Annotated in this window: 52 protein-coding genes (1 of these 52 cut by a window edge); 33 read left to right on the forward strand and 19 right to left on the reverse strand. The window is 72.7% G+C overall.

Features of this window, described 5'->3' with window-relative positions; translation table 11 throughout:
- Window positions 1-142: 142 nt before the first annotated feature.
- The 3 genes from ACGFZA_RS33560 to ACGFZA_RS33570 all read right to left on the reverse strand — a co-directional run bounded on the left by ACGFZA_RS33560 (window position 143) and on the right by ACGFZA_RS33570 (window position 3151).
- Window positions 143-955, reverse strand: a complete 813-nt coding sequence (locus tag ACGFZA_RS33560; RefSeq protein WP_385279497.1) for a DsbA family protein — start codon at window positions 953-955, stop codon at window positions 143-145.
- 52 nt (window positions 956-1007) lie between these two features.
- A complete protein-coding gene (locus ACGFZA_RS33565; protein ID WP_393684401.1) occupies window positions 1008-1739 on the reverse strand; it encodes a hypothetical protein in 732 nt (243 codons plus the stop codon).
- 86 nt (window positions 1740-1825) lie between these two features.
- Complete coding sequence (locus ACGFZA_RS33570) at window positions 1826-3151, reverse strand: DUF2252 domain-containing protein (RefSeq protein WP_385279500.1); 1326 nt, start codon at window positions 3149-3151, stop codon at window positions 1826-1828.
- Window positions 3152-3333: 182 nt separating this feature from the next.
- Between ACGFZA_RS33570 and dnaE the strand changes: the two genes are divergently transcribed.
- Window positions 3334-6870, forward strand: coding sequence for a DNA polymerase III subunit alpha (gene dnaE, locus ACGFZA_RS33575; RefSeq protein WP_385279503.1), 3537 nt, complete (start codon window positions 3334-3336; stop codon window positions 6868-6870).
- Window positions 6871-6967: 97 nt separating this feature from the next.
- Here dnaE and ACGFZA_RS33580 read toward each other — a convergent pair whose 3' ends face one another.
- Window positions 6968-7147, reverse strand: a complete 180-nt coding sequence (locus ACGFZA_RS33580) for a hypothetical protein (protein ID WP_148017758.1) — start codon at window positions 7145-7147, stop codon at window positions 6968-6970.
- Window positions 7148-7408: 261 nt separating this feature from the next.
- Between ACGFZA_RS33580 and ACGFZA_RS33585 the strand changes: the two genes are divergently transcribed.
- The 4 genes from ACGFZA_RS33585 to ACGFZA_RS33600 all read left to right on the forward strand — a co-directional run bounded on the left by ACGFZA_RS33585 (window position 7409) and on the right by ACGFZA_RS33600 (window position 11783).
- Window positions 7409-8746 carry an NYN domain-containing protein gene (locus ACGFZA_RS33585; RefSeq protein WP_393684162.1) on the forward strand — a complete coding sequence of 446 codons (1338 nt, stop codon included), beginning with the start codon at window positions 7409-7411 and terminating at the stop codon, window positions 8744-8746.
- A gap of 263 nt (window positions 8747-9009) precedes the next feature.
- Window positions 9010-9984: an ABC transporter ATP-binding protein gene (locus ACGFZA_RS33590; protein ID WP_385279691.1), complete on the forward strand. Its 975-nt coding sequence runs from the start codon at window positions 9010-9012 to the stop codon at window positions 9982-9984.
- 91 nt (window positions 9985-10075) lie between these two features.
- Complete coding sequence (locus tag ACGFZA_RS33595) at window positions 10076-10948, forward strand: ABC transporter permease (RefSeq protein ID WP_385279509.1); 873 nt, start codon at window positions 10076-10078, stop codon at window positions 10946-10948.
- A gap of 34 nt (window positions 10949-10982) precedes the next feature.
- Complete coding sequence (locus ACGFZA_RS33600; RefSeq protein WP_385279512.1) at window positions 10983-11783, forward strand: ABC transporter permease; 801 nt, start codon at window positions 10983-10985, stop codon at window positions 11781-11783.
- A gap of 296 nt (window positions 11784-12079) precedes the next feature.
- On the opposite strand, the gene ybaK is transcribed toward ACGFZA_RS33600, so the two are convergent.
- From ybaK to ACGFZA_RS33620, 4 genes are all read right to left on the reverse strand, one after another.
- A complete protein-coding gene (gene ybaK / locus ACGFZA_RS33605) occupies window positions 12080-12583 on the reverse strand; it encodes a Cys-tRNA(Pro) deacylase (protein WP_393684165.1) in 504 nt (167 codons plus the stop codon).
- Between the two features lie 22 nt (window positions 12584-12605).
- Complete coding sequence (locus tag ACGFZA_RS33610; protein WP_393684167.1) at window positions 12606-13349, reverse strand: LON peptidase substrate-binding domain-containing protein; 744 nt, start codon at window positions 13347-13349, stop codon at window positions 12606-12608.
- Between the two features lie 5 nt (window positions 13350-13354).
- A complete protein-coding gene (locus ACGFZA_RS33615; protein WP_393684169.1) occupies window positions 13355-14392 on the reverse strand; it encodes a hypothetical protein in 1038 nt (345 codons plus the stop codon).
- A 245-nt stretch (window positions 14393-14637) separates the two neighbouring features.
- A complete protein-coding gene (locus ACGFZA_RS33620; RefSeq protein ID WP_385279524.1) occupies window positions 14638-16239 on the reverse strand; it encodes an oxidoreductase in 1602 nt (533 codons plus the stop codon).
- A 160-nt stretch (window positions 16240-16399) separates the two neighbouring features.
- Here ACGFZA_RS33620 and hisD point away from each other — a divergent pair, with 160 nt between their 5' ends.
- The 9 genes from hisD (at window position 16400) to ACGFZA_RS33665 (ending at window position 23260) form a co-directional block, all read left to right on the forward strand.
- Entirely contained in the window at window positions 16400-17722 is a 1323-nt protein-coding gene (gene hisD / locus ACGFZA_RS33625) for a histidinol dehydrogenase (protein ID WP_385279527.1), read from the forward strand.
- A complete protein-coding gene (locus ACGFZA_RS33630; RefSeq protein ID WP_385279529.1) occupies window positions 17719-18855 on the forward strand; it encodes a histidinol-phosphate transaminase in 1137 nt (378 codons plus the stop codon). Before hisD ends, ACGFZA_RS33630 begins: the two co-directional genes overlap by 4 nt.
- Window positions 18852-19454 carry an imidazoleglycerol-phosphate dehydratase HisB gene (gene hisB / locus ACGFZA_RS33635; RefSeq protein WP_327711573.1) on the forward strand — a complete coding sequence of 201 codons (603 nt, stop codon included), beginning with the start codon at window positions 18852-18854 and terminating at the stop codon, window positions 19452-19454. The genes ACGFZA_RS33630 and hisB overlap by 4 nt, the downstream gene beginning before the upstream one ends.
- Window positions 19451-19618, forward strand: a complete 168-nt coding sequence (locus tag ACGFZA_RS33640) for a hypothetical protein (protein ID WP_385279535.1) — start codon at window positions 19451-19453, stop codon at window positions 19616-19618. The genes hisB and ACGFZA_RS33640 overlap by 4 nt, the downstream gene beginning before the upstream one ends.
- Before the next feature lie 10 nt (window positions 19619-19628).
- Window positions 19629-20270, forward strand: coding sequence for an imidazole glycerol phosphate synthase subunit HisH (hisH, locus tag ACGFZA_RS33645; RefSeq protein WP_385279538.1), 642 nt, complete (start codon window positions 19629-19631; stop codon window positions 20268-20270).
- Window positions 20270-20995 (forward strand): bifunctional 1-(5-phosphoribosyl)-5-((5-phosphoribosylamino)methylideneamino)imidazole-4-carboxamide isomerase/phosphoribosylanthranilate isomerase PriA, encoded by a 726-nt coding sequence (gene priA / locus ACGFZA_RS33650; RefSeq protein ID WP_326735683.1) that lies wholly within the window; start codon window positions 20270-20272, stop codon window positions 20993-20995. Before hisH ends, priA begins: the two co-directional genes overlap by 1 nt.
- Window positions 20992-21390: a RidA family protein gene (locus tag ACGFZA_RS33655; RefSeq protein ID WP_385279541.1), complete on the forward strand. Its 399-nt coding sequence runs from the start codon at window positions 20992-20994 to the stop codon at window positions 21388-21390. Before priA ends, ACGFZA_RS33655 begins: the two co-directional genes overlap by 4 nt.
- Window positions 21387-22142, forward strand: a complete 756-nt coding sequence (gene hisF, locus ACGFZA_RS33660) for an imidazole glycerol phosphate synthase subunit HisF (protein WP_385279544.1) — start codon at window positions 21387-21389, stop codon at window positions 22140-22142. The genes ACGFZA_RS33655 and hisF overlap by 4 nt, the downstream gene beginning before the upstream one ends.
- 233 nt (window positions 22143-22375) lie before the next feature.
- Window positions 22376-23260, forward strand: coding sequence for an alpha/beta hydrolase family protein (locus tag ACGFZA_RS33665; RefSeq protein ID WP_393684403.1), 885 nt, complete (start codon window positions 22376-22378; stop codon window positions 23258-23260).
- 79 nt (window positions 23261-23339) lie between these two features.
- On the opposite strand, the gene ACGFZA_RS33670 is transcribed toward ACGFZA_RS33665, so the two are convergent.
- Window positions 23340-24116 (reverse strand): alpha/beta fold hydrolase, encoded by a 777-nt coding sequence (locus tag ACGFZA_RS33670; protein ID WP_393684175.1) that lies wholly within the window; start codon window positions 24114-24116, stop codon window positions 23340-23342.
- Between the two features lie 161 nt (window positions 24117-24277).
- Here ACGFZA_RS33670 and ACGFZA_RS33675 point away from each other — a divergent pair, with 161 nt between their 5' ends.
- From ACGFZA_RS33675 to ACGFZA_RS33685, 3 genes are all read left to right on the forward strand, one after another.
- Complete coding sequence (locus ACGFZA_RS33675) at window positions 24278-27430, forward strand: LuxR C-terminal-related transcriptional regulator (protein WP_393684177.1); 3153 nt, start codon at window positions 24278-24280, stop codon at window positions 27428-27430.
- Window positions 27431-27818: 388 nt separating this feature from the next.
- Window positions 27819-29201 (forward strand): helix-turn-helix domain-containing protein, encoded by a 1383-nt coding sequence (locus tag ACGFZA_RS33680; RefSeq protein ID WP_385279552.1) that lies wholly within the window; start codon window positions 27819-27821, stop codon window positions 29199-29201.
- A gap of 538 nt (window positions 29202-29739) precedes the next feature.
- On the forward strand, window positions 29740-31335 hold the full coding sequence (locus ACGFZA_RS33685; protein WP_393684180.1) for a cation acetate symporter: 1596 nt from the start codon (window positions 29740-29742) through the stop codon (window positions 31333-31335).
- Window positions 31336-31462: 127 nt separating this feature from the next.
- Here the strand turns inward: ACGFZA_RS33685 and ACGFZA_RS33690 are convergent, their stop codons facing one another.
- A complete protein-coding gene (locus tag ACGFZA_RS33690) occupies window positions 31463-32887 on the reverse strand; it encodes an MFS transporter (RefSeq protein WP_393684182.1) in 1425 nt (474 codons plus the stop codon).
- The gene (locus tag ACGFZA_RS33695; protein ID WP_393684405.1) at window positions 32884-33738 is read right to left on the reverse strand and encodes an NAD(P)H-binding protein; all 855 of its coding nucleotides are present in this window, start codon (window positions 33736-33738) and stop codon (window positions 32884-32886) included. The genes ACGFZA_RS33690 and ACGFZA_RS33695 overlap by 4 nt, the downstream gene beginning before the upstream one ends.
- Before the next feature lie 87 nt (window positions 33739-33825).
- Between ACGFZA_RS33695 and ACGFZA_RS33700 the strand changes: the two genes are divergently transcribed.
- The 3 genes from ACGFZA_RS33700 (at window position 33826) to ACGFZA_RS33710 (ending at window position 36225) form a co-directional block, all read left to right on the forward strand.
- Window positions 33826-34248, forward strand: coding sequence for a winged helix-turn-helix transcriptional regulator (locus tag ACGFZA_RS33700; protein ID WP_385279561.1), 423 nt, complete (start codon window positions 33826-33828; stop codon window positions 34246-34248).
- 113 nt (window positions 34249-34361) lie between these two features.
- Window positions 34362-34949 carry an ArsR/SmtB family transcription factor gene (locus ACGFZA_RS33705; protein WP_393684184.1) on the forward strand — a complete coding sequence of 196 codons (588 nt, stop codon included), beginning with the start codon at window positions 34362-34364 and terminating at the stop codon, window positions 34947-34949.
- A gap of 25 nt (window positions 34950-34974) precedes the next feature.
- A complete protein-coding gene (locus ACGFZA_RS33710) occupies window positions 34975-36225 on the forward strand; it encodes an MFS transporter (protein ID WP_393684186.1) in 1251 nt (416 codons plus the stop codon).
- Window positions 36226-36242: 17 nt separating this feature from the next.
- Here ACGFZA_RS33710 and ACGFZA_RS33715 read toward each other — a convergent pair whose 3' ends face one another.
- A complete protein-coding gene (locus ACGFZA_RS33715; protein ID WP_385279568.1) occupies window positions 36243-36875 on the reverse strand; it encodes a TIGR03085 family metal-binding protein in 633 nt (210 codons plus the stop codon).
- An 84-nt stretch (window positions 36876-36959) separates the two neighbouring features.
- Between ACGFZA_RS33715 and hisI the strand changes: the two genes are divergently transcribed.
- The 11 genes from hisI to lgt all read left to right on the forward strand — a co-directional run bounded on the left by hisI (window position 36960) and on the right by lgt (window position 46046).
- Window positions 36960-37343 carry a phosphoribosyl-AMP cyclohydrolase gene (gene hisI, locus ACGFZA_RS33720; RefSeq protein ID WP_374779891.1) on the forward strand — a complete coding sequence of 128 codons (384 nt, stop codon included), beginning with the start codon at window positions 36960-36962 and terminating at the stop codon, window positions 37341-37343.
- A gap of 11 nt (window positions 37344-37354) precedes the next feature.
- Window positions 37355-38842, forward strand: a complete 1488-nt coding sequence (locus tag ACGFZA_RS33725) for an anthranilate synthase component I (RefSeq protein ID WP_385279571.1) — start codon at window positions 37355-37357, stop codon at window positions 38840-38842.
- Between the two features lie 50 nt (window positions 38843-38892).
- The gene (locus ACGFZA_RS33730) at window positions 38893-39552 is read left to right on the forward strand and encodes a TIGR02234 family membrane protein (protein WP_393684189.1); all 660 of its coding nucleotides are present in this window, start codon (window positions 38893-38895) and stop codon (window positions 39550-39552) included.
- A gap of 130 nt (window positions 39553-39682) precedes the next feature.
- The gene (locus ACGFZA_RS33735) at window positions 39683-39931 is read left to right on the forward strand and encodes an HGxxPAAW family protein (protein ID WP_148022565.1); all 249 of its coding nucleotides are present in this window, start codon (window positions 39683-39685) and stop codon (window positions 39929-39931) included.
- Window positions 39932-40002: 71 nt separating this feature from the next.
- The gene (locus tag ACGFZA_RS33740) at window positions 40003-40509 is read left to right on the forward strand and encodes a DUF2752 domain-containing protein (protein ID WP_393684192.1); all 507 of its coding nucleotides are present in this window, start codon (window positions 40003-40005) and stop codon (window positions 40507-40509) included.
- A gap of 115 nt (window positions 40510-40624) precedes the next feature.
- Window positions 40625-41434 carry an indole-3-glycerol phosphate synthase TrpC gene (gene trpC / locus ACGFZA_RS33745; RefSeq protein WP_385279580.1) on the forward strand — a complete coding sequence of 270 codons (810 nt, stop codon included), beginning with the start codon at window positions 40625-40627 and terminating at the stop codon, window positions 41432-41434.
- Between the two features lie 208 nt (window positions 41435-41642).
- Window positions 41643-41828: a tryptophan biosynthesis modulator TrpM gene (gene trpM, locus ACGFZA_RS33750; protein WP_393684407.1), complete on the forward strand. Its 186-nt coding sequence runs from the start codon at window positions 41643-41645 to the stop codon at window positions 41826-41828.
- A 138-nt stretch (window positions 41829-41966) separates the two neighbouring features.
- Complete coding sequence (gene trpB / locus ACGFZA_RS33755) at window positions 41967-43253, forward strand: tryptophan synthase subunit beta (RefSeq protein WP_393684195.1); 1287 nt, start codon at window positions 41967-41969, stop codon at window positions 43251-43253.
- Entirely contained in the window at window positions 43250-44062 is an 813-nt protein-coding gene (gene trpA / locus ACGFZA_RS33760) for a tryptophan synthase subunit alpha (RefSeq protein WP_393684197.1), read from the forward strand. Before trpB ends, trpA begins: the two co-directional genes overlap by 4 nt.
- 76 nt (window positions 44063-44138) lie before the next feature.
- Window positions 44139-44966, forward strand: coding sequence for a thioredoxin domain-containing protein (locus tag ACGFZA_RS33765; RefSeq protein ID WP_385279588.1), 828 nt, complete (start codon window positions 44139-44141; stop codon window positions 44964-44966).
- Between the two features lie 99 nt (window positions 44967-45065).
- The gene (gene lgt / locus ACGFZA_RS33770) at window positions 45066-46046 is read left to right on the forward strand and encodes a prolipoprotein diacylglyceryl transferase (RefSeq protein ID WP_385279591.1); all 981 of its coding nucleotides are present in this window, start codon (window positions 45066-45068) and stop codon (window positions 46044-46046) included.
- A 115-nt stretch (window positions 46047-46161) separates the two neighbouring features.
- Here the strand turns inward: lgt and ACGFZA_RS33775 are convergent, their stop codons facing one another.
- From ACGFZA_RS33775 to ACGFZA_RS33805, 7 genes are read right to left on the reverse strand one after another with little or no spacing between them, the layout of a single operon-like run.
- On the reverse strand, window positions 46162-46974 hold the full coding sequence (locus tag ACGFZA_RS33775; protein ID WP_385279594.1) for an HpcH/HpaI aldolase/citrate lyase family protein: 813 nt from the start codon (window positions 46972-46974) through the stop codon (window positions 46162-46164).
- Window positions 46971-48170: a CaiB/BaiF CoA transferase family protein gene (locus ACGFZA_RS33780; protein ID WP_385279597.1), complete on the reverse strand. Its 1200-nt coding sequence runs from the start codon at window positions 48168-48170 to the stop codon at window positions 46971-46973. The genes ACGFZA_RS33775 and ACGFZA_RS33780 overlap by 4 nt, the downstream gene beginning before the upstream one ends.
- Complete coding sequence (gene rbsK, locus ACGFZA_RS33785; RefSeq protein ID WP_393684201.1) at window positions 48167-49051, reverse strand: ribokinase; 885 nt, start codon at window positions 49049-49051, stop codon at window positions 48167-48169. The genes ACGFZA_RS33780 and rbsK overlap by 4 nt, the downstream gene beginning before the upstream one ends.
- The gene (locus ACGFZA_RS33790) at window positions 49048-50448 is read right to left on the reverse strand and encodes an ADP-ribosylglycohydrolase family protein (RefSeq protein ID WP_393684203.1); all 1401 of its coding nucleotides are present in this window, start codon (window positions 50446-50448) and stop codon (window positions 49048-49050) included. Before ACGFZA_RS33790 ends, rbsK begins: the two co-directional genes overlap by 4 nt.
- A complete protein-coding gene (locus ACGFZA_RS33795) occupies window positions 50445-51647 on the reverse strand; it encodes an ADP-ribosylglycohydrolase family protein (protein WP_385279605.1) in 1203 nt (400 codons plus the stop codon). Before ACGFZA_RS33795 ends, ACGFZA_RS33790 begins: the two co-directional genes overlap by 4 nt.
- Window positions 51574-52845: an ADP-ribosylglycohydrolase family protein gene (locus ACGFZA_RS33800; RefSeq protein ID WP_393684205.1), complete on the reverse strand. Its 1272-nt coding sequence runs from the start codon at window positions 52843-52845 to the stop codon at window positions 51574-51576. Before ACGFZA_RS33800 ends, ACGFZA_RS33795 begins: the two co-directional genes overlap by 74 nt.
- Window positions 52842-53999, reverse strand: coding sequence for an ADP-ribosylglycohydrolase family protein (locus ACGFZA_RS33805; protein ID WP_385279610.1), 1158 nt, complete (start codon window positions 53997-53999; stop codon window positions 52842-52844). The genes ACGFZA_RS33800 and ACGFZA_RS33805 overlap by 4 nt, the downstream gene beginning before the upstream one ends.
- A 263-nt stretch (window positions 54000-54262) precedes the next feature.
- Here ACGFZA_RS33805 and ACGFZA_RS33810 point away from each other — a divergent pair, with 263 nt between their 5' ends.
- Window positions 54263-54997: a VIT1/CCC1 transporter family protein gene (locus tag ACGFZA_RS33810; protein WP_385279613.1), complete on the forward strand. Its 735-nt coding sequence runs from the start codon at window positions 54263-54265 to the stop codon at window positions 54995-54997.
- Window positions 54998-55413: 416 nt separating this feature from the next.
- On the forward strand, window positions 55414-57160 hold the 5' end (the start) of the coding sequence (gltB, locus tag ACGFZA_RS33815; RefSeq protein ID WP_385279616.1) for a glutamate synthase large subunit. The gene runs 2813 nt beyond the window's last position; 1747 of the gene's 4560 nt are visible here — the first part of the coding sequence; the start codon lies at window positions 55414-55416; its stop codon lies off the right edge, out of view.

Genomic DNA, 57160 nt, shown 5'->3' on the forward strand with positions numbered 1-57160 from the left:
GCAGGGCCCGCGGGGGGGGGCTCGGGGGGGGGGGCCCCCGGGGGGGGGGGGGGGGGGGGGGGCGGGCCCGGGGGGGGGGGGGGGGGGGGGGGGGGCCCCGGGGGGGCGCCCCCCCCCCCGCCCGCGTCCGGGGCCGGGCGGATCAGGCCTTCAGCGCGGCGGTGATCGCGGTGTTGAAGTCCGCCACCGTCATCGGGGCGTTCTTGTTGTCCGAGGCGGTCAGCGCCTTGCCGTTCATCTTCAGCGTCGGAGTGCCCTCGACGCCGCTCTTGTCGAAGGTGGCGGACATCTTCATCGCCCAGGCGTCGTACGTGCCGTCCTTGACGTTCTTCTGGAAGGCGTCGTTGCCCTTCAGCGCGTCCACCGTGTCGGCGACCTTGATCAGGTACGAGTCGTCCTTGAACTTGTCGTCCGTCTCCTCCGGGTGGTACTTCGCGGAGTAGAGGGCGTACTTGTAGTCGAGGAAGGCCTCGGGGCTCACGTTCAGCGCGGCACCCAGGGCGCTCAGCGCGTTCTTCGAGCCCTCGCCGCCGTTGCTGTCGATGAACGTGGCGCCGATGTACTTGACCTTGTACTTGCCCGCGTCGACGTCCTTGTGGACGGTCTCGCCGACGGTCTGCTCGAACTGGGCGCAGACGGGGCAGCGGGAGTCCTCGTACAGCTCCAGGGTCTTCTTGGCGGTCGACTTGCCGATCACCACGGTCGTGCCGTCGGTGCCCGAGGTGTTCTTCGGCGCGGTGACGTTCTTCGCGTCCTTCGCGGCGTCCCAGTGGCCGGGCTTGTTCAGCTGCATCACGCCGTAGGCGCCGCCACCGATGATCGCGAGGGCGGCGACGACCGAGACGCCGACGACGACCTGCCGGCGGGTCCTGTCCTTCTTCGCCTGGCGCTCGCGCTCCGCGCGCAGCCGCTCACGGGCGGCGGACTTGCTGGCCTGGCTGTTGCGCTTGCTCATGGTTCGGTTCTCCGTGGGGTGCGTGGTCGTACGTCATCAGGGACTTGCGTGCTCAGGCGGTGGCGCAGGCCGAGCGCGGCGGTCCCCTCCGTCCCACGGAGTGCACCAGGAAGCGGGCCCGGACGAGCGGGTGCGGGCGGGGGCCGGCGGCACGGACCTCGAGGCGTACGGAGCGGCGGACCGCCCCCGCCACGGCCACCGCGATCAGCAGCGGCCGGAACGCCAGCAGGGCGAAGGCACCCAGGAGCCCGGCGAGGGCCACCTCACCACGGTGCAGCCAGGCGGCGGCGAGCAGCCCGACCGTCACATGCGCGGCCAGCAGCAGCCACGGCACCAGGGGGCCGGGCGAGGAGAGCAGCGCGGCCGCGCCGTGACCGCCCGCGGCGACCGAGGTCAGCGGCGTACCCACCTGGCCGACGCCGCCGAGTCCCGCCGCGCCCGTCCCGACATCACCGCCGCCGCACAGCACGTCGACGCCGACCGACCGCAGCGGACCCGCGATCGGACCGCCCGCCGCGCCGTAGCAGAGGTGCTGGCCGGTGGTGAAGACGGTGTCCGCGGCCAGCTCCAGCGGCACCAGCAGTCCGGCGATGGCCCCGAAGCCGCGCTCCCGGCCCGCCAGCGCGTAGGCCACGGCGAAGACGATGCCGGCCAGCACGGCGACGAGGGTCAGCGGCAGCGGGACCCGGGAGAGCAGCACATGGGAGGCAGCGGAGAGCGTCACGACGAGCGCCGTGAAAAGCGCCGCGCGCACGACCCTGAGCTGCGTCCCGGAGATGTCCATCGTCAGGGAGTGTCGCATGCGAACCTGTAAGCGAGCCCTAAGGGGCCGGGGCCCTGTGGGAAGACTTACAGCGCGTCGCGAGCCTCCTACAGCCCCGGGATGCGGCCGTTGCGGAACAGGTCCACGAAGATCTGGTGGTCCGCCCGGGCCCGGGCCCCGTAGCTGTGGGCGAAGTCCACCAGCAGATCGCCGAACCCCTCCTCGTCCGCCGCGATCGCCGCGTCGATCGCCCGCTCGGTGGAGAACGGCACCAGCGAGTGGCCGCTCTCGTCGTCCGCCGCGGAGTGCATCGTCGCCGTCGCCCGGCCGAGATCGGCGACGACCGCCGCGATCTCCTCGGGCTCGTCGATGTCGGACCAGTCCAGGTCGACCGCGTACGGCGACACCTCGGCGACCAGCTGCCCGGCGCCGTCCAGCTCGGTCCAGCCCAGCCACGGGTCGGCGTGCGCCTGCAGGGCGCGCTGCGAGATCACCGTGCGGTGCCCCTCGTGCTGGAAGTAGGTCCGCACGGCCGCGTCCGTGATGTGCCGGGAGACGGCGGGGGTCTGTGCCTGCTTGAGATAGATCACGACATCGTTCTCCAGGGCGTCGCTGTTGCCCTCCAGAAGGATGTTGTACGAGGGGAGCCCGGCCGAGCCGATGCCGATCCCGCGCCGGCCGACGACGTCCTTGACCCGGTAGGAGTCCGGGCGGGTCAGGCTCGACTCCGGCAGCGTCTCCAGATAGCCGTCGAACGCCGCGAGGACCTTGTAGCGCGTCGCCGCGTCCAGGTCGATCGAGCCGCCGCCCTCCGCGAAACGGCGCTCGAAGTCACGGATCTCGGTCATCGAGTCCAGCAGCGAGAACCGGGTCAGCGAACGGGCGACGCGCAGGGCGCCCAGGAGCGGGCCGTCGGCGGTGTCGAGCGTGAACGGCGGCACCTCGTCGTTCTTCGCGCCCGTCGCCAGCGCGTGGATCCGCTCGCGGTAGGCCGCCGCGTAGACGCGGACGAGCTCGGTGATCTGGTCGTCGCCCAGCGCCTTCGCGTAACCGAGGAGGGCGACGGAGGCGGCGAAGCGCTTGAGGTCCCAGGTGAAGGGGCCGACGTAGGCCTCGTCGAAGTCGTTCACGTTGAAGACCAGACGCCCGTTGGCGTCCATGTACGTGCCGAAGTTCTCCGCGTGCAGATCGCCGTGGATCCACACCCGGCCGGTGCGCTCGTCCAGGTACGGCCCGCCGTGCCGCTCCCGCTCCAGGTCGTTGTAGAAGAGGCACGCCGTGCCCCGGTAGAAGGCGAAGGCGGAGCCCGCCATCTTGCGGAACTTCACCCGGAAGGCAGCCGGGTCGGCGGCCAGCAGCTCACCGAAAGCCGTGTCGAAGACCTCGAGGATCTGCTCCCCGCGCTGCGCTGCGCCGGTCTGCGTTTCCGACATCTCTGGGTGCCTCCTGGTACCTGGCCTGCATGACGACGTACATGACAAAACGGACGGGCGTCCTCGCCCTTCCAACGCGCGACCGTATCGCGGAGTGCCCGTCGGCTGTCGCCTCGGAGACGTAGACTTCCACGCTGTCCCCCCTGCCCCGCCACCCTCACTTCCCCCGGAGGCACAGCGCCGTGACCAAGCCGCCTTTCACGCACCTTCACGTCCACACCCAGTACTCGCTGCTGGACGGTGCCGCGCGGCTCAAGGACATGTTCGAGGCGTGCAACGAGATGGGCATGTCCCATATCGCGATGACCGACCACGGCAACCTGCACGGGGCGTACGACTTCTTCCATTCGGCCGCCAAGGCGAACGTGACGCCGATCATCGGGATCGAGGCGTACGTCGCTCCGGAGTCCCGCAAGCACAAGCGGAAGATCCAGTGGGGGCAGCCGCACCAGAAGCGCGACGACGTCTCCGGTTCGGGTGGCTACACCCACAAGACGATCTGGGCGTCGAACGCCAAGGGGCTGCACAACCTCTTCAAGCTGTCCTCGGACGCCTACGCCGAGGGCTGGCTGCAGAAGTGGCCGCGCATGGACAAGGAGACCATCTCCCAGTGGTCCGAGGGCCTGATCGCGTCCACCGGCTGCCCCTCCGGAGAGGTGCAGACCCGGCTGCGGCTCGGACAGTTCGACGAGGCGGTCCAGGCGGCCTCCGACTACAAGGACATCTTCGGCGAGGGCAAGTACTTCCTGGAGCTGATGGACCACGGCATCGAGATCGAGCGCAGGGTCCGTGACGGGCTCCTCGAAATCGGCAAGAAGCTGAACATCCCGCCGCTCGTGACGAACGACTCGCACTACACCTACGCCAGCGAGGCGACCGCGCACGACGCGCTGCTCTGCATCCAGACCGGCAAGAACCTCTCCGACCCGGACCGCTTCCGCTTCGACGGCACCGGCTACTACCTGAAGACGACGGACGAGATGTACGCCGTCGACTCCTCGGACGCCTGGCAGGAGGGCTGCGCCAACACCCTGCTGGTCGCGCAGCAGATCGACACCACCGGGATGTTCGAGAAGCGCGACCTGATGCCGAAGTTCGACATCCCCGAGGGCTTCACGGAGATCACCTGGTTCCAGGAGGAGGTCCGGGTCGGGATGAACCGCCGCTTCCCGGGCGGGGTCCCCGAGGACCGGCAGAAGCAGGTCGAGTACGAGATGGACATCATCATCCAGATGGGGTTCCCGGGGTACTTCCTGGTCGTCGCCGACTTCATCATGTGGGCCAAGAACAACGGCATCGCGGTCGGCCCCGGCCGAGGCTCCGCCGCCGGTTCGATCGTGTCGTACGCCATGGGCATCACCGACCTCGACCCGATCGAGCACGGGCTGATCTTCGAGCGGTTCCTCAACCCCGAGCGCGTCTCCATGCCCGATGTCGACATCGACTTCGACGAGCGCAGGCGCGTCGAGGTGATCAGGTACGTGACGGAGAAGTACGGCGCCGACAAGGTCGCCATGATCGGCACCTACGGCAAGATCAAGGCCAAGAACGCGATCAAGGACTCCGCCCGCGTCCTCGGCTACCCGTACGCGATGGGCGACCGCCTCACCAAGGCCATGCCCGCCGACGTCCTCGGCAAGGGCATCGACCTCAACGGCATCACGGACCCCAAGCACCCGCGCTACAGCGAGGCCGGCGAGATCCGGGGGATGTACGAGAACGAGCCGGACGTCCAGAAGGTCATCGACACCGCCAAGGGCGTCGAGGGCCTGGTCCGGCAGATGGGCGTGCACGCCGCCGGCGTCATCATGTCCAGCGAGCCGATCGTCGACCACGCGCCGATCTGGGTGCGGCACACCGACGGCGTGACGATCACCCAGTGGGACTACCCCCAGTGCGAGTCGCTCGGCCTGCTCAAGATGGACTTCCTGGGCCTGCGCAACCTGACGATCATGGACGACGCCATCAAGATGGTGAAGGCCAACAAGGGCATCGACCTGGAGATGCTGGCGCTGCCCCTGGACGACCCCAAGACGTACGAACTGCTCTGCCGGGGCGACACGCTCGGGGTGTTCCAGTTCGACGGCGGGCCGATGCGCTCCCTGCTGCGCCAGATGCAGCCCGACAACTTCGAGGACATCTCCGCCGTCTCGGCCCTGTACCGGCCGGGCCCGATGGGCATGAACTCGCACACGAACTACGCCGAGCGCAAGAACGCCCGCCAGGAGATCACTCCGATCCACCCGGAGCTGGAGGAGCCGCTCAAGGAGGTCCTCGGCCTCACCTACGGCCTGATCGTGTACCAGGAGCAGGTGCAGAAGGCCGCCCAGATCGTCGCCGGGTACTCGCTCGGCGAGGCCGACATCCTGCGCCGCGTGATGGGCAAGAAGAAGGCCGACGAGCTGGCGAAGAACTTCGTCCTGTTCGAGGCGGGCGCCAAGAAGAACGGCTTCTCCGACGCCGCGATCAAGGCGCTGTGGGACGTGCTGGTCCCGTTCGCCGGATACGCCTTCAACAAGGCGCACTCCTCCGCGTACGGCCTGGTCACCTACTGGACCGGATACCTCAAGGCCAACTACCCCGCCGAGTACATGGCGGCGCTGCTCACCTCGGTCAAGGACGACAAGGACAAGTCGGCCGTCTACCTCAACGAGTGCCGCCGCATGGGCATCAAGGTGCTCCCGCCGAACGTCAACGAGTCCGAGTCGAACTTCGCCGCACAGGGTGACGACGTCATCCTCTTCGGGTTGACGGCCATCCGTAACGTCGGTCAGAACGTCGTCGACTCGATCATCCGGTGCCGCAAGGCGAAGGGGAAGTACAGCAGCTTCCCCGACTTCCTCGACAAGGTCGAGGCGGTCGTGTGCAACAAGCGGACCGTGGAATCGCTGATCAAGGCCGGCGCCTTCGACGAGATGGGCCACACCCGCAAGGGGCTCGTCGCCCACCACGAGCCCATGATCGACAACGTGGTGCAGGTCAAGCGCAAGGAGGCAGAGGGGCAGTTCGACCTCTTCGGCGGCGGCGAGGAGGACAGCGACGAGCCGGGCTTCGGGCTCGACGTCGAGTTCTCCGACATCGAGTGGGAGAAGTCCTACCTGCTGGCCCAGGAGCGCGAGATGCTCGGGCTCTACGTCTCCGACCACCCGCTCTTCGGTATCGAGCACGTGCTGAGCGACAAGTCCGACGCGGCGATCTCGCAGCTCACCGGCGGCGAGCACAGCGACGGCGCGATCGTCACCATCGGCGGGATCATCTCCGGCCTCCAGCGCAAGATGACCAAGCAGGGCAACGCCTGGGCCATCGCCACCGTCGAGGACCTGGCCGGTTCGATCGAGTGCATGTTCTTCCCGGCCACGTACCAGCTGGTCTCCACCCAGCTCGTCGAGGACACCGTCGTCTTCGTCAAGGGCCGGCTCGACAAGCGCGAGGACGTGCCCCGGCTCGTCGCCATGGAGATGCAGGTCCCCGACATCTCGAACGCGGGCACCAACGCACCCGTGGTCCTGACCATCCCCACCGTCAAGATCACCCCGCCCATGGTCAGCCGGCTCGGCGAGGTGCTCAACAGCCACCGGGGCGACACCGAGGTGCGGATCAGGCTCCAGGGCCCCCGCAAGACCACGGTGCTCCGGCTCGACCGGCACCGCGTGAAGGCCGACCCGGCGCTCTTCGGCGACCTGAAGGTGCTGCTCGGCCCGTCCTGCCTGGCCGGCTGAGACCCCGGACCGGCCCGCACGCACGAGAGGGGCGCCCCGCGGAAAGCGGGTGCGCCCCTCTCGGCTACCGGCCTGTGGCCGTACCGGAGAAGTCCGGTCAGTTGTGGCCGAAGCGCCGCTGATGCTTACGAGCAACATCGGCAGGACTGCCCTGGGACTGCGCCTGGGGCTGGTTCTGCGACTCGAAAGCCGTGGACCGTGCCTCCTGCGCACCGCGCTCCGACTCGGACGCGCGGTCCTGCTGGCTGCCCTGCTTGCGGTTCTTGTTCTTGGCCATGGTGTTCCTCCTAGGGGGACTCTCGGGGCCAGGACCGCTGTCAGATTCACATAATCGGATAAACATCGCATGTTGGATCATTACTGTGCGTAGTGAGGGGGTATGATGCGCCGATTTTCCGGATCCGCCACGCCGATGATCGAGTTCCGGCCGTCAACCCCCGCATGGTCGGGCAGACTCGAAGGAAACCCTGAGTAAGCGGATCCGATCGTTTCCCGAAGACCGGACCCGTTGGAGTCGTTCCCGAATTCCTGGAAGAGGGTGGAACGCGTGGACCGTTGCGTCGTCCTGGTGGATGCCGGTTACCTGCTGGGCGCGGCCGCGAGCCTGCTGGCCGGTGAGCCCGTCCGTTCCCGCATCACCGTCGACCACGCGGCCCTGATCCAGGGCCTGCGGGAGCGGGCCGAGGCCGATACGGAACAGCCTCTGCTGCGGATCTACTGGTTCGACGGCGCCCCCGACCGCGTACCCCAGCCCGAACACCGCAGGCTGCGCGTCATGCCGCGGGTGACGGTACGGCTGGGCGCCCTGACCCGCAGCGACGGGCGGTGGGCGCAGAAGGGCGTCGACGCGGCGATGCACGCCGAGCTCACCGAACTTGCCAGGAACCGGGCCTGCTCGGACGTCGTCCTGGTGACCGGCGACGGCGATCTGCTGCCCGGCCTGATGTCCGCCAAGGAGCACGGCGTCGCCGTCCACCTCTGGGCCGTCCAGGCCGCCGACGGTGACTACAACCAGTCGGAGGACCTGGTCGCGGAGGCCGACGAGCGGCGCGTGCTGGACCGGGCCTGGATCACCCAGGCCGTCCGGGCCAAGGAGACCGGCGGCGCGTGCGCCCCGCCTCCCGCACCGCGCCCCGAGATCGCCGCGATCCTCTCCGCGCCGCTGCCCGAGGCGGCCCTCGCGGCCTCCGCCGAGCGGGCCTCGGAGGCCCAGGCCGAAGCCGACGCCCGCAACGGCACGTCCGCGCCGCCGGACGAGAACACCGGCCACTCCGCGCACGGTCACGGCGGCCGTGGTGTCCCCACCCCGAAGGACCTCGCCGGCACCTTGCGCGGCCCCGGGGCCCAGGCGGACCGGCCGCACCCCGCCCCGCCGCCCGCCGGCGCGACCCTGCGCTGGTCGTCCGACCGGGGGTGGGTGGAGCGCGGCGGCCCCCTCGGTGAACCCCCCGAGACGGCCTCCCTGCCGACGCTGGCCCAGGTCACCAGTGCCGAGCAGCGCTGGGCGGACCGGGAGGAGGACATCACCACGGTCGGCGGTGACCCCTTCGAGGTGGGGCAGGTCTTCGCCCGGCGCTGGATGGAACGCCTGCCGGAGACCGTCCACCTGCAGAAGCTGTCCACCATGTACCCCCGCATCCCGCACCGCATCGACGGCGAACTCCTTCGGTACGCCGCCCGCTTCGGGCTCCTCGCCCACAAGGACGACCAGATCGACGAGCACGACCGGTATGCGATCCGGGCGGGATTCTGGCGCGAGATCGACGTACGGGCGGCGGCGGAACACACCCCGGCAGGTGAGAAGCACCCTCCGGCGGCCGACCGGCACGCTCCTGCCGCCGGGAAACCGGAGAAGGCGGCGGCTTCCGGGGACTGAGCGCGTCCCGGTCGCCGGACGGCTGCGGGGACGGCCATAGCTCGGTCCCGGCACCGGACGGCATCGCGGACCGGGGTCTATCCGGCACCGGACGGCCTCTGCGGACCGAGCGCGCATCGGTACCGGAGGCGCTCAACCCGGCCGCGCTTCGCCGCGTTGATGTCCGATCGGTGCGGCCCCGGGCGTAATGCGGGTCCCCGGACCCCGTACCCTCGTACCTCGTGAGTACGGGCACAGCACAGGCGCAGACGGCGAACGGCACTGTGTGCGCGGTGCGTGACCTGGTCAAGATCTATCCCGCGGCCCGGGGCCGGCGCGGCACGCCCGCCACCCCCGAAGTGCGCGCCACCGACGGCATCAGCCTGGACATCCGGCGCGGTGAGATCTTCGGACTGCTCGGCCCCAACGGCGCCGGCAAGTCGACCCTCGTACGACAGCTCACCGGACTGATGCGGCCCGACTCGGGCAGCGTCGACCTGCTGGGCCACGACCTCGTGCGCCATCCCGAACGGGCCTCCCGGCTGATCGGCTACCTCGGGCAGGAATCGACCGCGCTCGACGAGCTGACCGTCGGGCTCGCCGCCGAGACGACCGGACGGCTGCGTGGCCTGCCGGTACGCGAGGCCCGTGCCGAACGCGACGCGGTACTCGGCGAACTCGGCCTCGGCGAGCTCGCCGGCCGCCCCCTGAAGAAGCTCTCCGGCGGACAGCGACGGCTCGCCTGCGTCGCGGCCGCGCTGGTCGGCGACCGGCCGGTCCTCATCCTCGACGAGCCGACGACCGGCATGGACCCCGTGGCCCGGCGCGCCGTCTGGGCCGCCGTCGACCGCCGGCGCGCCGAGCGCGGCGCGACGGTGCTGCTGGTCACCCACAACGTCATCGAGGCGGAGACCGTGCTCGACCGGGTCGCCGTCATGGAACGCGGCAAGGTCATCGCCTGCGACACCCCCGCCGGGCTCAAGGAGCGCGTCGCGGGCGAGGTCCGGGTGGAACTGGTGTGGCGCGAGCGCGCACCCCTGGACGTGCCCGAGGTCGCCGCACTGCGGGCGTCCGCGCAGGAGTCCGGCCGCCGCTGGGTGCTGCGGCTCGGGCCCGACGAGGCACGGGCGGCGGTCGCGGCCGTGACCGGTGGTGCGGCCTTCGCCGCACTCGACGACTTCACCCTGGCGACACCCAGCCTGGAGGATGTCTACCTGGCGCTCGGCGGGGACGCGACCAAGGGGCTGGTGAAGTCATGACGCGATGTCGGATCAGTGCGGTGGCCACAGCGGCCGAAACGGACCGGTGCGGGTGCGCGGCCGGGCAGGGACCGAACAGGAGCAGCGCCAGGTGACGAGCATCGTTCCTGCGGAAGCGGTGTCCGGGCAGGCGGACCGGACGGGCCGGACCGATTCCCACGGGCGGCCCGGTCCGGCCGGCGGCGACGACGCGGCACCGGCCCCGGAGCCCGCGCCGCTCGCGCCGCGCGCCCGGCTGTTCCCCTCGCTCGCCGCGGTCTACCGGGCCCAGCTGTCCCGGGCCCGCGTCGCCCGCATCCCGCTGCTCTTCGTGGCGACCTTCCAGTCCATCGGGATCATGGTCCTGATGCGCGGGGTCGTGGACGGAGGTTCCGAGGCCCGCGCCGTCGTGGCCGGGTCCAGTGTGCTGGTCGTCGCCTTCGTCGCGCTGAACATGCTGGCCCAGTACTTCGGGCAGCTGCGGGCCGCGGGAGGGCTCGACCATTACGCGACCCTGCCGGTGCCGCCCGCCTCCGTCGTGCTCGGAGCGGCCGCCGCGTACGCCTCCTTCACCGTGCCCGGCACGATCGTGACGGCGGTGACGGGCAGTGTCCTGTTCGGGCTGCCGCTGACCCATCTGTGGGTGCTCGTCGCGGTCATCCCGCTCTCCGGCGCGGCGCTCTCCGGACTCGGCGCGGCGTTCGGGCTGCTCGCGCCCCGGCAGGAGCTGGCCACGCTGCTGGGCCAGCTGGGCATGTCCGCCGCGCTGCTGCTCGGCGTGCTCCCGGCGGACCGGCTGCCCGGACCGATCGGCTGGGCACGCGACCTGCTGCCTTCGACGTACGGGGTCGAGGCCCTCGCCCGCTCCTTCGACGCCCACCCCGACTGGGCCGTCATCCTCCTCGATCTGGGCGTCTGCGCCGTCGTGGGCGTCCTCTCGCTCGCCGTGGCGACCTGGGCGTACCGCAGGGCAGCGGTCCGGTGAGGCGCGCCACAGGGACGCCTGGCACGATGGCACGGTGACAGCACCTCTGACGCCGCCGCACCAGCCCTCGCCCCACGACCCGTGGCAGACGCCGCCGGAAGGCGGCAGCCCCACGGGTTCGCACCTCGGAACCCTGCTGGAGTCGCCGGAGGAGAGGGAACTCCGCAAGGACGTGCGCAGGGCAGCGGTGATCGCTGCCGCCGTGACGGTCGCCGGCGTGGCGCTCGGACTGCTCTGGCTGTGGCTGGCACCGCGGGTGCCGCTGGTCTCGGACGACACGGCCGTCTTCCTCAGCAACAGCGAGGGCGAGGAGGCGATCGGTGCCGACGGTACGTTCGCGCTGCTCGCGCTGGCTTTCGGTGCGGTCTCGGCGGGGCTGGTCTTCTGGTTCCACCGGAAGGGCGGGATCGCCCTCGTGGTGGGGCTCGCCGTGGGCGGCGTACTCGGCTCGCTCCTGGCGTGGCGGATCGGCACCTGGCTGGGGCCGACCGACGACGTGGTCGCGCACGCGCGCGAGGTCGGCAAGGGCGTGATCTTCGACGCACCGCTGGAGCTGCACGCGAAGGGGGCGCTGCTGGCTTGGTCGCTGGCGGCGATGGCCGTGCATCTGGGGCTGACGGCGCTGTTCGGGCCGCGGGATCCGGAGCCGGAGTGGGGGGTGTACCACCCGGTGCCGTCGGGTGCGGCGCCGTCGGGTGCGGCGCAGGACGGTGCGGCGCCGTCAGGTGCGGTGGCGGACGGTCCGGTGTCCTCGTCCGAGCGGGCCGAGCCGTCCGAGCCGTCCGAGCGGGCCGAGCGGGCCGAGCCGTCCGAGCGGCCGGAGCCGCCTGCCTGAGCGGCGGAGCCGCCTGCCGGGCGTGAGCGGGGCCGCTGCGCGGGGCTTGTCCCCTACCCGCCCCTTCCCGTAACCGGGGCTCTGCCCCGGACCCCGGTCCTCAATCGCCGGACGGGCTGGAAGTGGCCCGGTCCGTGGGTGTGTCCCCGGTCTTGGACCGCAGGTGGGCTGGAGGTGGCCGGGCCCGTGGCGTGGGGTGGGCGGGGCGATGTTCAGCCTGTCCGGCGTTTGAGGACGGAACCGGGGCGATGGGGGGCGGTGCACCGCGTCCTCCGCGAGGCACCGCCGACCGCCTCCTACGCGCGGCCGATCGGTGCGAAGAGCGCGCCCGTCAGCGCCGCCAGGTCCGTGGGGGACAGTTCGACCTCCAGGCCCCGGCGCCCCGCCGATACGCAGATCGTCGCGTGGGACCGCGCCGACGCGTCCAGGACCGTGGGCAGCCGCTTGCGCTGGCCCAGGGGGGAGATGCCGCCGAGGACGTAGCCCGTGGTGCGCTCCGCCGCTGCCGGGTCCGCCATGGTGGCGCGCTTGCCGCCGGCCGCCGAGGCCAGGGCCTTCAGGTCAAGGGAGCCCGCCACGGGGACGACCGCGACCGTCAGGTGGCCGTCCACGTCGGCGACCAGGGTCTTGAACACCCGGTCGGGGGAGACGCCGAGGGCCTCGGCCGCCTCCTCGCCGTAGGAGGCCGACGCGGGATCGTGCTCGTACGCGTGCACCGTGAACTCCGTGCCGGCCGCCGTCAGCGCGACCGTCGCGGGGGTTCCGCCGGACTGGGGCTGCTTCTTGGGCTTCTTCGCCACGGGGGAGTGGCCCTCCGGTCGCTCAGTTGGGGTGGGTCGGGGCCCGGGTGAGTTCCACGGCGGGCAACGACGGGAGATGGCGGATGACGGCGGTCTCGGAGCGCAGGATCGTCAGCTCCTCGCGCAGCCGGGTCGCCGTGTCCGGGGCCTGGAGCAGCCGCTGTTTTGCGGGGATGTCCAGGACCGCGGCGGCGGCGACCAGATAGGAGACGACCGACGGCTCGTCGGGCAGGTCGGCGCCCGTGGTCAGGGAGCGCTCGTTCGCGCCCGCCAGCCGCTTCTGGTACGCGCGGAAGGCACGCAGGACGCCCTCGGTGAGGGCCTCCGCCCCCTCGCCCGGATCCTCGTCCAGCTCTTCGAGCTCGGCGGTGAGAAAGGGGCCGCTCGCGTCCACGGAGAGGAGCTTCACCCTGCTGGTGCCGGTCGCCAGCACCTCGAAACTGCCGTCCGAACGCTCCCGGATCTTCGCGGCGTCGGCGATACAGCCCACGCGGTGGAACGTCTGGACGGGATCCGGGCCGAAGCCGTCCGCCGGACCGCGCTCGACGGGGAGGGTCACCGAGTCCGGCATGCCCGCGGCCGTCGGCGCGGTCTCGCGGCCGTCGCGGATGGCGACCACGGCGAAGCGGCGCGGTTCGTCCTCGTCGGTCTTCAGCAGCTCGCGCATCATGGCGCGATAACGCTCCTCGAAGACGTTCAGCGGCAGCACAAGGCCGGGAAACAGCACCGCGTTCAGCGGAAACAGAGGCAGGCGAGCGGTGGTCACAACGGTCAAGCGTAATGGCCGCGCGCCCGGCCCCGGTCGGCCCGGTGGCCGAGCGGCGTCCCCGAGGCCACCCGGAGCCGTGCTTCGTCCCGTACGTCGAGGAAACCGCCGAGCGGATCGTCGGACACACAGACCCAGGGGAACGACGACGCATGGGGTCCGATCTGCCGGAACTGTTCCAGCGCCTCGCCCCACCGGCCCCGCGCCACCAGCACGTACGCGAGCAGATTGCGCACCTCGGCCGGCCAGGCGTCGCCCGGAGCGAAGGTGGCGGACAGCGAGATCGCCAGGTCCGCCGCGGCGTCGATCCGTTCCTCCTGCACCGAGGTGAACCCGGCGCCCGCCCCCTCGGTCAGCACCGCGAAGGCGGCCCGCAGCGGCAGCGCCTGCACCAGGGAACTGGGCAGGGAGTCCTCGGCCGCCCGCTCGGCGAAGTCGAAGCACTCGCGGTGCGAGCCGTACCAGGCCGCGGAGAGGTACTGGAGAGCGGCGACATGGCAGCCGTAGTGGTGCGTGGAGCGCTGTATGGCCTGTTCCCACAGCGCCTCGAACGTGGTGTGCGAGGCATGGGTGCCGCGGGCGTGGTCCAGCGCGAGGCGCCAGGGAACCGGGTCGCGCGGATCACCCTCGGCCGCCGCCGTGATCATCGGCCCGACCGCGCGCAGCTGCTCGGCGCGGGCCGGCGACTCCCAGGCCCGCTCGACCGCGAGCTGGGCCTTGACGAGGATCGCGTCGCAGTCGCGCGGGGCGGCGGCCAGCCAGTCGCGGAGCCAGCCGTCCCGGTTGCGGGCGAAGGCCACCAGCCGGTTCAGATAACGGTCCCGGCTCTCCCACTCGGCGGCCTCCCGGGTCGTCGCCAGCAGTTTCGCCGCCGGTTCGTACTCCCCGAGGGCGGCCGCCACCAGCGCGGGGGAGAGCTGCTCGTCGGGGGCGTCGAGCATCACCGCATGGTCCGCCGGCAACCCGGCGGACAGTTCCGGGGTGTGCCGGATCATGCGCGCGGTACGGAGCAGAGCGCGGAGGAAAGGCATGGTGCAGACCATTGAAAAGCGCTGGTCGGGGCGGCGCCAGGGGGGCGCTGTGAAGCTTTGGTGCCGAGTGGATGGGTTGTACAGGCCGGGGCCAAGAAAGAGTAAAGGAAATCGTGGAATCTGGCCTGTTCCGGACGTTCCGGTGAGGTGATCCGGTGGTGTGCCCGGTGCCCGGGGTGCGTCCGGCCGGACTCCCCGCGGCCCGCCGCTGCACGGAGGCCGGGCCGGGGCGACCTCCCACGAGGCCGCCCGCCGGGTCAGCTGCGGCGCAGCATCCGTGAGGCGCCCGCCGCGACGGTGGTGGCCAGTATCCAACCCAGGACGACCAGGGCCGCCGCGACCCACTGCCAGCCGCCCTCCAGCCGCCAGTACCCGTCCTGGCCGAGATTGATCACGGGCACCAGCAGATCCAGCGCGTACAGCGCGGGATTCCACTCGGGATGCTCGCTGCCCTTGATCGACGCCGGTTCGTACCGCGAGAACGCCACCGTGCCCGCCGCCCACAGCACAGCCATCCACACCGCGGCACGTCCGGGCCGGTAGCCGTACGCCACCGTCCAGTCCTGGACGAATCCCCAGAGCTTCGCGGCGGGCGGCAGCGTCTCGCGGCGCCGTCGCTGCTTGGCGAGCAGCACCTCGCGGGCGTCCGCGTCCTCCCCGCTGCTGCGGAGGACGGCGGCCAGCCGCTCGTACGGCTCCGGCACGTACTCCGGGGTCGCCGCCGCCACCCACTCCAGCCGGCGGGAGAGCGGGAAGTGCCCGTACGGGACGAGGTTCTCGTACACGAAGCCGCCCATCGCGAGACCGCCCGGGCCCGGCCAGCTGGTCGACACGTCGATCAGCGTGACGACCTTCGCCCCGTTGAGCACCACCCTGCCCTGCGCCGGGCGCGCCGGGTTGAACCGCAGTTCCGGGGCGACGATCCGGCGCAGCGACAGCTCCTCGTGGCCGGCCAGCACGAAGACGGCCTTGTGCAGATCGACCGCGTCACCGAACCGCCCGTCGTCCAGCCGCACCCCGCCCCGGCACCGGAAGACCTGCGGGCGGGTGCCGCGGGCCGGGGTCGGGAAGTTGATGACGCCGTACGGGGGAGTGTTGCCCTGGTTGCCCGTGTCGACGCTGACCCAGGCCTCGCTCATGTACAGCGTCCGCTCCACGCTCAGCTGAGGGGCGTTGAGCGCGCGGCGCCCTCGCGTCGCCCGCAGCCGGCTGCCGCGCAGGCTCAGCGAACCGCCCACCTTCGCCCCGCGCAGGCTCAGCTCGCCCAGCGTCTCGATCATCTCGGCCTGCAGGTCCTGGGCGACCGTGAGCCCGTCACCGACGAGCGCCCGGCCCTGCCGGTCGGGGCCGATGTCGATCTGGCTGATCAGCAGGTCCGTGCCGATCTGGGCGTCCGTGAGCCGGATCCCGCGCTCGACCCGGCACCGCGGCAGATGCAGGTCACCCTCCGTGCGCAGCCGTGCCGCCTCCAGCCGCGGCATCGCGCACCCCACCATCCGCAGCGTCGTGAAGTGGCACTCGGGCAGCACCACTTCCTCCTCGAAACGGCAGCCCGTCAGCTCGACGTACGGATCGACGCGTCCGCCCGCGAGGTCGAGCCGTCCCGTGATCCGCAGCCCCCGGAGCTTCAGCGCGGCCACCCGGCCCGGCCTGGGTTGTGGACCGCTCAGCAGCAGCCGGGCGACGACCCGGGCCTCCACGCTGCGCTCGGGGCCCCAGACGTGCGGGGCGAAGGGATCGTCGCGCACCCTGTCCCGGGCGCGCAGGTCGTAGGTGGTTCCGGTCCGGAAGGACTGCCACATGCCCCGCTCTGCCGGGCTGAGGCCCTCCGGAAATTCCCCGTCATGCGGTTCGGTCACCGACGCTCCTTCCGTTCGGAGCCGTAAGACCTGGTGCGTAATCCCCTTATTCCCTCTGAGTGACCAGGTGAACGCTCATAGTCAGCCGTCACACCGGGGGCATGTATCAGCCAGTGATACGGGCGTCCGGGCGTCCGGGGCGGTCTGAGAGAATTGCGGTGTGATCTCTCGAATCGATCTGCGCGGCAATGCCCTCCCCGAGGGCGGCGACCTGCGCGACCTGCTGCCCCGTGCCGAGTTCGACGTGGAAGCCGCCCTGGAGACGGTGCGGCCCATCTGCGAGGACGTACGCCATCGTGGCTCGGCGGCAGTGATCGACTGGGGGGAGAAACTCGACGGGGTGCGGCTCGGCTCGATCCGCGTCCCGGCCGACGCGATCGCCGGCGCGCTGGAGACGCTCGACCCCGCCGTCCGCGCGGCGCTGGAGGAGTCGATCCGCCGCGCCCGCCTGGTCCACCGCGAGCAGCGCCGCACCACGCACACCACCCAGGTCGTCCCGGGCGGCACCGTCACCGAGAAGTGGGTGCCGGTCGAGCGGGTCGGGCTGTACGTGCCGGGCGGCCGCTCGGTCTACCCGTCCTCCGTCGTGATGAACGTGGTCCCGGCCCAGGAGGCGGGCGTCGAGGGCATCGCCGTCGCGTCCCCGCCGCAGAAGGAGTTCGGCGGACTGCCGCACCCCACGATCCTCGCCGCCTGCGCGCTCCTCGGCGTGGACGAGGTGTACGCCGCCGGGGGTTCCCAGGCCGTCGCGATGTTCGCGTACGGCACCGAGGACTGCCTGCCCGTGAACCTCGTCACCGGCCCCGGCAACATCTACGTCGCCGCCGCCAAGCGCCTCCTCAAGGGCCGCATCGGCATCGACGCCGAGGCCGGCCCCACCGAGATCGCGATCCTCGCCGACGCCACCGCCGACCCGGTGCACGTCGCCGCCGACCTGATCAGCCAGGCCGAGCACGACCCGATGGCCGCCGCGGTCCTGGTCACCGACTCCGAGGAGCTCGCCGCCGCCACCGAGGCCGAGCTGAAGCCGCAGGTCGCGGCCACCAAGCACGTCACCGACCGGATCGAGCCCGCGCTGGCCGGCCGCCAGTCCGCGATCGTCCTGGTCAACGACCTGGAGGACGGCCTCAAGGTCGTCGACGCGTACGCCGCCGAGCACCTGGAGATCCAGACCGCCGACGCGGCGGCCGTCGCCGCCCGCGTCCGCAACGCCGGCGCGATCTTCGTCGGGCCCTGGTCGCCGGTCTCGCTCGGCGACTACTGCGCCGGTTCCAACCACGTCCTGCCCACCGGCGGCTGCGCCTGCCACTCCTCGGGCCTGTCCGTGCAGTCGTTCCTGCGCGGTATCCACATCGTCGACTACACGCGCGACGCGCTCGCCGAAGTCACCCACCACGTGGTGACCCTCGCCGAGGCGGAGGACCTCCCCGCCCACGGCGCCGCGCTCAAGGCCAGGTTCGGGTGGAAGGTTCCGCAGCAGTGACGAAGAGCAACGCCGGCGCTCCCACGGCCAACCCCTGGGACGCCCTGCCCATCCGCGACGAACTGCGCGGCCAGTCCCCGTACGGCGCCCCCCAGCTCGACGTACCCGTCCGGCTGAACACCAACGAGAACCCGTACCCGCTCCCCGACGCCCTCGTCGACCGGATCGCCGAACGGGTCCGCGAGGCCGCCCGCGACCTCAACCGCTACCCCGACCGGGACGCCGTCGAGCTCCGCACCGAGCTCGCCCGCTACCTCACCCGTACCGCCGGACACGAGGTCACCGCCGCCCACGTGTGGGCGGCCAACGGTTCCAACGAGGTGCTCCAGCAGCTGCTGCAGACCTTCGGCGGACCCGGACGCACCGCGATCGGCTTCGAGCCCTCGTACTCCATGCACGCCCTCATCGCCCGCGGCACCGGCACCGGCTGGATCTCCGGACCGCGCAACGAGGACTTCACCATCGACGTCGACGCCGCCCGCGCGGTCATCGCGCGGGAGCGCCCCGACGTCGTCTTCATCACCTCCCCCAACAACCCCACCGGCACCGCCGTCGACGCCGAGAGCGTCCTCGCGCTGTACGACGCCGCGCAGGCGGCCAAGCCGTCGATGGTCGTCGTCGACGAGGCGTACGGCGAGTTCAGCCACCACCCCTCGCTGCTCCCGCTGATCGAGGGGCGGCCGCACCTGGTGCTCTCCCGCACCATGTCCAAGGCGTTCGGCGCCGCGGGACTGCGGCTCGGCTACCTCGCCGCGGACCCGGCCGTCGTCGACGCCGTCCAGCTGGTACGGCTGCCGTACCACCTGTCCTCCGTCACCCAGGCCACCGCGCTCGCCGCCCTGGAGCACACCGATACGCTCCTCGGGTACGTCGCGCAGCTCAAGGACGAGCGCGACCGGATCGTCACCGAGCTGCGCGCACTCGGCTTCGACGTCACCGACTCGGACGCCAACTTCGTCCAGTTCGGCCGCTTCGCCGACAGCCGCACCGCCTGGCAGCACATCCTCGACCGGGGCGTCCTGGTCCGGGACAACGGCGTACCGGGATGGCTGCGGGTCTCCGCAGGGACCCCGGCAGAGAACGACGCGTTCCTCGATGCGGTACGCGAACTGAAGAAGGAGCACGACGCATGACTCGCGAGGCCCGCGTAGGAAGAGTGGAGCGGACCACCAAGGAAACCTCCGTGGTCGTCGAGATCAACCTCGACGGCAGCGGCAAGGTCGATGTCGCGACCGGGGTCGGCTTCTACGACCACATGCTCGACCAGCTCGGCCGCCACGGACTGTTCGACCTCACGGTCAAGACCGACGGCGACCTGCACATCGACTCGCACCACACCATCGAGGACACCGCCCTCGCGCTCGGCGCCGCGTTCAAGCAGGCCCTCGGCGACAAGGTCGGCATCTACCGCTTCGGCAACTGCACCGTCCCGCTGGACGAGTCGCTCGCCCAGGTCACCGTCGACCTCTCCGGCCGCCCGTACCTGGTGCACACCGAGCCCGAGAACATGGCGCCGATGATCGGCGAGTACGACACGACGATGACCCGGCACATCCTGGAGTCCTTCGTCGCCCAGGCGCAGATCGCCCTGCACGTCCACGTCCCGTACGGGCGCAACGCCCACCACATCGTGGAGTGCCAGTTCAAGGCGCTCGCCCGGGCCCTGCGCTACGCCAGCGAGCACGACCCGCGCGCGGCCGGTATCCTCCCCTCCACGAAGGGCGCCCTGTGACCGGCCTCAACACCGTCCTGATCCTGGTCGGCCTCTTCCTGGCCGGCGGGGTCTACTCCTTCTCGAAGCAGGGCATGCCCAAGGGCGTCATCGTGCTGCTCGGGATCGCCTCCGCGATGTGCCTGGTAGCGGGCGTCATGCGGATCCAGGGCCTCTGGGACTGAGGGAGCACACGTGGATACGAAGAAGAAGGTCGTCGTCTTCGACTACGGCTTCGGCAACGTCCGGTCCGCCGAGCGCGCGCTCGCCCATGTCGGAGCCGACGTCGAGATCACCCGCGACTTCGACACGGCGATGAACGCCGACGGGCTGCTCGTGCCCGGCGTCGGCGCGTTCTCCGCCTGCATGGAGGGCCTGAAGAAGGCCCGCGGCGAATGGATCATCGGACGCAGGCTCTCCGGCGGGCGCCCCGTCATGGGCATCTGCGTCGGCATGCAGATCCTCTTCGAGCGCGGCATCGAGCACGGCGTCGAGACCGAGGGCCTCGACGAGTGGCCCGGCACCATCGGCCCGCTCAAGGCCGACGTCGTCCCGCACATGGGATGGAACACCGTCGAAGCCCCCGAGGACTCCCGGCTGTTCGCCGGACTCGACGCCGAGGCCCGGTACTACTTCGTGCACTCCTACGCGGCGCACGACTGGTCCCTCGAAGTCACCAACGCCAAGATCCGTGCCCCCAAGGTCACCTGGGCCACGCACGGCGAGCGCTTCGTGGCGGCCGTGGAGAACGGCGCGCTGTGGGCCACCCAGTTCCACCCCGAGAAGTCCGGCGATGCCGGCGCCCAGCTGCTGACCAACTGGATCGAGACGCTGTAATGCCGAAGCTTGAACTGCTCCCCGCCGTAGACGTCCGCGACGGCCAGGCGGTCCGCCTGGTGCACGGCGAGTCCGGCTCCGAGACCTCCTACGGCTCCCCGCTGGAGGCCGCACTCGCCTGGCAGCGCTCCGGCGCCGAGTGGCTGCACCTCGTCGACCTGGACGCCGCCTTCGGCACCGGCGACAACCGCGCCCTCATCGCCGAAGTGGCCGGCGCCATGGACATCAAGGTCGAGCTGTCCGGCGGCATCCGCGACGACGCCTCGCTCGCCGCCGCCCTCGCCACCGGCTGCCGCCGCGTCAACCTCGGCACCGCCGCCCTGGAGACCCCCGAGTGGGTCGCCAAGGTCATCGCCGAGCACGGCGACCAGATCGCGGTCGGCCTCGACGTCCGCGGCACCACGCTGCGCGGCCGCGGCTGGACCCGCGACGGCGGCGACCTCTACGAGACGCTCGCCCGCCTCGACTCCGAGGGCTGCGCCCGCTACGTCGTCACCGACATCGCCAAGGACGGCACGCTCCAGGGCCCCAACCTGGAGCTCCTGAAGAACGTCTGCGCCGCCACCGACAAGCCCGTCGTCGCCTCTGGCGGCGTCTCCTCGCTCGACGACCTGCGGGCCATCTCCTCGCTCGTCCCGGCGGGCGTCGAGGGCGCGATCGTCGGCAAGGCGCTGTACGCGAAGGCGTTCACCCTCGAAGAGGCGCTGGAGGCGGTCTCCGTATGACGGACTCCGTACGCCGCGTCTCCTCCGGCGCCCCCTGGGAGGAGAAGTTCGGCTACTCCCGCGCGGTCGAGCTGCCGAACGGGCTGGTGCTGGTGGCCGGGTGCACGTCGGTGGTCGGCGGCGCGATCTCCGCGGGCGGCCCCTACGAGCAGACCGTCGCCTCCTTCCAGGTCGCCTTCGAGGCGCTGAAGCAGCTGGGCCTCGGCCGCGAGGACGTCGTCCGTACCCGGATGTACGTCACGCACGCCCGGGACACCGACGAGGTCGGCCGTGCCCACAAGGAGCTGTTCGACGACGTGCGGCCCGCGGCCTCCATGCTCATCGTGTCCGGCCTCGTCGACCCGAGCCTGGTCGTCGAGGTCGAGGTCGAGGCCTACCGGGCGGGTGCGCGATGACCCTCGCCGTACGTGTCATCCCCTGCCTCGACGTGGACAACGGACGGGTCGTCAAGGGCGTCAACTTCCAGAACCTGCGCGACGCCGGTGACCCCGTCGAGATGGCGAAGCTGTACGACGCCGAGGGCGCCGACGAGCTGACCTTTCTGGACATCACCGCCTCCAGCGGCGACCGGGAGACGACTTACGACGTGGTGCGCCGCACCGCCGAGCAGGTCTTCATCCCGCTCACGGTCGGCGGTGGCGTCCGCACCCCGGACGACGTCGACAAGCTGCTGCGGGCCGGCGCCGACAAGGTCGGGGTCAACACCGCGGCCATCGCCCGGCCGGAGCTGATCCGGGAGATCGCCGAGCGCTTCGGCCGTCAGGTCCTGGTGCTCTCCGTGGACGCCCGGCGCACCCCCGCCGGAACCTTCGAGGTCACCACGCACGGCGGCCGCAAGGGCACCGGTATCGACGCCGTCGAATGGGCCCACCGGGCAGCCGAGCTCGGCGCGGGCGAGATCCTGCTCAACTCGATGGACGCCGACGGCACCAAGGACGGCTACGACACCGAGATGATCGCGGCCGTACGCAAGCACGTGACCGTTCCCGTCATCGCCTCCGGCGGCGCGGGCCGGCTCGCGGACTTCGCACCCGCCATCGGCGCTGGAGCCGACGCGGTCCTCGCCGCGTCCGTCTTCCACTTCGGTGATCTGCGGATCTCCGAGGTCAAGGGCGCTCTGCGGGAGGCCGGGCACCCGGTCCGCTGAGGACCGGCAGGGGAGTACCGGCCGCGAGGACCGGTGAAGTTGCCGATGTGCGCCACCGGGGTGCACCGCGAAAGTGGCGACCGCCAGAGAACAACGGCGGTTCCACGCGGTGCACCCCGACGGCCCCCGGTGACGACGGGCCCACGGCCCCTGCCCGGCGTGGCTCCCGCCACGACCGAGAGGCCCCCCTCGTGCAGCACCTCCCCTCCGGCGACACCTCCCCGCGCCACCGGATGTCGAAGAGCCGGTCCCGCCTCGTCCAGGGCCTGATGGCCGCCACCGTCGCCACCGCGGGCCTGTGCACCGCGCTGATGCCGGGCGCCCAGGCCGCCGACAACCCGTATGAGCGCGGCCCCGCCCCCAGCAATGCGAGTATCGAGGCGAGCCGCGGCTCCTACGCGGTCTCGCAGACCAGCGTCTCCTCGCTGAGCGTCAGCGGCTTCGGCGGCGGCACGATCTACTACCCGACGTCCACGGCGGACGGCACCTTCGGCGCGGTCGCCATCTCGCCCGGCTACACCGCCTACCAGTCCAGCATCGCCTGGCTCGGACCGCGGCTCGCCTCGCAGGGCTTCGTCGTCTTCACGATCGACACCAACACCACGCTGGACCAGCCCGACAGCCGGGGCCGCCAACTCCTGGCCGCGCTCGACTACCTGACCGGCACCAGCTCGGTGCGCACCCGGATCGACACCTCCCGGCTCGGCGTGATGGGCCACTCCATGGGCGGTGGCGGCACCCTGGAGGCCGCGAAGAGCCGTACCTCGCTGAAGGCGGCGATCCCCCTGACCGGCTGGAACCTCGACACCACCTGGCCCGAGGTCCGCACGCCCACCCTGATCTTCGGCGCGGACGGCGACATGATCGCCCCCGTCGCCACCCACTCCGAGCCGTTCTACCAGTCGCTGCCCAGCACGCTGGACAAGGCGTACGTGGAGCTGCGCGGGGCCACGCACTTCACCCCGAACTCCTCCAACACCACGATCGCGAAGTACAGCATTTCGTGGCTGAAGCGCTTCATCGACAACGACACCCGCTATGAGCAGTTCCTGTGCCCGTTGCCGGCCGTGAGCACGACGATCGCCGAGTCGCGGGGCAACTGCCCCCACACCTCGTAGGCCGCTGGCCACCTCGGGTGAGGGCCGGACCGCGCACAGCGGTCCGGCCCTTCGCCGTCGTGGCCCGCTCCGGGACGCGTCAGTCGTCCTCGGTGAGGAACCCGGCGACAGCGGCGGCGAATCCCGGATCGCGGACGACGGTGAGATGGTTCCCGGGCAGCACCGTCAGCCGCGACCCCGTGAGGGCGTCGGCCAGCACCTCGGGCCGCACCGCCAGAGGGTCGTCCGCCCCGGCGAGCACCAGCGTGGGTATCCGGATCCGGTCCAGCGGCAGCGCGCCCCGGTGCACCGAGCGGATCTGCGCGGCCAGGGCCAGCCGGTCGGATCCCGTGGTGTCGGCCAGGATCCGGAAACCCCGGGTCCGTTCGGGGGCGTCCGCCGCGTCCTCGGCCGTCAGCGCGGCCGCCACCAGCTCCGGCGGCATGGCCCGGGTGTCCAGCCCGCCCACCTCCACCGCACCCGCGCCGATACCGCCGACCACCAGCCGGGTGACCCGCTCGTCGTCGGCGGCCGCGAGCAGCGCCACGACCGCCCCCATCGAGTAGCCCGCCAGATGCACTTCCCCGGCACCGGTGCGGTCGATCAGCCGCCGCACGTCCCGGGCCATCACCGACTCGCCGTACAGGGCGTCGTCGTGCGGCTTGTCCGACGAGCCGTGCCCGCGGGCATCGAGCGCGAGGACCTTGCGACCCCGTGCCACCAGGGCCTCCACCACACCGGGGCCCTCCCAGTTCAGCCGGGCGTCGGCGGCGAAACCGTGCAGCAGCAGCACCGGTGGCAGCCCGGCCCGCGGACCGCGGGACCAGGACCAGTACCGCAAGGTCAGACCGTCGGCCGTACGGAATTCATCAGTCATGGCCCGACATTACGGGCGGTACGCGCGAGACCGGGCCGCGCTGTGCGTGTGCACAGCCAACTCCGCCCCACCTTGGGAGGACGCCCCGCAACCGGCCGGGCGGGAACCGGGGCCGGACGCACGTCTTCCGACACTGTTTACGCGGAAGTAACGTGCCGGTTGTGACTCCATCGACGACCGTGCACAGTCCGCTCCGGCTGTACGGCCGCAGCGGTGAACTCGCCATCCTCGACACCCTGTTGGTACGGCTCCGCAACGGAGACGGCGGCGCGCTGGTGCTCACCGCACTGCCCGGCATCGGCCGCACGGCCCTCCTGGACAAAGCCGTCGCCGCGCACCGCGAACGGCTCACCGGCCCCGTCCTGACCGCCACCGCGACCCCGGCCGAGCAACAGCTGCCGTACAGCGGGCTGCACGCCCTGCTCTGCTCCGCATCCGGCCCGCTTCCGCTGCCGCCCGACGCGGTGCTGCGCGACGGCATCACCCCTGCGGCGCTGCTCGTCCTGTTGCGGCAACTCGGCTCGGAGCAACCCCTGTTGGTGTGCGTGGACGATGCACACGCCTGGGACCCCGATTCGCGCGCCGCCCTCGCCTTCGCGGCCCGCCGGCTCGGCGCGGGCAGCCGGGTCGCGGTGGTGATCGGCGCCGGGGACGAGACGAGCTTCGCGGGGCTGCCCGCGCTCCGGCTCGGTCCTCTCGACGACGACGCGGCGGCGGCCCTCCTGGACCGGATCACCGACGCCGCGGACCAGGTCGACCCGGTGGTCCGCGCCGAACTCCTCCGGGAGGCGGCCGGTAACCCCCGGCTGCTCGCCGGACTCGCCGCCCGGCTCACGCCCGACCAGCTCGCCGGCCGTACCCCGCCGCCGTATCCGCTGCCCGGCGCCGAGGACGTCCTCGACGCCCACGCCGCCCGGCTCGACGGGCTGCCCCCGGACACCCGCATGCTGCTGCTGCTCGCGGCCGCGGCGCAGGAGCACGAGCCGGAGGGCGCCGGCGCGGACGTGACCCTTCTGCTCCGCGCGGCGACCTCGGCCGGCCTCGGCCCGGCGGCGCTCGATCTGGCCCTGCTCACCCCGGCCGGCACCGCCGGCGCCCTCCAACGCGCGGGCGAACGCGTCCACTTCAGTCATTCGCTGGTACGCCGGGCGGTCCTGCACCGCGCTTCCCCGCAGCGCCGCCGCGCGGTGCACGGCCTGCTCGCCACCTTGCTGACGACGGCCCCGGCCGACGGCCGCGGACGCGCCCGCCGGCCGCTGCGACGGGCCGCGGGGGCGGGGCGGACGGGGGGAACGGTCCATGGAGGCCCGGATTCCTCCTGGGCCGGTGCGGGGGCCGGTGGCGGTGCCGAAACCGGTGCCGGTGGCGGGGGTGCCCGGTACGTGACGCCTTCCGTTCCCCGTTCGGCCGATGGCGGGGCAACCGCTCCCGGATTCCGCGCGGGTGACGTCCGCGAGGCCGGACCCGGTTCCGGTTCCGCTGCCGGTTCACCGTTCGGGACCGGTTCGGCGCCCGGCACCGTCTCCGGTCCGGCCCGTGACGGCGCCACCCGTGCCGTGCCGGGCCTCCCGCCTCGGCAGGGAGCCCCCCGTCCGGGACCCGGGTACCCGGCCACCGGGCCGTCCGAGCTTCCCGCGCTCGTCCAGCGCGCCTGCGCCGCCGGAGGGCCCGACGACGGACTGGCCGACGCGCTGGAGGCGGCGGCCGTGGCACCCCGGCCGTACGCCGAGCGGGCGGCCGCGCTCGCCCGTGCGGCGGTGCTCTCCACCGACGAGGCGGTACGGGACGCGCGGTTCGCCGCCGCCGCCGAGCACACCCGCCTCGCGGGAGACGCGGGCCGGGCCCGCGCGCTGCTGGCCCGGATCGGCGCGCGCCCCGCGCACGGGGGAGCACATCTGGTGCGCGGACTGCTCGCCCTGCGCGACGGACCGGCCGCCGACGCCCACGAGGCCCTGCTCACCGCCGAGGCGCTGCTCGCGCCGCACGACCCGCGGCGCGCCCTCGACGCCCGGCTCGGTGCCGCCGAGGCCGCCTGGGCGATGGGGGACGCGCTCGCGTACCTCGACGCCATGACCCGTATCCCGGTCTCCGTGTCCGACCCGGCCCTCGCCCAGTACTGCGACGGCATGAGCGCGGTGCTCTGCGGACGCATCGCCGAAGGGCAGGCACTGCTGCGCCGCTGCCTCGACTCGGCCGGCCGCGCGCACGGCCCCGCTCCGCTGCTGAGGGGAGGGGCCTCGGCCCTGGTGCTGGGTGACATCGACGCCGCCTGCCGGTTCGGGACCCGGGCCCTGGCCGCCGTACGGTCGGCGGGCCCCGAGGCCCTGCTGCCGCAGGCCCTGGAACACCTGGCGTACGCCGAACTCCGGGCCGGCCGCCATGCCCCCGCCCGTGCGCACGCGCTGGAGGGCCTGCACGCCGCACGGCGTACCGGGCAGCCCAACACCGCCTCCCACCTGCACGCCGTGCTCGCCCTGGCCGCCTCCGTGGAGGGCGGCACGGAGTCCTGCGCCACCCATGCGGACGCGGCCCTCGCGGGGGCCGGGCCGCACGGACTCGCCCAGGCGGCGACCCTCGCCACCTGGGCGCTCGCCCGCGCGGACCTGGCGGCGGGGCGCTCCGGCGCAGCCGCGGCCCGCCTCGACCCGCTCGTGCGGCCCGGACCCCGGCGCGGGCACTTCGCCACCCGGATGCTCGCCGTACCGTGCTACGTCGAGGCGTCCGTCCTCGCCGGGCGGCCGGACCGGGACAGGGGAGCGGACCCGGTCGCCGACGCCGTGGCGGAGTTCGCCGTGTGGGTCACGCGCACCACCGACCCCCAGGCGCCCGCCCAGCTGGCCCGCTGCCGCGCCCTGCTGGCGGCGCCCGCCGACGTGGCAGGCCGCTACGAGGAGGCGCTCGCCCATCACGACCGCGCGGGCGGAGACTTCGAACGCGCCCGTACCCAGCTGCTGTACGGGGCGTGGCTGCGCCGGCGCCGCCGTACCCGGGAGGCAAGGGGCCCGCTGCGGGACGCCCTGGTCGCCTTCGAGCGGTGCGGTGCGCGGGCCTGGACCGATCGGGCGAGCGGGGAACTGCGGGCCGCGGGCGAAGCCGTGGAGGGCCCGGCCGCGGCCGGGGGCAGGGATCCGCTGGCCGCGCTGACTCCGCAGCAGCAGCGCATCGCCCGGTGCGTCGCCGAGGGAGCCACCAACCGTGAGGTGGCGCTGCGGCTCTCGGTGAGCACACGGACCGTCGACCACCATCTGCGCAATGTGTTCGCCGCGCTCGGTGTGCGGTCCAGGACCGAGCTGGCCAGGCTGCTGGACCGCTGAAGCCTCTCGTCCGGATCATGCCGGGCCCGCCGGGCCCGCCGAGCCTGCCGGATCATGCCGGGCCTGCCGGGCCTGCCGGGCCTGCCGGATCATGCCGGGCCTGCCGGGCCCCGTGCGTACTCCCGGAGGTCCCGGCCCCGTTCGGCCGGGGGACTCTCCGGGGTCGCGGGGCCTCCGGGCAGGCCCCGCGACCCGGTCCGGGGGCGCCGGGTGGACGGGAGGTTGCAGGACCGTGATGAGAAGAACGCCGCAGACCCCTAGGTACCGACCGGGCGGTATGCCATTCTGCGGGCGTCAGGATGATTCGGTGTGCTCATGCCCAACGCCGGGCTGGGTGAACCGGAGCCGGCCGTATTCCGGAGCCGGCCGAATCCCGGTGGAGGCCGCCATGCCGCAGGTCGTACGTTCACGGGTCAGGGCGCTGCACGGGCCGCCCCCCGTCGCGCCGATGCCGCGCCGCTTCCGTTCGCTGGCCGATCGCGAGGCCGTCGCCGTACTGCACCGGGCTGCCCGGTCGCTGGTCGAGGCGCTGCCCGAGCTGACGGACCGGCTGGTCGAGGCGCTGCGCGAGCAGGAACCCGCCTACCGCTCGGCCATCGAGGCCGACGCGGCGGAGATCTGGCAGGAGGTGCACCACTCGCTCCGGCACAACGTCGGATCACTGATCCAGCCCCGGGAGTTCCGGGACGCGGCCCACCGCACCTCGCGCCGGATCGGTGAGGTCCGGGCCGAACAGGGCCTGCCGCTCGACGCGGTCCTGCACGCCTTCCGGATGGGCGGCGCGATGGTCTGGCAGGACCTGGTGGACGACACAGCGCGCCGCCACCCCGAGGACATCCGGCTGCTGGTGCATGTCGCGGCGGACGTCTGGAACTTCGTGGACGAGCACTGCGGTGTCGTCGCGGACGCCTACCGGCAGACCGAACGCCGGCTGGCCTGGCGGCGGGAGAACCGCCAGCGCCTGATGACCGCGGCGCTGCTGGACGGCACCGCGCAGATCGCCGAACTGCCCGACGCCGCCGCGATGCTGGGGCTGCCGGAGCACGGCAGATACGCGGTTCTCGCGGTCTCCACCGCCCGCCGCGCCCCGCACGGCACCGCGCAGCCGCCGATGACGCTGCCCGCCGGTACGGACGCGCTCTGGCACCCGGGCCCCGACACGGAGTTCGCGATCCTGCCGCTGGCCCGGTCGGCGGGGGCGGCGCAACCGGTCGCACCGCTCGCCGAGGAGGCCGCGGGCCCGGCCGCCGGGGAGGGGGGCGACGGGCCGCCCGACGCACCCGCCGGGGAGGTCGACGGAGACGCTGAACTCGGCGCGCTCGCAGCCGGGTTGTGTGCCCCGCCCGGCGCCCGGGTCGGCATCAGCTCGGTCGTCGCCGGACTGGCGGCCGTCGGGGACGCCCGGCGGCTCGCCGAGACCGCCCTGCGCGCCTGCCCGGCCGGGGGCGGGGTGGTCCTGCTCGACGAGCAGCTGCCCGCCGCCCTGGTCGTCTCGTCCCCGGGGCTCGGTTCGGCGCTGGCCGCGCGGGTGCTGGGGCCACTGGACCGGCTGGACCCGGCCGACCGCGACGTGATCATCGAGACGCTCACGGCGTGGCTCGACTCGGACGGTTCCGCGCAGCGGGCGGGGGCCCGGCTCTACTGCCACCGCAACACGGTCCTGAACCGGCTCCGCCGCTTCGAGCAGCTGACCGGCCGCTGTCTCACCCGCCCGTCCGACGCGGTCGAGGTCTCCCTCGCCCTGGCGGCCCGCCGCCTGCTGACCGGCTGACCGGCTGACGGGGCGTTGCGTCGTCGGGCGTCCTCGGGCCGCCCGTTGAACGGCCGGCCCTGCGTTCTTGGGCCGTCTGTCGATCGGCCGGCGGGTGTTGCGGGGGGTTGCGTTCTCGGGTCGTCTGTCGCCCGGCCGACCGGGGTGTGTGGACGCGGCCCGCCCGCTGACCGACGGACGGGCGGGCGCGGCCGTCCCCCAGGTCCGCCTGCGGGCGGGGATGACAGGCAGGGAAGGCCGGCCGGCGAGGCATTCCGCCCCGCGCCTCGCACGTCCCGCGCCCCTCTCCACCGCCCCGCGCACGCCTCCGTCCCGCGCCCCTCTCCACCGCCTCCGTCGGAGGATGTGCCCGCGCACAGTCCTCGCCCCCGCGGTCTGTACCCGCGCAGCGCCCCCGCCCCGCCCGCTGTACGCAGGCCCCGGCGCCTGATGCCGTAACCGGCATGTCTCCAGTGCCCCCGACACCTCGCACACCCCGCGCCCCCGCGAGCGCCTGTGCATCCGCTGCCACCGCCGTCCCGGCCCCGGGACCGCGCCGGTGAGCGGCGGCTTCGACGCCCGGTCGCTGGCCGTGGTCGTCTTCCTCGGATTCGTCGCCGTGTCGCTGCTGCTGTGCGGGCTGGCCGCGGCGGACCAGGACGACCCGGAACACTTCTACGCGGGCGGCGGTTCCGCGCTCGGTCCGGCCGGGAGCGGGCTGGCCATCGCCGGTGACTACATCTCGGCCGCCACCCTGCTCTCCACCACCGGCTCCGTCGCCCTCGCGGGCTTCGACGGCATCCTCTTCGCCGTCGCCACGGTCGCCTCCCTGGTCCTGGTCATGCGGATCCTGGCCGAACCGATGCGCCGCAAGGGCGTGTTCACCCTGGGCGACTTCCTGGCGGACCGGCTCGGCGACCCGACCGTGCGCCGCGCCCTGGGGATCACCACCCTGGTCGTCCTGGCCCCCCTGCTGCTGGTCCAACTCGCCACCGCCGGCCGGGTCATGGCCTCCGTGTTCGGGCTGCCCGACGGGGCGCTCACCAGCTGCACCGTCGCCAGCGGAGCCCTGATGGTCTGCTACTCCGCCGTCGGCGGCATGCGCGGCACCGGCTACATCCAGATCGTCAAGGTCGCCGTCGTGCTGGCCGCGGTGACCCTGCTCGCCGGCCTGGTGCTCGCCCGCTACGGCTGGAACCCCTTCGCCCTCTTCGACGCCGCCCGGCACGGCAGCGGTGCGGGCAGTTCCTACGCGCGCCCCGGACTCCAGTTCGGCCACACGTTCGCCGGCACCCTGGATCTTCTCGGCTTCCAGCTGACCCTGGTCCTCGGAGCCGCCTGCATGCCGCACATCATGATGCGGCTGCACCCGATGCGCGACAGCTGGACCGTGCGCCGCGCCACCGTCTGGGCCGCGGCGCCGGTGGCCTTCCTCTGCACCGGCATCGTGGTGGTCGGCCTCGGCGCGTCCGCGCTGCTCGGCCACAAGATCATCCAGGCCGCGGACCCGGCGGGCGGTACCGCGCTGCTGCTGGTGACCGGCGCGCTCGACCCCGGCGCGGACGGGCCGCGCGAGAGCCTGCTGTTCGCGTTCGTGGCCTGCGCGGTGTTCGCCACCACGCTGGCCGCGGTGGCCGGCATCACGCTGGCCGCCGCCTCCTCCGTCGCCCGCGACTTCGCGGCGAAGGCCCGGTCCCGTACGGCCGCCCGGTCCGACCGGTCCGCCGGAGGCGAGATCCTCCGCGCCCGGCTGGCCGTCGTCGCGACCGGCGCGCTCGCCGTCTACGTGTCGATGTACACCCACGACCGCAATCCGCAGGTGCTGCTCTCGCTGTCGTTCGCCGCCGCTGCCTCCGTCCTGCCGCCGGTCCTGCTGTACGCGCTGTTCCGGCCGGGTTTCAACGCGCGCGGGGTGCGCTGGACCGTCTACGGCACGCTGCCGCTGATCGCGGTCCTGATGGTGTTCTCGCCCGCGTTCTCCGGCACCCACATCGCGCTGTTCCCGTCCCGCGACTTCCACTGGTTCCCGCTCCAGACGCCGGGGCTGGTCACGATCCCGGCCGGATTCCTCCTTGGGTACCTCGGTTCCCGTGCCGGGCGCGGGGAGCGGCCGGCGCGGGAACCGAGGCATCGCACCACTCCTGTCGCGCAGTAGAGCGACGCCCCCGGGAAGGCCGCCACCCACGCCGCCGTCAGCCGGCCCTCGTACGACCAGCACATCGAGCAGTACCCGCCGGTACCGGCAGACCTGCCGGGGTGGCCAAGGGCTGTCCCGGCGGTGATCATGCGCGTTCGGGCATGCTGTCGGGTGTGCAGGGTGCCTGAGCATGCGGGCCGCCGACAGGCGGACCCACGGACCCCGGCCGCGTGAGCGCGGTCAGGAGCAGGGCGACCGCCGTGGCGGCGGCGCCGAGGATCACGCAGGCGACGAACCCCTCTTCGAGGTCGTGTGCGGCCCCGAGCAGGGGGCCGAAGGCGGCGACACCGACGGCCGCACCGATCTGCCGGGAGGTGTTGAAGACGGCTGACGCGGCCCCGCGCAGGGAAGGGCCGACGGCGTCGATGGACTGCGAGGTCATGGTCGGTACGAGCAGCCCCGAGCTGAAACCGGCAGGAAGGAGGGCAAGCACCAGTGGCCAGAGCGCCGTCAAGGTGCCGGCCCATGCCACCGCGAGAAACGTGAGGGTCAGGACGGCTTGGCCGATGCTCAGCACGGCGGAACGCCCGATCCGTCGCGCGAGCGGGGCGGCGCAGATGCTGCCCAGGGAGATGAGGCCGGTGAGAGGCAGGAACAACAGCCCGCTCACGAGCGCGCCGAGCCCACGACCCTGCTGCAGCATGAGGCTCATCGCGAACAGCAGCCCGTAGAAGGCGAAGTTGAACAACGCGCCCTGTGCGGCCGTCGTGACGAACCCGCGATCGGAGAGGATGCCCTGCGGCAGCAGGGTTGCCCTTCCGGGCCGTCGGGTCCGGACGAGGCCGGCCGGCCCGATGGCGGCCAGCGAGGCGGCGGCGATGACCGGGGCGCTCAGCCAGCCTTGCGCGGGGCCTTGGACGAGCGCGAAGACCAGTCCGCCGATCAGTGCGGTCGCCCCACCCATGCCGACGAAATCGAGGCGGCGGCTGCCGCGCGCGGCGGTGGGCATCGACCGGATGCTCCAGAGGATGGCGGGGATGCCGATGACCACGTTGACGGCGAAGACGGCACGCCAGTCCGCGAGCGCGACGAGCGCCCCGCCCAGCAGCGGCCCGGCGGCCATTCCGACGCCCCCTGCGGCGGCCCACCAGCCGACGAGCCGGTGCCGCGCGTGTTCGCCGGTCGCGGATGCCGTGGCCAGGACGAGCGCACTCGGCAGCAACAGAGCGGCGCCCGCGCCCTGGGCCAGCCGGGCCAGGTTGAGCACCAGCATCGAAGCGGCGGCCGCGCAGACAGCGGAGGAAAGGGTGAAGACCACCAAGCCGGCCACGAAGACCCGCTTCGCGCCGAGGGTGTCCGTGATCGCGCCGGCGCCCAGCATGACGGCAGCGAAGGAGAGGGTGTAGGCGTTGACCGCCCACTCCAGCTCGGAGCGGGAGGCGTGCAGGTGCGAGGTGAGCTGAGCGAGGGTCAGGTTCACGATCGTGCCGTCGACGAAGACCATGAAGGCGGCGATCAACGCGAGTACCACCACGCCCCGACGGTGTTCGAGTGTCGTGGCACCGCTCATGCCGTGGCCTGCGGCACGCTGCCCGCCGTCGTCCGCACGTGCCCCGGCCTCATGGCGGATGCGGCCGCGACAGCCGCGGTCAGCGGATCACTGACCGGGCGGCCGAGGAGGCCCGCCAGGTCGGTGCCGGTGCCGTCCAGAAAGCCGTGCCGGACACCGGTCGCGATCGAGGACAGCATGGGCGGCTGGAACGGCAGCAGTCCGGGCACCTCGTGGAGGAGTCTGCGCCGGTACTCTCCCAGGCCTATGGCCCGGTGGCGGACCGCGAGCCCGGCCGCCACGTCCGCTGCCGTGATCGGCGCTCCGGTCAGTTCGTAGACACTCCCGTCGTGCCGTGCCGGATCGGCCGAGACGATCGCCGCAGCCTCGGCGAGGTCCGCGCGGGCGACCGCGGCCAGAGCACCGTCTCCGAACGCGGACTCCACACCGTCACCGGCCCACATCAGCAGACCGCCGAACAGTTCGGCGTACAGACCGTTGCGCAGGATCGTCCACGGCAGGCCGCAAGCACGCACGAGCCGTTCGGTCGCACGGTGCGCCAGGGCGAAACCGAGGTGGTCGCCGGCACCGGTGAGGCTCGTGTAGACGACATGGCGGACCCCGTCCCGCGACGCGGTTTCCAGGACGGCCGCGTGCCGCCCGATCACCCGGTCGTCCTCGGCGAACCCGGCGGAGACCAGTACCAGGGTCGATACACCGGCCAGGTCCATGCCCACGCGGTCGTCGAAGTCGAGCCTGCGGACCCCCACGCCGGGGGTGCGGCTGCCGCCCGTCGCCGTCGCACCGCGGGCATGGAGCGCCGCCAGCGTGGCTGAGCCGAGGTTCCCGTTCGCTCCGGTCACCAGAATCATGTCGGTCACGGTCTTTCCTCGTGGTTGTCTTCGGTAACTGAGGCTGATCCTCATCCGCCCATGTGCCGGTCACAAGGAGGCAGTTCGATGTCACCCACGCACACCGAAGTAACCGCCCAGCCCGCCGATCTGGACCCCTGCGGCCACGAGGACCACCCGGACTGCGGGATCCGCGACGTCCTGAACCGCATCGGCGACAAGTGGTCGGTGCTCGTGATCGTCGAACTCGCCGGCGGGCCATGCCGCTTCCGCGAACTGCAGCGCGCCATCGACGGAATCTCCCAGCGCATGCTCACCCTCACGGTGCGCCGGCTGGAACGCGACGGGCTGGTCGTCCGTACCGTGTACCCGACCGTCCCGGCCCAGGTCGACTACCGGCTGACGGAGACCGGGGCAAGCCTGACCCACCTGGTCAAGGCGCTGGCCGAGTGGTCCGTCGCCCATCGCTCCGGTATCGCCGAGGCGCGCCACCAGTACGACCGGGCCCACCCCGGCCACGACATCCGGTAGCGCGGCGGCGGGGTCAGGAGCACCGCGCGCCGCCGGTCCGGCCCGCACATCGCACAACTTTTATTGCGCAATAGATATTGCGCAAGATTTCTTTCCTATCTACCGTGGAGGGTATGGCAAGCAACGAATCACGCCGGGTGTCCGACCTCGGCACGCTCAAGGCGTTCGGGCACCCCCTGCGGATGAGGCTCTACCGGGCGCTCTACATCGCCCGGCAGGCCACCGCCTCCCAGCTCGCCGAGCAGGTCGACGAGCAGGTCTCGCTCGTCAGCTACCACCTGCGCAAGCTCGCCGATCACGGCCTGATCGAGGAGGCCGACCGGGAGGGCAAGGACGGCCGCGAGCGCTGGTGGCAGCCCGCGTCGAAGGGGCTGAGCTTCCACGACGAGGACTTCAGCGACGCCCCCGAGAAGGCCGCCACCCACACCGCCGTCAGCCGGCTCTCGTTCGACCAGCACATCGAGCTGTACCGCGGCTACCTCGACGCGTACCGGAGCTGGTCGCCCCAGTGGCGCAAGGCATCCAACAGTTCGGAGTACCTGGCCCGGCTGACCCCCGAGGAGCTCGGCGCGCTCAACCGCGAGCTGGATGAGGTCATCAGCCGGTACGAGGAGCAGGGCCGCGCACGCGACGAGGCCGGCGACACGGAGAACCGCGAGAACGTCGCACTTCATCTGTACGACTTCCCGTTCCGGACCTGATCCGGCGACCCGAGAGGACGACCCCGTGACCGTCACCCTCCCCACCGCCGAGGCTCCGGCCCGCCCGGCCCACCGCGACGGCAACGTCCTGCGCTGGCTCGGCGCCTACACGGCGTCCATGATCGGCGACAGCGTCTACTACATGGCCCTCGCCTGGGCCGCCGCCCGCACCGGGAGCGCCTCGCAGACCGGTCTGGTGCTCGCCGCGGGCTCCATACCCCGGGCCGTGCTGCTGCTCGGCGGGGGAGTGCTCGCGGACCGGCTCGGACCGCGCCGCGTCGTGGTCGCGAGCGACACGGCCCGCTGTCTCGTCATCCTGGGCCTGGCAGGCACGCTGCTCCTCACCTCGCCCACCGTGTGGATGCTGATCGCCGTCGCACTCGTCTTCGGCGCGGCCGACGCCCTCTTCCTGCCCGCCGTCGGAGCCCTGCCGCCGCGGATCACCGCCGCCTCCCAGCTCGCCCGCGTCCAGGGCATGCGCGGTCTCGCCACCCGCACCGCCACCGTCGTCGGCGCCCCGCTCGGCGGCGTCGCGGTCGCCCTCGGCGGCCCGGTGCTCGCCTTCGCGGCGGCGGGCGTGCTCTTCGCCGTCTCGCTGCCACTGCTGCTGGCCGTACGGATGAGCCCGCTGCCCGTGACCGGCACGGCCGGCGCGCAACCCGCGGGCACCGCCTGGCGCGAACTGGCCGACGGGCTGCGCCACATCCGCCGCCACCCGCTGCTCGGACCCCTGATGCTCGTCGTCGCCGTCAGCGAGCTGGGCTTCGTCGGACCGCTCAACCTCGGTCTGATCCTGCTCAGCGAGGAACGCGGCTGGGGCGCCTCCGGGATGGGCTGGGTCGTCGCCGCCTTCGGGACCGGCGCGGGCGCGTCGGCCCTGCTCCTCGCCGTGCGAGGCCGCGTGCCCCGGGCCGGACTCGTCATGTGCCTCACCGTGCTGGTCGGCGCGGCCGCCATCGGAGCTCTCGCGTACGCGCCCTCCGTCCCGCTCGCCGCCGGGGTCGCGTTCCTCGTCGGACTCTTCGCCGGCCTCGGCGGCGCGCTGTGCGGCGCCCTCCTCCAGACCGCCGCCGACCCCGCCTACCTGGGCCGGGTCACCTCGGTCTCCACGCTCTTCACCCACGCACTGTCACCGCTGAGCTACCCGGCCACCGGCGCTGCCGTGGCGCTCTGGGGCACCGGCCCGGTCTTCGTCGCCAGTGCCGTGCTCTGCGCGGCGGGCGCGGCGACCGGCCTGGTCCTCGCCCCGCTGCGCCGCGCCGAACTCCCCGGCTGACCGCGAGCCGGCCCGTCCTACATGCCCAGCTTCGCCGTCGTGATCCGGCCGATCGCCTCCGGCTCGCCCTCCAGCTCGACCCGCGCCGCCTCCTGCCGGCCGAACGCGAACAGCAGCAGCTCGCCCGGCTCACCTGTCACCGTCACCACCGGGGTGCCCTTGTGCGCGACCGCCGTCTGACCGTCCGGGCGGCGCAGCACCAGCCCCACCGGGGCCTTCCGCCCCAGGACCCGCGCCGCCTTCTCCGTACGCGACCACAGGACATCGGCGAAGACCGGGTCCAGCTCCCGCGCCGACCAGTCCGGCTGCGCCCGGCGCACATCCTCCGTGTGCACGTAGAACTCGACCGTGTTGGCCGCCTCGTCCAGCTGCTTCAGCCCGAACGGGGACAACCTCGGGGGACCCGTACGGATGAGCTGGATCAGCTCCTCGTACGGCTTCTCGGCGAATTCGCCCAGGACCCGGTCGAGCCGGTTCTTCAGGGGGCCGATCACCGTCCCCGCCGCCGCGTCGGGCCGGCGCTCCCGCAGCACCACATGGGCCGCCAGCTCCCGGGCCGTCCAGCCGTGGCACAGGGTCGGCGCCTCGGGGCCCACCGCTTCCAACAGGTCGGCAAGCAGAAGTCGTTCGCGCTTCGCATGGGTCGACATGTCCGCCAGCGTACGACCGGTGTCCAGCGTCCGCCCAGTGGACGCACGCCCGGAAGCCCTCCGCGCCCACGGCACAATGGGCACATGACCAGCACGCCCACGCCCGGCACCCCCCGGCCCGCCAGCGACCTCGACCCCGCCATCGCCGCCCGCCTCAAGCGCGGCGCCGACGGGCTGGTCCCGGCCATCGCCCAGCAGTACGACACCGGCGAGGTGCTGATGCTCGGCTGGATGGACGACGAGGCACTGCACCGCACCCTGACCACCGGCCGCTGCACCTACTGGTCGCGCAGCCGTCAGGAGTACTGGGTCAAGGGCGACACCTCGGGCCACATCCAGCTGGTCAAGTCCGTCGCTCTGGACTGCGACGCCGACACCGTCCTCGTCAGGGTCGACCAGACGGGCGCCGCCTGCCACACGGGCGACCGCACCTGTTTCGACGCCGACGTCCTCCCGCTCGGACAGTAGGGTCTGCCGCCATGGATCTCGACACGTTCCGCAAGCTGGCCGTCGACCGGCGCGTCATCCCCGTCACCCGCCGCCTCCTCGCGGACGGCGACACCCCGGTCGGCCTCTACCGCAAGCTCGCGGCCGAGCGCACCGGCACCTTCCTCCTGGAATCGGCGGAGAACGGCCGCACCTGGTCGCGCTACTCCTTCATCGGCGTACGCAGCGCCGCCACGCTCACCACCCGCGACGGCGAGGCCCACTGGCTCGGCACCCCGCCGGTCGGCGTCCCCGTCGACGGCGACCCGCTCCAGGCCCTGCGCGCCACCATCGAGACCCTGCACACCCCGCACGACCAGGAATCCGGACTCCCGCCCTTCACCGGCGGCATGGTCGGCTACCTCGGATACGACATCGTGCGCCGGCTGGAGAAGATCGGCGAGAGCGGCGGCGACGATCTGAAGCTCCCCGAGCTGACGATGCTGCTCACCTCCGACCTCGCCGTCCTCGACCACTGGGACGGCAGCGTGCTGCTGATCGCCAACGCGATCAACCACAACGACCTGGCCACCGGCGTCGACGAGGCGTACACCGACGCCGTCGCCCGGCTCGACGCCATGGAGCGGGACCTGCGCCGCCCCGTCGAGAACGCCCCGGCCGCTCTGCCCCCCTCCGAACTCCCGCCGTACACCGCGCTGTGGGGCGGCAAGGCCTACCAGGACGCCGTCGAGGACGTGAAGGAGCGCATCCGGGCCGGCGAGGCCTTCCAGGTCGTGCCCTCCCAGCGCTTCGAAACCCCGTGCACGGCCAGCGCGTTGGACGTCTACCGGGTGCTGCGCGCCACCAACCCCTCGCCGTACATGTACCTCTTCCGCTTCGACGGCTTCGACGTCGCCGGTTCCAGCCCCGAGGCCCTCGTCAAGGTCGAGGACGGCCGCGCGATGGTCCACCCCATCGCCGGCACCCGGCACCGCGGCGCCACCCCGCAGGAGGACCAGGCGCTCGCCGACGAACTCCTCGCCGACCCGAAGGAACGCGCCGAGCACCTGATGCTCGTCGACCTCGGCCGCAACGACCTGGGGCGGGTCTGCGAGCCGGGCAGCGTCGAGGTCGTCGACTTCATGTCGATCGAGCGGTACTCGCACGTGATGCACATCGTGTCCACCGTCACCGGCCGCGTCGCCGAGGGCCGCACCGCCTTCGACGTCCTCACCGCGTGCTTCCCGGCGGGCACCCTCTCCGGCGCCCCCAAGCCGCGCGCCATGCAGATCATCGAGGAGCTCGAACCCACCCGCCGCGGTCTGTACGGCGGCTGCGTCGGCTACCTCGACTTCGCCGGGGACTCCGACACCGCCATCGCGATCCGTACCGCGCTGCTGCGGGACGGCACGGCGTACGTCCAGGCCGGTGCCGGTGTCGTCGCCGACTCCGACCCGGTCGCCGAGGACACCGAGTGCCGCAACAAGGCCGCGGCGGTGCTGCGCGCCGTGCACACCGCCAACCGGCTCGGCGGCAACTGAGACGACCGGCACACGGGGGGCGGTCGGCCATCACGGGGCCGTAAGGGATAGTGGAGTACGTGAGCGCTGTCCCCGTACCCCAGCCCCGTGCCGAAGCCGCCGCCGCGCCCGACAGCGCGGGAAGCCGCCGAAGTCTGGCAGCCGGCCTGCTCCTCGGGGCTGCCGGAGCCACCGTCGTCCTGCTCGCCTCCGGGCAGACCTGGGCCGGTGGCAAGGCCGCGGTCGGCGGCGGCACCCTGGCACTGAACGCCGACGGACAGGACGTCACCGGCCTCCCGGCGGCCCTGGCCATAGTCGGCCTGGCCGCCCTCGTCGCCGTCTTCGCCGTCCGCGGCGCCAGCCGGCTGGCCGTCGCGGGGCTCCTGGCCCTCAGCGGCCTCGGCGCCGCGGTGAGCGCCTACCTCGGCGCGTCCGACAGCGCGGCACTCGACGAGAAGGCCGCGCAGACCACCGGCGACACCTCCGCCACCATCGAGGCCCTCAGCCACACCGCCTGGCCCTACGTCACCGCGGCAGGCGGCCTGCTGATCCTGCTCGCCGGGCTCCTCGCCCTGCGCTTCGGCAGCCGCTGGCCCACGATGTCCGGACGGTACGAGCGCGACGGCACCCCGCGTCCCCGCAAGGCCCCCCGCGCCGCCCCGGACCCCGACCGGCCCGAGGACCTGTGGAAGGCCCTGGACCGCGGCGAGGACCCGACGCGCGAGGCATGACCCCCAGCTCACGCCGCACCCACGCGTACGGGACAATGACCGTGAGCTCGCAGCACAGCGGCACCCACAGCGGCACGGTCGCGGCGACCACGAGCGATACCAACAGCGCAACACCAACGAGGAGCAACTCATGGCGGGCAGCAGCCACGGACACACCCCGGCCGCCTGGACCGGTGTCATCATCGCCTTCATCGGCTTCTGCATCGCGGGCGTCTTCATGGTCGCGGCCAACCCGCTCGGCTTCTGGGCCGGAATCGTCGTCGTGTTCGTCGGCGGGATCGTCGGCCTCGCGATGAAGGCCGCCGGCCTCGGCATGCCGAAGGAGTCGGCGGAGCTGGCAGCGGCCCGGGCCCGCGCCGGGCAGGCGCAGACCTCCTGAACCGGTTCCCGCGACGCAAGGCGCAGCCCGTCCGGGCTGCGCCTTTCCGTGTCAGCGGCGACAATCACCGAGTGGACGCATCGCCTTCTCCCGCCGCTCCGCCGGTGCCGGGCCCCCAGCAGGTGCCCGGCCCGCCGCCGACGCACGGCCACCCCGGCCCCCCGCCCGCTCCCGCCCCCGCCTCGCGGCTCCGGCGGATCGCCACTCCGGCCGCCGTCCTGGCCGTCGTCGTCGGGGCCTTCGCCTACGTCGGCACCGTCGACCCGAACGAACCGGGGCACTACCCGGTCTGCCCGCTGCTCCGGCTCACCGGCATCTACTGCCCCGGCTGCGGCGGGCTGCGCAGCGCCCACGCCTTCGCGCACGGTGACCTCGTGGCGGCGCTCGGCTCCAACGCCGCGGCCGTCATCGGCTACGCCGCCTTCGCCGTGCTCTGGGTCCTGTGGATGGTCCGCGCGGCCGCCGGGAGACCGCTGCGGATCGACCTCAAGCCGGTCCACTGGTGGGCGCTCGGAACCGTGCTGCTGGTCTTCTCCGTGGTCCGGAACCTGCCGTTCGGATCGGCGCTGGCGCCGTGATTGCCCAGGTAGTGGGACATCCACCGGCCGGATGCGGGCCCATCGGCCTCCTGCGGATACCATCGGCATGTCCCATCCTGTTCCCTTGTCAACGTCCCGGAAGGGGGCCTCTCGCGTGAGTGTGCTCGACGAGATCATCGACGGCGTCCGCGCCGACCTCGCGGAGCGGCAGGCGCGCGTCAGCCTCGACGAGCTCAAGGAACGCGCGGCCCGCGCTCCCCAGGCCAAGGACGGAGTCGCCGCCCTGCGCGGCGAAGGCGTGACCGTCATCTGCGAGGTCAAGCGCTCCAGCCCCTCCAAGGGCGCCCTGGCCGCCATCGCCGACCCTGCCGCGCTCGCCGCGGACTACGAGGCCGGCGGCGCGTCCGTCATCTCGGTCCTCACCGAGGAGCGCCGCTTCGGCGGATCGCTGGCCGACCTGGAGGCAGTCCGCGCCAAGGTCGACATCCCGATCCTGCGCAAGGACTTCATCGTCACCTCGTACCAGCTGTGGGAGGCACGCGCCTACGGCGCCGACCTCGCCCTGCTGATCGTCGCCGCCCTCAGCCAGGACGCCCTCGTCTCCCTCATCGAGCGCGCCGAGTCCATCGGCCTCACGCCGCTGGTCGAGGCGCACGACGAGGAGGAGGCGGAGCGTGCGGTGGAGGCCGGTGCGAAGATCATCGGCGTCAACGCGCGCAACCTGAAGGACCTCAAGGTCGACCGCTCCACCTTCGAGCGCGTCGCACCCGAGATCCCCGACCACATCGTCAAGATCGCCGAGTCCGGTGTCCGCGGACCGCATGACCTCATCGCCTACGCCAACGCGGGCGCCGACGGTGTGCTGGTCGGCGAGTCCCTGGTCACCGGCCGTGACCCGCGTGCCGCCGTCGCCGACCTGGTCGCCGCCGGCGCCCACCCGGCGCTCAGGCACGGACGGAGCTGACTCAGGGCCTTTCGTTCGGTCCGTGCCGGGCTCGCGGGGTCCGGCACGCGCGGCTGCGGCGTTGTCGTCGGTCGCCAATGCTCCGCAGTGACTCCCTCCTCCGCCTTGCAGCCGCACGCACCGGACCCCGCTCCCTGATCCGGCCCGATCCGAACGAAAGGCCCTGCCCGTGACCCCCGACCGTTCCGCGCTCCGTCCCCGGCCGGGCCTGCGCCCCGCCGGGGCGCGGCAGCCGCGTGGGCGGGACCCGCACGCGCCGCTGGCGCGCGGCTGCCGCCCACGCGGCTGCCGCGCCCCCGCACGCCGTGTGCACGGCAGGCGGGTGCGGTACGTGATCGGTGACGAGCCCGGTCAGGTCAACGGCATGCGATGGCGCACGGGGCCCGCGCAGTAGAGCGAGCCCCGGCCGTCGCCCCCGCCTGTCCGGCGGATCAGCACGACCACACCGCCCGGCCGCCACGGCCGCGGCGGAGCTCCGCTCACGGCGCAATACGGTGACCCCACCCATTGCCATGCCGAGGAGCACGTCGAGATGTCGTCCGACTTCTTCATTCCGGACCCGGAGGGTCTGATCCCCAGCGCCGAAGGCTACTTCGGCGCGTACGGCGGAAAGTTCATCCCGGAGGCGCTCGTCGCCGCCGTGGACGAGGTCGCCGCCGAGTACGACAAGGCCAAGGCCGACCCCGCCTTCGCCGCCGAGCTCAACGAACTGATGGTGAACTACACGGGCCGGCCCAGCGCCCTGACCGAGGTGGCACGCTTCGCCGAGCACGCCGGCGGCGCGCGGATCTTCCTCAAGCGCGAGGACCTCAACCACACCGGTTCGCACAAGATCAACAACGTGCTGGGCCAGGCGCTGCTCACCAAGCGCATGGGCAAGACCCGTGTCATCGCCGAGACCGGAGCCGGCCAGCACGGTGTCGCGACCGCGACCGCGTGCGCGCTCTTCGGCCTCGAATGCACCATCTACATGGGCGAGATCGACACCGAGCGGCAGGCGCTGAACGTGGCGCGCATGCGGATGCTCGGCGCCGAGGTCATCGCCGTGAAGTCCGGCTCCCGCACCCTCAAGGACGCCATCAACGAGGCCTTCCGCGACTGGGTCGCCAACGTGGACCGCACCCACTACCTCTTCGGTACGGTCGCGGGCCCGCACCCCTTCCCGGCGATGGTCCGCGACTTCCACCGCGTGATCGGCGTCGAGGCCCGGCGCCAGATCCTGGAACGGGCCGGCCGGCTGCCGGACGCCGCCATCGCCTGCGTCGGCGGCGGCTCCAACGCCATCGGGCTCTTCCACGCCCTCATCCCCGACGCGGGCGTCCGCCTCATCGGCTGCGAGCCCGCCGGACACGGTGTGGAGACCGGCGAGCACGCGGCGACCCTGACCGCGGGCGAGCCCGGCATCCTGCACGGCTCGCGCAGCTACGTCCTCCAGGACGACGAGGGCCAGATCACCGAGCCGTACTCCATCTCGGCCGGTCTGGACTACCCGGGCATCGGCCCGGAGCACGCCTACCTGAAGGACGTCGGCCGGGGCGAGTACCGCGCCGTCACCGACGACGCGGCCATGCAGGCGCTGCGCCTGCTCTCCCGCACCGAGGGCATCATCCCCGCCATCGAGAGCGCACACGCGCTGGCCGGGGCGCTGGAGGTCGGCAAGGAGCTCGGCAGGGACGGCCTGATCCTGGTCAACCTGTCCGGCCGCGGCGACAAGGACATGGACACGGCGGCGCGCTACTTCGGGCTGTACGACACCGACGCGGCCGTCGAGGCCGACGCGGGCAGCGAAGGCGCCGAGATCGAGGGGGACGTCAAGTGAGCGGCAACATCGAGCTGCTGAACACCACTCTCGCCGCCGCGAAGGCCGAGAACCGGGCCGCGCTGATCGCCTATCTGCCGGCCGGCTTCCCGACCGTGGACGGTGCCATCGAGGCCATCAAGGCCGTGGCCGCCGGCGGCGCCGACGTCGTCGAGGTGGGACTGCCGCACAGCGACCCCGTACTGGACGGCCCCGTCATCCAGACGGCCGACGACATCGCGCTGCGCGGCGGCGTGCGGATCGCGGACGTGATGCGCACGGTCCGTGAGGCGCACGAGGCGACGGGCATCCCGATCCTCGTCATGACGTACTGGAACCCGATCGACCGGTACGGCGTCGAGCGCTTCACCGCCGAGCTCGCCGAGGCGGGCGGCGCCGGGTGCATCCTGCCCGACCTGCCGGTCCAGGAGTCAGCCCTGTGGCGCGAGCACGCGGACAAGCACGGTCTCGCGACCGTGTTCGTCGTCGCGCCCAGCAGCAAGGACGAGCGCCTCGCGACCATCACGGCGGCGGGCTCCGGCTTCGTCTACGCGGCGTCGCTGATGGGCGTCACGGGCACCCGGGTCTCCGTAGGCGAGCAGGCCCAGGACCTGGTGGGGCGCACCCGCGCCACCACCGCCCTCCCGGTCTGCGTCGGCCTCGGCGTGTCCAACGCCGACCAGGCCGCCGAGGTCGCCGGCTTCGCCGACGGCGTCATCGTCGGCTCCGCCTTCGTCAAGCGGATGCTGGACGCTCCCGACGAGACGGCCGGCCTCGCGGCCGTCCGCTCCCTGGCGGCCGACCTGGCCGAAGGTGTTCGAAAGCGCTGACAGCCGTCGTCACCCGAACGGGTGGACCTGGGGCCGGGGAGGCACGCGAGTGCCTCCCCGGTTCGTTGCTGCGGGTGTGAGCGAGAAGAACCAAGAGGGAAAAAGGGCCGCGCGAGACCGGCTGATCCAGCAGCGCGAACAGGCGAAGGCGCACGAGCGCCGACGCCGCACGCTGATCGTCTCCGCGGCCGTGGTGGGGGTGCTGGGGCTGGCCGCCGTCGTCGGCGTGATCGCGGCGAACACCGGCGGCAAGGGCGACAAGCCCAAAGCGTCCGGGCCCGCCGTCGCGCCGTCCGGAGCGACCGGTAAGGACAGCCTGATCATTCCGGTGGGAGCGGACGACGCCCCGTCCACGCTCACGGTCTGGGAGGACTTCCGCTGCCCGGTCTGCGCCCAGTTCGAGAACGCCTTCCGCGACACGATCCACCAGATGGAGCAGAGCGGACAGCTCAAGGTCGAGTACCACTTCGCCACGCTGATCGACGGGAATCTCGGCGGCAGCGGCTCGCTCAAGGCGGCCAACGCGGCGGCCTGCGCCCAGGACGCCGGCAAGTTCCCCGCGTACCACGACGTCCTCTACCGCAACCAGCCGCCGGAGTCCGACGACGCCTTCGGCGACAACGGCAAGCTGATCGACCTGTCCAAGCAGGTCGAGGGGCTCGACACGCCCACGTTCCGCAGCTGTGTGGAGGACGGTGCGCACGACGCCTGGGTGGTGAAGTCCAACACCGCGTTCGAGAAGGGCGGATTCCAGGGCACACCGACGGCCCTGCTCAACGGCGAGTCGATCTTCCCCAAGAAGGGGGACGAGCCCATCACCGTGGCCAACCTGAAGAAGTGGGTCGCCGAGGCCAACAAGGGCAAGAAGCCGGGCACCGTCACACCGGCCCCCTCCGGCTCCTGAGAGCCGCGCAATCGGGGGAATCGATGACCGGCTCGTTACCCAGACGTTGTCGGGCGGGTTGCCGTACGTCCCGCCCGGCAGGGTAGCGTCGACGGTGCCATGAATCTTGCCTACATTCCCAGCCCGTCGACCGGCGTGATCGATCTCGGACCGATCCCGCTCCGCGGCTACGCGTTCTGCATCATCATCGGTGTCTTCGTCGCCGTCTGGTTCGGCAACAAGCGCTGGGTCGCCCGAGGCGGCACCGCCGGCACAGTTGCCGACATCGCCGTCTGGGCCGTGCCCTTCGGCCTGGTCGGAGGCAGGCTCTACCACGTCATCACCGACTACCAGCTGTACTTCAGCGACGGTGAGGACTGGGTCGACGCCTTCAAGATCTGGCAGGGCGGCCTCGGCATCTGGGGTGCGATCGCGCTCGGCGCGGTCGGTGCCTGGATCGGCTGCCGCCGCCGCGGGATCCCGCTGCCCGCCTGGGCCGACGCCCTCGCACCCGGCATCGCCCTGGCCCAGGCCTGCGGCCGCTGGGGCAACTGGTTCAACCAGGAGCTGTACGGCCGTGCGACCGACGTCCCCTGGGCGCTGAAGATCAGCGAAGGCCCCAACCGGGTCGCCGGCACCTACCACCCGACGTTCCTGTACGAGTCGCTGTGGTGCGTCGGCGTGGCGTTCCTGGTGATCTGGGCGGACCGCCGCTTCAAGCTGGGGCACGGACGGGCGTTCGCGCTCTACGTCGCCGCGTACTGCGCGGGCCGCGCCTGGATCGAGTACATGCGCGTCGACGAGGCCCACCACATCCTGGGCCTGCGCCTGAACGTGTGGACCGCGCTGATCGTGTTCGTGCTGGCAGTGGTGTACATCGTGATCTCGGCGAAGGTACGGCCGGGCCGCGAGGAGGTCGTCGAGCCCGGGGCCCTCGACGCCGCGGGCGCCGAGGACGGGGAGTCCGGCGAGGCCGGTACCGGCGACACGGAGGCCGACGGCACGAAGCCGGTCGAGGCCGAGACCGACGCCGACGCCGAGACAGACGCCGCCGAGGAAGCGCCGAAGTCGAACGGCGAGGCGGAGACGGCCAGGGGCTGACTCCGGCACACAGACGACGACGAGGGGCCGCCGAACCATTCGGCGGCCCCTCGTCACGTCCGTCCCGCGGCACGGTGTCCTCAACTGCCGGACGGACCCGATTCCGCCGCCCCGCTCACCGCCCCCGCACCGCCAGGGCCAGCGTGCGATGGGCCTGGGCCACCACCGCCGCGTCCACGAACCGGCCGTCCGGCAGGGCCAGCGCACCCGCCTGGGCCCGGGCCGCCTCGACGATCTCCTGCGCGGCCTCGACCTCCTGCCGGGTCGGCCGGAACGCCCGCTCGATCACCGGGAGCTGCCGGGGGTGGATCGCCGCCCGGCCGAGGAACCCGAGCGTCCGCCCATGGGCGCAGGACGCCCACAGCCCGTCCAGGTCCCGGACGTCCGGGAACACCGACTGGACGGGCGGGGCAAGACCGGCCGCCCGGGCGGCGACCACCACCCGGCTGCGCGACCAGTCGAGCCCCGCATCGTCCCGTACTCCCAGATCCGCCCGCAGGTCCGCCTCGCCGAGGGCGATGGAACGCACCTGCGGATGGGCGGAGGCCACGCTGTACGCGTGCTCGATGCCGAGGGCCGACTCCAGCAGCGGACAGAGCGCGACCCCCGGGGCCAGCGCCGCGAGGTGATGGACGGATGCCGCGTGCGTGATCTTCGGCAGCCGCAGCCCGGCGAGGCCCGGCAGCCCGGCCAGGGCCAGCACGTCCGTCTCGTCGTTGACCCGGACGTGGACCGGCGGCGCGGTGGGGGAGGCCGGCTCGGAGAGCAGCTCGACGGCGGCCGACCGCGCGTACTCCTTCCGGTCGGGGGCGACGGCGTCCTCCAGGTCGACGATCACCGCGTCCGCCCCCGCGTCGCAGGCCTTGCGCACCACATCCGGCCGGTCGCCGGGGACGTACAGCCACGTCAGCGGGGTCTCGGCGGTCACAGCACACGCTCCGACCGCAGCGCCGCGATCTCCGCACCGCTCAGCCCGAGCCCGGTGAGGATCTCCTCCGTGTCCGCCCCGTGCGGCCGCCCCGCCCAGCGGATCCCGCCGGGGGTGCCGGAGAGCCGGAAGAGGACGTTCTGCATCCGCAGCGGGCCCAGCTCCGGGTCGTCGACCTCCGTGATGGAGTCCAGGGCCCGGTACTGCGGGTCCTCCATCACGTCCCGGACGTCATGGATGGGTGCGATGGCCGCCTCCGCCTTCTCGAACTCCGAGACCGCCTCGTCCCGGGTGCGGCGCGCGATCCAGTGGCCGACCGCCTCGTCGAGTTCGTCGCTGTGCTCGGCCCGGGTGGCACCCGAGGCGAACCACGGCTCCTCGATCAGCTCCGCCCGGCCCACCAGCCGCATCACGCGCTCCGCGACGGACTGCGCCGAGGTGGAGACGGCCACCCACTGCCCGTCCGAGGTCCGGTAGGTGTTGCGCGGGGCGTTGTTGCGCGAGCGGTTGCCGGTGCGCGGCTGGACGTACCCGAGCTGGTCGTACCAGAGCGGCTGCGGGCCGAGCACCGTCAGGATCGGCTCGATGATCGCCATGTCGACGACCTGGCCCACGCCCGTGCGGTCCCGGCCGGCCAGCGCCGCCATCACGGCGAACGACGTGGCGAGCGCCGCGATCGAGTCGGCGAGACCGAACGGCGGCAGCGTCGGAGGGCCGTCCGGCTCCCCGGTGATCGCCGCGAACCCGCTCATCGCCTCCGCGAGCGTGCCGAAGCCGGGCCGGTGGGCGTACGGGCCGAACTGGCCGAAGCCCGTGACCCGGACCAGCACCAGCCGCGGGTTGACGGCGTGCAGCTCCGCCGGGCCGAGCCCCCACCGCTCCAGCGTGCCCGGCCGGAAGTTCTCGATGATCACGTCGGTGCCGGCGGCGAGCCGCAGCAGCAGATCGCGGCCGCCCGGGCAGGACAGATCGAGCGTGAGATTGCGCTTGTTGCGGCCGAGCAGCTTCCACCACAGACCGACCCCGTCCTTCGTCGGGCCGTGCCCCCGGGACGGATCGGGCTTGCTCGGATGCTCGACCTTGATCACATCGGCGCCGAAGTCGCCCAGCATCGTGGCGCAGAGGGGGCCCGCGAACAGGGTGGCGAGATCGACGACCCGCAGCCCGGTCAGGGGCGCCTCGCCCGGCGCGCTCATGCGGCGTCGATTTCGCTGCGGTACGGCATGGAGACCGAGGCGCCGGGCTTCTGTACGCAGAGCGCGGCGGCGGACGAGGCCCAGGCGACGGCCTTCGGTACCGGCTGTCCCTCGCCGAGCGCCACGGCGAGCGTGCCGACGAACGTGTCCCCGGCGCCGGTGGTGTCGACGGCGGTCACCTCGGGTGCGGGGAAGTGGACGGTCTGGCCGCCCCGGGCCGCGTACAGGCAGCCCTTAGAGCCGAGCGTGATGACGAGCGCCGGCACCTGGCTCAGCAGGATCTCGGCCGCCGCGTGCGGTTCGGAGTGGCCCGACAGTTCGGCCGCCTCGTACTCGTTGGCGATCAGCAGATCGACACAGTCGAGGAGTTCGGCGGGCAGCTGCTGTACGGGGGACGGGGTGAGGACGGTGCGCACCCCCTGGGCATGACCGGCCCGCGCCCCCTCGATCACGGCGGACAGCGGCAGTTCCAGCTGGAGCAGCAGCAGATCGGCCTCGGCGATCGCGGCGATCTCGCCCGGGCCGAGCGCGGTGACGGTGCCGTTGGCACCGGGGATGACGACGATCGCGTTGGAGCCCTTGCCGTCGACCACGATGTGCGCGGTGCCGCTGGGGCCTTCCGCGGTGTGCAGGAGGTCGGTGTCGACGCCCGAGTGCTCCAGGTTCTCCCGCATCCGGAGGCCGTACTCGTCGTCGCCCACCGCGCCGATCATCATCACGTCGCCGCCCGCGCGGGCGGCGGCGACGGCCTGGTTGGCGCCCTTGCCGCCGGGAATGGTGCGGAACTCCCGTCCGGTGACGGTCTCCCCGCGCTCCGGAGCCCGGTCGACGTAGGCCACAAGATCCATATTGGTGCTGCCGAGCACCGCGACTTTGGTCATGGGCGGAGTGCCTCCTCGTGGGTGAGCCGGGTGGTCCGGGTGAGCCGGTGGGTCAGGTCGGCGAGGGTGTCGAAGCCGACCGCGTCGAAACCGGTGACGGACGTGGCGAGCCGGTTCTTCAGCGGGGTGGTCCACCGGTCGGGCAGCGCGTCCGGCCGCCCGGCCAGCAGACCGGCGAGCGAACCGGCGGTCGCCCCGTTGGAGTCGGTGTCCCAGCCGCCGGACACCGCACGGCAGACCGAGCCCGTGAAGTCGCCGTCGGCATGGGTGAGGGCGGCGGCGAGCAGAGCCGCGTTGGGCAGCACATGCACCCAGTGATACCTGCCGTACGCCGCGTGCAACCGGTCGACGACCGTATCGAAACTCTTCTCCTCGCGGGCCGTGGCGATACCGTCCCGTACGGCCTGCGCGAACCGCGAGTCCGGGGGCACCACGCGCAGTCCGGCGGCGAGGCACCCGTGCACATCGGCTTCGCCCCCGGCCGCCTCGGCGAGCGCGGCCGCGGTGAACATCGCGCCGTACACCCCGTTCCCGGTGTGGGTGAGGACCGCGTCCCGGTGGGCCTGTTCCGCGGCGGCGGCCGGATCGCCGGGATGGGTCCAGCCGTGCACATCGGCGCGGATCTGCGCCCCGATCCACTCTCGGAACGGATTGCGGTGGCGGGCGGTGTCCGGCGGTTCGACGCCGTCGAGCAGATTGCGGTACGCGATCCGTTCGGCGGTGAACGTCCGGCCCGCCGGAAGCTCCTCCAGCCAGAGCCCGGCCAGGTCGGCGGTGGTGAAGGAACTTCCGTACCGCTGGAGCAACAGCACGGTGAGCAGCGGGTAGTTGAGGTCGTCGTCCTCGGGCATGCCGTCGATGTTCTCGGCCAGCGAGGTGGACGCGGAACGGCGGTTCCAGGGGTAGGTGGCCGCCAGCGCCGGGGGCAGGCCGCGAGCGGTGAACCAGGTGCTCAGCGGCCAGTTGCCGGTGGCCCGGGCCAGGGCGCGGATGCCCTCCAGCGGCAGCTTCTCGACCGGCTTTCCGAGCAGGCAGCCGACGGCGCGGCCCAGCCAGGCCGCGTGCAGCCGTTCGCGGTCCACGGCGCCCGGCTCCGTGCGGGGGTGCGGCCACTGCGGGCAGGCGTCCCGGATCGCGTCGAGGGGGGTCGGTTCGGCGTCGGCCAACGGCGAATCCAGCAGCGCGAGTTCGTCCAGCAGGTGTGCGGCGACCGCGCGCAGCTCCGGAGGGGCCGGGGGCGCCGACGCGCCCGCGCGGTCCGGGGCGGGCGAGCCGCCGGCCTCGTACCACCGGCGCTCGATGTCCCGGGCGTCCCGCCCGTCCTCGGCGGCCAGCCTCAGCTCGTGCCCGACCAGGTCCTCGGGCTGGACCCAGGTGGCCCGCACCAGGGCGGTCATGGCCGGCCCGCCAGTACGGCGAAGGCGTCCTCGTGGGCGCGGCGGCGGGCCGTGTCGTGCGCGAACACCTCGCGGGCGACCTCGGCCAGGTCGCGGGCCGGGGCGTGCAGATCGAGGCGGCTGGCCTCGCCGACCGCCGCCGCCCAGTCGGCCGGGATCGCCCGCTCGCCCTGCAGCGCGCCCGCGATCGCGCCGCTCATCGTGGCGATCGAGTCGCAGTCCCGCCCGTAGTTGACCGAACCGAGGACCGCCTGCCGGTAGTCCCCGTCCGCGGCCAGCAGCATCCCGAGCGCGACGGGAAGCTCCTCGATGGCGTGCAGCCGCGACGGGCGGCGGGCGCCGAGCGACGGTGCGCGGTAGTCGGGGCCGACCGTGTCGAAGGGGGCGACGGCCTCCCGCAGCGGAGCGGTGGCCGACTCGACGTCCCGGTACCGGCCGGCCGCCTCGCAGACCGCCTCGATCGCGGCCGCGGTCCCGTCCTTGGCCAGCGACAGGCACGCCTCGACGACATCGGCGGGCGTCGCCCCGGGTGTGCAGGCGGCGGCGACCGCTGCCGCGAACACGCCGGCCGCCTCCCTGCCGTAGCTGGACTGATGGGCGCCCGCGACATCGAGTGCCTCGGCGTACGCGGCCTGCGGATGGGCCGCGTTCACCAGACCGACCGGGGCCATGTACATCGCCGCCCCGCAGTTGACGATGTTCCCCGAGCCCGCCTCGCGCGGGTCGACATGGCCGTAGTGCAGCCGGGCGACGATCCACTTCTCGGCGAGGAAGATCCGCTGCAGCGGCAGCGCCTCGGCCTCCAGTTCCGGGATCCAGCGGGGGCCGGAGATCAGCTCCGGTACGAGGTGGGCGGCGACGGAGTACGCGTCGAGATGGCCGCGGACCTTCCCGTACACCCGGATCAGCGCATGGGTCATCAAGGTGTCGTCGGTGACGTGCCCGTCACCCTTGTGGTACGGCGCGATGGGGCGGGCGGTACGCCAGTCGTCGCCGTCCCACGGGCCGACGACGCCGGTGATCCGCCCGCCGTGGCGCGCCACGATCTGCTCCGGGGAATAGCCCTCGACCGGACCGCCGAGCGCGTCGCCGACGGCGGCGCCCACCAGCGCGCCCGCGATCCGTTCATCGAGCGTGGGCGCCGCGGGCGTCGTGGGGGGTGCGGACCTCGTGGGCGCCAGGGGCGCTGTGGATGTCATGTCCGAATTGTCCACCCAGGGGCACCGGTTCCGTGTCTGCCAGCAGCCCGGCGAGTTCGATCAGATCCGTCCCCGCGAAACGGGGCAGCGCGCACCCCGCCAGGGTGCGGCACGCCTCGCGCCAGCCGTCGGGCACGGCGGTGACCGAGCCCAGCGCCCCGGTGAGCGCACCGGCCAGGGCGGGGGCCGAGTCGGCGACCCGGGAGAGGCAGGCCGCCGACGGCACGGCCTGCGCGATGTCGCCCCGGGCCGCGGTTGCCAGGGCGAGGGCGACGGGAACGGTCTCGGCCGCGGCGATCCCGTAGCTGTAGACGTGGTCGACGATCTGATGCTCCAGCACCGGTACGAGAGCGAACGCACCGGCCCGCTCACCGGCGAAGTCGCGGGCGATCCGGACAGCGTGCGCGGCGTTGCGGGCGATCTCGGTGCCCTCGGGGAGCTGGGCGAGCGCGGCGTTCACCGCGGTGTCCACGTCCGCACCGCCGAGCGCCTGTGCGACCGCGGCGGCCATCGCCCGCGCCCCGTGCACCCCGTCGCCGTCCTGGGTGTAGCGCGCGTCGAACTCCGCGAGGTCGGCCGCCGCCCCGGGATCGCCGGGGTGCACGACGGCCAGCACGGCGGCCCGCACACACGCCGCGTCGTCGAAGTAGTGCGGGTTGTCGTGGCCGGTGGCGGGCGGTCGGAGACCGGCGGCGAGGTTGCCGAGCCCGGCCCGGACCGAGATCCGGGCCCGCAGCGGCAGCACCGCCGACTCGACCTCCGGAGCCCGGGCGGCCGCGGCGGCGACCTCGGCGGCCAGCGCGTTCCAGGCGGCGTCCACGGCGGCCCGCATCCGGCGTCCGGGGGAGAGCCCCTGCAGCGCGCCGGCCGCCGAGGTGAGCACGGTTCCGGCGGCGAACGCCGCCCATTCGGCGTCGTCGGAGGGACCGAGCCGCAGGGGCTCGGGCGGCTGGTTGAGCGCGATGGGGACGGGCAGTGTGGTCGTCGCGTTCTGTTCGGCGAAGGTGTCGAGCTCGCGGGTCAGACGCCGGGTCCACTCCGGCATCCGGGCCGCGCGGTGCCGCGCGGCCGGCCACCCGGCGGCATCCCCGGCGGCCAGTCCGAGCAGCAGTCCCTCGATCCGGGCCCGGCGCGACGGGCGCGGCCGGGCGGCTCCGGGGCCGCCCTCGGTCCGTGGGGTGTCCCTGGCCGTGGTCATCGCCCCACCGCCGTCACGGAGGCGGGTGCGGCCTCCGCCTCTGCCGCCGACGGGGGAGGCGGCGGAGGCGCGCCCCCGCCCCGTTCCTCCGTCTCGTCCGGGGTGAGCAGTTCCGCGATGTCCAGGACGTGGTAGCCGCGCATCGACGGGAGGCAGCTGCCGCGGACCGGGCCGATCGCCTCCGCCCAGTTGCGCGGGATGGCCGACGCCCCGTGCAGCGCGCCGGCCAGGGCGCCCGCCACCGCGGCGGTCGTGTCGGCGTCGCGGCCCATGTTGACCGCGGTCAGCACCGCCGTACGGAAGTCCCCGCGCGCCGCCGCGAACGCGCCGAAGGCAAGCCCCACCGCCTCCGGCGCCAGGTCCGTCCACGGGTAGCCGCCGATGACGACGGCCGATCGGACCGCCCTCTCCCTCGTGAGGCGGTCGGGACAGGGGCGCTGCGCGGCCGTCACCGCCCGGCGCAGCGAGCGCGCCGTCCATGAGTCCATCGGTACGACGGAGAGCGCGGCGGCGATGACGGAGGTGACCCCGCCCCCCGTCATCGCGGCCGCCACCCCGGCCGCCACCGCCTGTCCGCCGTAGATGCCCTCGCCGTCATGGCTGACCCGGCCGTCCACCGCGACCAGCCGCGCCGCCTCCGCGGGCCGGCCCGCGGCGAAGACCCCGAAGGGGGCCGCCCGCATCGCCAGACCGTCGCTCCAGGCGTGCCGGTGCTGGGCGGAGATCGGGGCGGCCAGGCCCCGGCGCAGGTTCTCCAGCGTGCCCCGCTCGCTGAAACCGGCGCCGCGGAACGGCCCCTCGTCCAGATCGGCGATCCACAGGTGCCAGGCCCGCTCGACCTGGGTGACGGTCAGCGCCGAACCGTGCCGGGCCAGCAGCAGCCCGGAGAAGATCGCGTACTCCGTGTCGTCCGTGCCCGCCGGGTCGTCGCTCACGAAGCCCTCGATCCGGCCCCAGCGGCGGCGGATCTCGGAGGGCCGCATGTTCTCCGCCGGGGCGCCCAGCGCATCGCCGACCGCGAGGCCCAGCAGCGCGCCCCTGGCCCGGTCACCGAGGCCGCCCCGGGCCGGAGCGGCCGGGTCCGGAGCCCCGCGTACCGCCGCCCGTGTGCCGTTCGTCCGCGGCATTGCCGGATTTCCTGCGGTCAGCTCCATCGCGTCGACCCTCCGCTCGTCCCGAGCCAGTACTCGTCCCTGTGGGATCTGTGCCACGCGGAGCCACGACAGAGGCCGGTTATCACCACAAAAGGGCCACTCGGATGACGGCCTTCGGACAGCAAGGCAAGGCGTACCTATGCGGTTACGGAGGGTGGTAAGTACGGCCTGCCTTGCTGGCGGGAGCCATTTTTCGTGCGTACTTTCGATGGTGTCGAGCGGGGCGGAGCGTACGAATTCCGCTGCCGGAGAAGGGGAGAGCTGTGTCCATCATCGAGACCGACGCCGTACTGCACGAGGCGCACCGGGACAACCACACCCACCGCGACGTGAACGGTGGCTGGCTGCGTCCGGCGGTGTTCGGTGCCATGGACGGGCTCGTCTCGAACCTCGCCCTGATGACCGGCGTCGCGGGCGGTGCGGTCTCGCACCGCACGATCGTGATCACCGGCCTCGCCGGTCTGGCCGCGGGCGCCTTCTCGATGGCGGCCGGCGAGTACACCTCCGTCGCCTCCCAGCGCGAGCTCGTCGAGGCCGAGCTCGACGTCGAGCGGCGGGAGCTGCGCAAGCACCCCAAGGACGAGGAGCGGGAGCTCGCCGAGCTCTACGAGTCCCGCGGCGTCGAGCCGGCGCTGGCCCGCGAGGTCGCCCGGCAGCTGTCGCGCGACCCCGAGCAGGCCCTGGAGATCCACGCCCGCGAGGAGCTCGGCATCGACCCGGGCGACCTGCCGTCGCCCCTCGTCGCCGCCGTGTCCTCGTTCGGCGCCTTCGCGCTGGGTGCGCTCCTGCCCGTACTGCCGTTCCTGCTCGGCGCGGACGCGATGTGGCCCGCCGTGCTGCTCGCCCTGGCCGGACTCTTCGGCTGCGGCGCGGTGGTCGCCCGGGTGACGGCCCGCAGCTGGTGGTTCAGCGGGCTGCGCCAGCTGGTGCTGGGCGGCGCGGCGGCCGCGATCACCTACGGTCTGGGCGCCCTGTTCGGGGTCGCCGTCGGAGGCTGAGCCCCGCACCGGTACCGTCCACGGCCACGTACACCCTCCGGTGCACGTGGCCGTAACGTATGCGCCATCTGTGTGACGTACGTCCTGACCATCGCCACTGGGCGGATCAGCCGTACGCGACGTAAAATGAGACTCTATGCAGGACTACACATAAGTAGTCGTTACCCCGCGGTTTCGTTTCCTTTGCCGCTGGGCATGAGCCGTAGACACCGCAGGCAACGACGCCTGCTCTCTGCGGTCCCCCGGGCGCCGATCCTCCGACTGCGACCCACTTCACCGTCACGACGGTGTCCGTATGTTGGAACGAGCTATCCGCTTTTTGAGAAGCGTCCCATCATGTAATCTGCACGAAATTTCGCAGAGGGCCAACGTCGTCCCTCGGCACTGAAAATGCCACGACGACGACGGGAGAGCCGATGCGCACCGACGCCTGGTCGCCCATGGACGGTCGCCCCGCCCAGCAGGGGATGTACGACCCCCGCAACGAGCACGACGCCTGTGGTGTCGGGTTCGTAGCCACTCTGACTGGTGTGGCCGGCCACGAGCTGGTCGAGCAGGCGCTGACCGTACTGCGCAACCTCGAACACCGAGGCGCCACCGGATCCGAGCCCGACTCCGGTGACGGTGCCGGAATCCTGCTCCAGGTCCCGGACGCCTTCCTCCGCGAAGAGGTCCCCTTCGACCTCCCCGAGGCCGGTGCGTACGCCGTCGGCATCGCCTTCCTGCCCGCGGACGACTCCACCGAGGCCGTCCGCAACCTCGAGAAGATCGCCGCCGAAGAAGGCCTCAAGGTCCTCGGCTGGCGCGAGGTCCCGGTCACCCCCGACATCCTCGGCAACGGCGCCCGCGCCACGATGCCCGAGTTCCGCCAGCTCTTCGTCGCGGACGGCGAGAGCACCGGCATCGTCCTGGACCGCAAGGCCTTCGTACTGCGCAAGCGCGCCGAGCGTGAGACCGGGGTCTACTTCCCGTCGCTCTCCGCCCGCACGATCGTCTACAAGGGCATGCTCACCACCGGACAGCTGGAGCCGTTCTTCCCGGACCTCTCCGACCACCGCTTCGCCACCACGGTCGCGCTGGTCCACTCCCGCTTCTCCACCAACACCTTCCCGAGCTGGCCGCTCGCCCACCCGTACCGCTTCGTCGCCCACAACGGCGAGATCAACACGGTCAAGGGCAACCGCAACTGGATGAAGGCCCGCGAGTCCCAGCTCGCCTCCAGCCTCTTCGGCGAGGCGCAGCTCGACCGGATCTTCCCCGTCTGCACCCCGGACGCCTCCGACTCGGCCTCCTTCGACGAGGTCCTGGAGCTGCTCCACCTCGGCGGCCGTTCGCTGCCGCACTCGGTCCTGATGATGGTCCCCGAGGCGTGGGAGAACCACGACTCCATGGACCCGGCCCGGCGCGCCTTCTACCAGTACCACTCCACGATGATGGAGCCCTGGGACGGCCCGGCCTGCGTCACCTTCACCGACGGCACCCAGGTCGGCGCGGTCCTCGACCGCAACGGTCTGCGCCCCGGCCGCTACTGGGTCACCGACGACGGCCTCGTCGTGCTCTCCTCCGAGGTCGGCGTCCTGGACATCGACCCCGCGAAGGTCGTCCGCAAGGGCCGCCTGCAGCCCGGCAAGATGTTCCTCGTCGACACCGCCGAGCACCGCATCATCGAGGACGACGAGATCAAGGCGTCCCTCGCCGCCGAGAAGCCGTACCAGGAGTGGCTGGAGACCGGCGAGATCGAGCTGGAGGACCTCCCCGAGCGGGAGCACATCGTCCACACCCACGCCTCGGTCACCCGCCGCCAGCAGACCTTCGGCTACACCGAGGAAGAGCTCCGCGTCCTCCTCGCCCCGATGGCCCGCACCGCCGGCGAACCGCTCGGCTCCATGGGCACGGACTCGCCGATCGCCGCGCTCTCCGCGCGCCCCCGGCTGCTCTTCGACTACTTCACCCAGCTGTTCGCCCAGGTCACCAACCCGCCGCTGGACGCCATCCGCGAGGAGCTCGTCACCTCGCTGCGCTCCACGCTGGGTCCCGCGGGCAACCTCCTGGAGCCGACCGCCGCGGCATGTCGCAGCGTCACGCTGCCCTTCCCGGTGATCGACAACGACGAGCTGGCCAAGCTCATACACATCAACGCCGACGGCGACATGCCGGGTATGA

The sequence above is a fragment of the Streptomyces sp. NPDC048211 genome (genome assembly GCF_043202315.1).
Lineage (GTDB): Bacteria > Actinomycetota > Actinomycetes > Streptomycetales > Streptomycetaceae > Streptomyces.

Excerpts from the sequence above, each read along its gene's own strand:
- ACGFZA_RS33560 (WP_385279497.1), bottom strand. The coding sequence starts at position 955 with ATGAGCAAGCGCAACAGCCAGGCCAGCAAGTCCGCCGCCCGTGAGCGG.
- ACGFZA_RS33565 (WP_393684401.1), bottom strand. The coding sequence starts at position 1,739 with ATGGACATCTCCGGGACGCAGCTCAGGGTCGTGCGCGCGGCGCTTTTC.
- ACGFZA_RS33570 (WP_385279500.1), bottom strand. The coding sequence starts at position 3,151 with ATGTCGGAAACGCAGACCGGCGCAGCGCAGCGCGGGGAGCAGATCCTC.
- ACGFZA_RS33580 (WP_148017758.1), bottom strand. The coding sequence starts at position 7,147 with ATGGCCAAGAACAAGAACCGCAAGCAGGGCAGCCAGCAGGACCGCGCG.
- ACGFZA_RS33615 (WP_393684169.1), bottom strand. The coding sequence starts at position 14,392 with ATGGTCTGCACCATGCCTTTCCTCCGCGCTCTGCTCCGTACCGCGCGC.
- hisB (WP_327711573.1), top strand. The coding sequence starts at position 18,852 with ATGACTCGCGAGGCCCGCGTAGGAAGAGTGGAGCGGACCACCAAGGAA.
- priA (WP_326735683.1), top strand. The coding sequence starts at position 20,270 with ATGCCGAAGCTTGAACTGCTCCCCGCCGTAGACGTCCGCGACGGCCAG.
- ACGFZA_RS33655 (WP_385279541.1), top strand. The coding sequence starts at position 20,992 with ATGACGGACTCCGTACGCCGCGTCTCCTCCGGCGCCCCCTGGGAGGAG.
- hisF (WP_385279544.1), top strand. The coding sequence starts at position 21,387 with ATGACCCTCGCCGTACGTGTCATCCCCTGCCTCGACGTGGACAACGGA.
- ACGFZA_RS33665 (WP_393684403.1), top strand. The coding sequence starts at position 22,376 with ATGTCGAAGAGCCGGTCCCGCCTCGTCCAGGGCCTGATGGCCGCCACC.
- ACGFZA_RS33670 (WP_393684175.1), bottom strand. The coding sequence starts at position 24,116 with ATGACTGATGAATTCCGTACGGCCGACGGTCTGACCTTGCGGTACTGG.
- ACGFZA_RS33680 (WP_385279552.1), top strand. The coding sequence starts at position 27,819 with ATGCCGCAGGTCGTACGTTCACGGGTCAGGGCGCTGCACGGGCCGCCC.
- ACGFZA_RS33690 (WP_393684182.1), bottom strand. The coding sequence starts at position 32,887 with ATGAGCGGTGCCACGACACTCGAACACCGTCGGGGCGTGGTGGTACTC.
- ACGFZA_RS33695 (WP_393684405.1), bottom strand. The coding sequence starts at position 33,738 with ATGATTCTGGTGACCGGAGCGAACGGGAACCTCGGCTCAGCCACGCTG.
- ACGFZA_RS33700 (WP_385279561.1), top strand. The coding sequence starts at position 33,826 with ATGTCACCCACGCACACCGAAGTAACCGCCCAGCCCGCCGATCTGGAC.
- ACGFZA_RS33705 (WP_393684184.1), top strand. The coding sequence starts at position 34,362 with ATGGCAAGCAACGAATCACGCCGGGTGTCCGACCTCGGCACGCTCAAG.
- ACGFZA_RS33715 (WP_385279568.1), bottom strand. The coding sequence starts at position 36,875 with ATGTCGACCCATGCGAAGCGCGAACGACTTCTGCTTGCCGACCTGTTG.
- hisI (WP_374779891.1), top strand. The coding sequence starts at position 36,960 with ATGACCAGCACGCCCACGCCCGGCACCCCCCGGCCCGCCAGCGACCTC.
- ACGFZA_RS33725 (WP_385279571.1), top strand. The coding sequence starts at position 37,355 with ATGGATCTCGACACGTTCCGCAAGCTGGCCGTCGACCGGCGCGTCATC.
- ACGFZA_RS33735 (WP_148022565.1), top strand. The coding sequence starts at position 39,683 with ATGGCGGGCAGCAGCCACGGACACACCCCGGCCGCCTGGACCGGTGTC.
- trpB (WP_393684195.1), top strand. The coding sequence starts at position 41,967 with ATGTCGTCCGACTTCTTCATTCCGGACCCGGAGGGTCTGATCCCCAGC.
- lgt (WP_385279591.1), top strand. The coding sequence starts at position 45,066 with ATGAATCTTGCCTACATTCCCAGCCCGTCGACCGGCGTGATCGATCTC.
- ACGFZA_RS33780 (WP_385279597.1), bottom strand. The coding sequence starts at position 48,170 with ATGAGCGCGCCGGGCGAGGCGCCCCTGACCGGGCTGCGGGTCGTCGAT.
- rbsK (WP_393684201.1), bottom strand. The coding sequence starts at position 49,051 with ATGACCAAAGTCGCGGTGCTCGGCAGCACCAATATGGATCTTGTGGCC.
- ACGFZA_RS33790 (WP_393684203.1), bottom strand. The coding sequence starts at position 50,448 with ATGACCGCCCTGGTGCGGGCCACCTGGGTCCAGCCCGAGGACCTGGTC.
- ACGFZA_RS33795 (WP_385279605.1), bottom strand. The coding sequence starts at position 51,647 with ATGACATCCACAGCGCCCCTGGCGCCCACGAGGTCCGCACCCCCCACG.
- ACGFZA_RS33800 (WP_393684205.1), bottom strand. The coding sequence starts at position 52,845 with ATGACCACGGCCAGGGACACCCCACGGACCGAGGGCGGCCCCGGAGCC.
- ACGFZA_RS33805 (WP_385279610.1), bottom strand. The coding sequence starts at position 53,999 with ATGGAGCTGACCGCAGGAAATCCGGCAATGCCGCGGACGAACGGCACA.